This is a genomic window from Facklamia sp. P12955 (assembly GCF_050409565.1).
Lineage (GTDB): Bacteria > Bacillota > Bacilli > Lactobacillales > Aerococcaceae > Facklamia.
The window spans coordinates 1-57,671 of sequence record NZ_JBNUPF010000005.1 but is presented as its reverse complement, the minus strand read 5'-3'; the positions used below and the strand labels follow the sequence as shown (position 1 = coordinate 57,671).

The 57,671-nt window shown below is 37.0% G+C and carries 53 protein-coding genes, 1 tRNA gene and 1 other annotated feature (1 of these 55 running past the window's edge); of the genes, 11 read left to right on the top strand and 43 right to left on the bottom strand.

Annotated features, from left to right (window positions below):
- From ACQV2G_RS02260 to ACQV2G_RS02215, 10 genes are all read right to left on the bottom strand, one after another.
- A protein-coding gene (locus ACQV2G_RS02260) for a valine--tRNA ligase (RefSeq protein ID WP_428876030.1) crosses the window boundary here: on the bottom strand, positions 1–1,651 show its 5' portion. 995 nt of this gene lie to the left of the window's left edge; 1,651 of the gene's 2,646 nt are visible here — the first part of the coding sequence; it begins with the start codon at positions 1,649–1,651; the stop codon falls past the left edge of the window.
- 47 nt (positions 1,652–1,698) lie between these two features.
- Positions 1,699–1,912: a binding site (T-box leader), on the bottom strand.
- A 59-nt stretch (positions 1,913–1,971) separates the two neighbouring features.
- Positions 1,972–2,727, bottom strand: a complete 756-nt coding sequence (locus ACQV2G_RS02255; protein WP_428876029.1) for an NAD-dependent protein deacylase — start codon at positions 2,725–2,727, stop codon at positions 1,972–1,974.
- A gap of 88 nt (positions 2,728–2,815) precedes the next feature.
- Positions 2,816–3,196 (bottom strand): RidA family protein, encoded by a 381-nt coding sequence (locus ACQV2G_RS02250; RefSeq protein ID WP_428873886.1) that lies wholly within the window; start codon positions 3,194–3,196, stop codon positions 2,816–2,818.
- 39 nt (positions 3,197–3,235) lie between these two features.
- Positions 3,236–4,435, bottom strand: a complete 1,200-nt coding sequence (gene thiI / locus ACQV2G_RS02245) for a tRNA uracil 4-sulfurtransferase ThiI (protein WP_428875004.1) — start codon at positions 4,433–4,435, stop codon at positions 3,236–3,238.
- Between the two features lie 13 nt (positions 4,436–4,448).
- Positions 4,449–5,606, bottom strand: a complete 1,158-nt coding sequence (locus ACQV2G_RS02240) for a cysteine desulfurase family protein (RefSeq protein ID WP_428876027.1) — start codon at positions 5,604–5,606, stop codon at positions 4,449–4,451.
- Between the two features lie 95 nt (positions 5,607–5,701).
- Positions 5,702–7,426 (bottom strand): septation ring formation regulator EzrA, encoded by a 1,725-nt coding sequence (locus ACQV2G_RS02235; protein WP_428873884.1) that lies wholly within the window; start codon positions 7,424–7,426, stop codon positions 5,702–5,704.
- Between the two features lie 188 nt (positions 7,427–7,614).
- Positions 7,615–8,223, bottom strand: coding sequence for a 30S ribosomal protein S4 (gene rpsD, locus ACQV2G_RS02230; protein WP_428873883.1), 609 nt, complete (start codon positions 8,221–8,223; stop codon positions 7,615–7,617).
- Between the two features lie 200 nt (positions 8,224–8,423).
- The gene (locus ACQV2G_RS02225) at positions 8,424–9,119 is read right to left on the bottom strand and encodes a 5'-methylthioadenosine/adenosylhomocysteine nucleosidase (protein WP_428873882.1); all 696 of its coding nucleotides are present in this window, start codon (positions 9,117–9,119) and stop codon (positions 8,424–8,426) included.
- Positions 9,120–9,132: 13 nt separating this feature from the next.
- Positions 9,133–9,633: a hypothetical protein gene (locus ACQV2G_RS02220; protein WP_428873881.1), complete on the bottom strand. Its 501-nt coding sequence runs from the start codon at positions 9,631–9,633 to the stop codon at positions 9,133–9,135.
- A gap of 2 nt (positions 9,634–9,635) precedes the next feature.
- On the bottom strand, positions 9,636–10,217 hold the full coding sequence (locus tag ACQV2G_RS02215) for an NUDIX hydrolase (RefSeq protein ID WP_428876025.1): 582 nt from the start codon (positions 10,215–10,217) through the stop codon (positions 9,636–9,638).
- Positions 10,218–10,389: 172 nt separating this feature from the next.
- Between ACQV2G_RS02215 and ACQV2G_RS02210 the strand changes: the two genes are divergently transcribed.
- Together ACQV2G_RS02210 and ACQV2G_RS02205 are read left to right on the top strand one after the other, a co-directional pair.
- Positions 10,390–11,517: a 5-bromo-4-chloroindolyl phosphate hydrolysis family protein gene (locus ACQV2G_RS02210; protein ID WP_428876023.1), complete on the top strand. Its 1,128-nt coding sequence runs from the start codon at positions 10,390–10,392 to the stop codon at positions 11,515–11,517.
- A gap of 4 nt (positions 11,518–11,521) precedes the next feature.
- The gene (locus tag ACQV2G_RS02205; RefSeq protein WP_428876021.1) at positions 11,522–12,799 is read left to right on the top strand and encodes a toxic anion resistance protein; all 1,278 of its coding nucleotides are present in this window, start codon (positions 11,522–11,524) and stop codon (positions 12,797–12,799) included.
- A 211-nt stretch (positions 12,800–13,010) separates the two neighbouring features.
- On the opposite strand, the gene ileS is transcribed toward ACQV2G_RS02205, so the two are convergent.
- From ileS to ACQV2G_RS02065, 28 genes are all read right to left on the bottom strand, one after another.
- Entirely contained in the window at positions 13,011–15,800 is a 2,790-nt protein-coding gene (ileS, locus tag ACQV2G_RS02200) for an isoleucine--tRNA ligase (protein WP_428876020.1), read from the bottom strand.
- Positions 15,801–16,069: 269 nt separating this feature from the next.
- A complete protein-coding gene (locus ACQV2G_RS02195; RefSeq protein WP_428876019.1) occupies positions 16,070–16,870 on the bottom strand; it encodes a DivIVA domain-containing protein in 801 nt (266 codons plus the stop codon).
- 25 nt (positions 16,871–16,895) lie between these two features.
- On the bottom strand, positions 16,896–17,681 hold the full coding sequence (locus ACQV2G_RS02190) for an RNA-binding protein (protein ID WP_428876018.1): 786 nt from the start codon (positions 17,679–17,681) through the stop codon (positions 16,896–16,898).
- Between the two features lie 3 nt (positions 17,682–17,684).
- A complete protein-coding gene (locus tag ACQV2G_RS02185; protein WP_428873874.1) occupies positions 17,685–17,957 on the bottom strand; it encodes a YggT family protein in 273 nt (90 codons plus the stop codon).
- Positions 17,958–18,023: 66 nt separating this feature from the next.
- The gene (gene ftsZ / locus ACQV2G_RS02180) at positions 18,024–19,346 is read right to left on the bottom strand and encodes a cell division protein FtsZ (RefSeq protein WP_428876016.1); all 1,323 of its coding nucleotides are present in this window, start codon (positions 19,344–19,346) and stop codon (positions 18,024–18,026) included.
- A gap of 30 nt (positions 19,347–19,376) precedes the next feature.
- Positions 19,377–20,954: a cell division protein FtsA gene (gene ftsA / locus ACQV2G_RS02175; protein WP_428873872.1), complete on the bottom strand. Its 1,578-nt coding sequence runs from the start codon at positions 20,952–20,954 to the stop codon at positions 19,377–19,379.
- A gap of 132 nt (positions 20,955–21,086) precedes the next feature.
- Positions 21,087–22,241, bottom strand: coding sequence for a cell division protein FtsQ/DivIB (locus tag ACQV2G_RS02170; protein WP_428876014.1), 1,155 nt, complete (start codon positions 22,239–22,241; stop codon positions 21,087–21,089).
- A gap of 27 nt (positions 22,242–22,268) precedes the next feature.
- Positions 22,269–23,381 carry an undecaprenyldiphospho-muramoylpentapeptide beta-N-acetylglucosaminyltransferase gene (gene murG / locus ACQV2G_RS02165; protein ID WP_428873870.1) on the bottom strand — a complete coding sequence of 371 codons (1,113 nt, stop codon included), beginning with the start codon at positions 23,379–23,381 and terminating at the stop codon, positions 22,269–22,271.
- A gap of 11 nt (positions 23,382–23,392) precedes the next feature.
- Positions 23,393–24,751, bottom strand: coding sequence for a UDP-N-acetylmuramoyl-L-alanine--D-glutamate ligase (murD, locus tag ACQV2G_RS02160; RefSeq protein ID WP_428876012.1), 1,359 nt, complete (start codon positions 24,749–24,751; stop codon positions 23,393–23,395).
- A 32-nt stretch (positions 24,752–24,783) separates the two neighbouring features.
- A complete protein-coding gene (gene mraY / locus ACQV2G_RS02155) occupies positions 24,784–25,743 on the bottom strand; it encodes a phospho-N-acetylmuramoyl-pentapeptide-transferase (RefSeq protein WP_428876010.1) in 960 nt (319 codons plus the stop codon).
- Entirely contained in the window at positions 25,731–27,239 is a 1,509-nt protein-coding gene (locus ACQV2G_RS02150; RefSeq protein WP_428873867.1) for a UDP-N-acetylmuramoyl-L-alanyl-D-glutamate--2,6-diaminopimelate ligase, read from the bottom strand. Before ACQV2G_RS02150 ends, mraY begins: the two co-directional genes overlap by 13 nt.
- A 15-nt stretch (positions 27,240–27,254) precedes the next feature.
- A complete protein-coding gene (locus ACQV2G_RS02145) occupies positions 27,255–28,952 on the bottom strand; it encodes a peptidoglycan D,D-transpeptidase FtsI family protein (protein ID WP_428876008.1) in 1,698 nt (565 codons plus the stop codon).
- Positions 28,945–29,388, bottom strand: a complete 444-nt coding sequence (locus ACQV2G_RS02140; protein ID WP_428874974.1) for a hypothetical protein — start codon at positions 29,386–29,388, stop codon at positions 28,945–28,947. The genes ACQV2G_RS02145 and ACQV2G_RS02140 overlap by 8 nt, the downstream gene beginning before the upstream one ends.
- 20 nt (positions 29,389–29,408) lie before the next feature.
- Positions 29,409–30,353, bottom strand: coding sequence for a 16S rRNA (cytosine(1402)-N(4))-methyltransferase RsmH (gene rsmH, locus ACQV2G_RS02135; protein WP_428873864.1), 945 nt, complete (start codon positions 30,351–30,353; stop codon positions 29,409–29,411).
- Positions 30,354–30,370: 17 nt separating this feature from the next.
- Positions 30,371–30,796: a division/cell wall cluster transcriptional repressor MraZ gene (mraZ, locus tag ACQV2G_RS02130; protein ID WP_428873897.1), complete on the bottom strand. Its 426-nt coding sequence runs from the start codon at positions 30,794–30,796 to the stop codon at positions 30,371–30,373.
- A 173-nt stretch (positions 30,797–30,969) separates the two neighbouring features.
- Entirely contained in the window at positions 30,970–31,350 is a 381-nt protein-coding gene (locus ACQV2G_RS02125; protein ID WP_428874972.1) for a hypothetical protein, read from the bottom strand.
- 40 nt (positions 31,351–31,390) lie between these two features.
- Positions 31,391–31,594, bottom strand: coding sequence for a DNA-directed RNA polymerase subunit beta (locus tag ACQV2G_RS02120; protein WP_428874971.1), 204 nt, complete (start codon positions 31,592–31,594; stop codon positions 31,391–31,393).
- A gap of 15 nt (positions 31,595–31,609) precedes the next feature.
- The gene (locus tag ACQV2G_RS02115) at positions 31,610–32,674 is read right to left on the bottom strand and encodes a rod shape-determining protein (RefSeq protein ID WP_428873861.1); all 1,065 of its coding nucleotides are present in this window, start codon (positions 32,672–32,674) and stop codon (positions 31,610–31,612) included.
- A gap of 25 nt (positions 32,675–32,699) precedes the next feature.
- A complete protein-coding gene (gene murA, locus ACQV2G_RS02110; RefSeq protein WP_428873860.1) occupies positions 32,700–34,013 on the bottom strand; it encodes a UDP-N-acetylglucosamine 1-carboxyvinyltransferase in 1,314 nt (437 codons plus the stop codon).
- 62 nt (positions 34,014–34,075) lie between these two features.
- Complete coding sequence (locus tag ACQV2G_RS02105) at positions 34,076–34,243, bottom strand: DUF1146 family protein (protein WP_428873896.1); 168 nt, start codon at positions 34,241–34,243, stop codon at positions 34,076–34,078.
- A gap of 220 nt (positions 34,244–34,463) precedes the next feature.
- Positions 34,464–35,699, bottom strand: coding sequence for a hydroxymethylglutaryl-CoA synthase (locus ACQV2G_RS02100; RefSeq protein ID WP_428876006.1), 1,236 nt, complete (start codon positions 35,697–35,699; stop codon positions 34,464–34,466).
- A gap of 41 nt (positions 35,700–35,740) precedes the next feature.
- Positions 35,741–36,982: a hydroxymethylglutaryl-CoA reductase, degradative gene (locus ACQV2G_RS02095; protein WP_428876004.1), complete on the bottom strand. Its 1,242-nt coding sequence runs from the start codon at positions 36,980–36,982 to the stop codon at positions 35,741–35,743.
- 60 nt (positions 36,983–37,042) lie between these two features.
- Positions 37,043–37,681 carry a uracil phosphoribosyltransferase gene (gene upp, locus ACQV2G_RS02090; RefSeq protein WP_428873857.1) on the bottom strand — a complete coding sequence of 213 codons (639 nt, stop codon included), beginning with the start codon at positions 37,679–37,681 and terminating at the stop codon, positions 37,043–37,045.
- A 26-nt stretch (positions 37,682–37,707) separates the two neighbouring features.
- A complete protein-coding gene (glyA, locus tag ACQV2G_RS02085; protein WP_428873856.1) occupies positions 37,708–38,934 on the bottom strand; it encodes a serine hydroxymethyltransferase in 1,227 nt (408 codons plus the stop codon).
- Between the two features lie 47 nt (positions 38,935–38,981).
- Positions 38,982–40,007, bottom strand: a complete 1,026-nt coding sequence (locus tag ACQV2G_RS02080) for an L-threonylcarbamoyladenylate synthase (protein ID WP_428876003.1) — start codon at positions 40,005–40,007, stop codon at positions 38,982–38,984.
- Positions 39,988–40,875, bottom strand: coding sequence for a peptide chain release factor N(5)-glutamine methyltransferase (gene prmC / locus ACQV2G_RS02075; protein ID WP_428876002.1), 888 nt, complete (start codon positions 40,873–40,875; stop codon positions 39,988–39,990). The genes ACQV2G_RS02080 and prmC overlap by 20 nt, the downstream gene beginning before the upstream one ends.
- A complete protein-coding gene (prfA, locus tag ACQV2G_RS02070; protein ID WP_428876001.1) occupies positions 40,859–41,938 on the bottom strand; it encodes a peptide chain release factor 1 in 1,080 nt (359 codons plus the stop codon). Before prfA ends, prmC begins: the two co-directional genes overlap by 17 nt.
- 35 nt (positions 41,939–41,973) lie before the next feature.
- Positions 41,974–42,552, bottom strand: a complete 579-nt coding sequence (locus ACQV2G_RS02065; protein WP_428873852.1) for a thymidine kinase — start codon at positions 42,550–42,552, stop codon at positions 41,974–41,976.
- A gap of 195 nt (positions 42,553–42,747) precedes the next feature.
- Here ACQV2G_RS02065 and ACQV2G_RS02060 point away from each other — a divergent pair, with 195 nt between their 5' ends.
- The 4 genes from ACQV2G_RS02060 (at position 42,748) to ACQV2G_RS02045 (ending at position 46,318) form a co-directional block, all read left to right on the top strand.
- Positions 42,748–44,088 (top strand): MurT ligase domain-containing protein, encoded by a 1,341-nt coding sequence (locus tag ACQV2G_RS02060; RefSeq protein ID WP_428876000.1) that lies wholly within the window; start codon positions 42,748–42,750, stop codon positions 44,086–44,088.
- A gap of 13 nt (positions 44,089–44,101) precedes the next feature.
- Positions 44,102–44,770: a type 1 glutamine amidotransferase gene (locus ACQV2G_RS02055; protein WP_428875999.1), complete on the top strand. Its 669-nt coding sequence runs from the start codon at positions 44,102–44,104 to the stop codon at positions 44,768–44,770.
- 100 nt (positions 44,771–44,870) lie between these two features.
- The gene (locus ACQV2G_RS02050) at positions 44,871–45,533 is read left to right on the top strand and encodes an ABC transporter ATP-binding protein (RefSeq protein WP_428873849.1); all 663 of its coding nucleotides are present in this window, start codon (positions 44,871–44,873) and stop codon (positions 45,531–45,533) included.
- Entirely contained in the window at positions 45,533–46,318 is a 786-nt protein-coding gene (locus tag ACQV2G_RS02045; RefSeq protein WP_428875998.1) for an ABC transporter permease, read from the top strand. Before ACQV2G_RS02050 ends, ACQV2G_RS02045 begins: the two co-directional genes overlap by 1 nt.
- Before the next feature lie 41 nt (positions 46,319–46,359).
- Here ACQV2G_RS02045 and nagA read toward each other — a convergent pair whose 3' ends face one another.
- Complete coding sequence (gene nagA / locus ACQV2G_RS02040) at positions 46,360–47,514, bottom strand: N-acetylglucosamine-6-phosphate deacetylase (RefSeq protein ID WP_428875997.1); 1,155 nt, start codon at positions 47,512–47,514, stop codon at positions 46,360–46,362.
- A gap of 376 nt (positions 47,515–47,890) precedes the next feature.
- Here nagA and ACQV2G_RS02035 point away from each other — a divergent pair, with 376 nt between their 5' ends.
- Positions 47,891–48,325, top strand: coding sequence for an HAD hydrolase-like protein (locus ACQV2G_RS02035; protein WP_428875996.1), 435 nt, complete (start codon positions 47,891–47,893; stop codon positions 48,323–48,325).
- Positions 48,326–48,376: 51 nt separating this feature from the next.
- Here ACQV2G_RS02035 and ACQV2G_RS02030 read toward each other — a convergent pair whose 3' ends face one another.
- From ACQV2G_RS02030 to glpK, 4 genes are all read right to left on the bottom strand, one after another.
- Positions 48,377–49,522, bottom strand: a complete 1,146-nt coding sequence (locus tag ACQV2G_RS02030) for a hypothetical protein (protein ID WP_428875995.1) — start codon at positions 49,520–49,522, stop codon at positions 48,377–48,379.
- A gap of 269 nt (positions 49,523–49,791) precedes the next feature.
- On the bottom strand, positions 49,792–50,739 hold the full coding sequence (locus tag ACQV2G_RS02025) for an L-threonine 3-dehydrogenase (RefSeq protein ID WP_428873844.1): 948 nt from the start codon (positions 50,737–50,739) through the stop codon (positions 49,792–49,794).
- Positions 50,740–50,748: 9 nt separating this feature from the next.
- Positions 50,749–51,936: a glycine C-acetyltransferase gene (locus ACQV2G_RS02020; protein WP_428873843.1), complete on the bottom strand. Its 1,188-nt coding sequence runs from the start codon at positions 51,934–51,936 to the stop codon at positions 50,749–50,751.
- A gap of 127 nt (positions 51,937–52,063) precedes the next feature.
- A complete protein-coding gene (glpK, locus tag ACQV2G_RS02015; RefSeq protein WP_428875994.1) occupies positions 52,064–53,575 on the bottom strand; it encodes a glycerol kinase GlpK in 1,512 nt (503 codons plus the stop codon).
- A 151-nt stretch (positions 53,576–53,726) separates the two neighbouring features.
- Here glpK and ACQV2G_RS02010 point away from each other — a divergent pair, with 151 nt between their 5' ends.
- The 4 genes from ACQV2G_RS02010 to ACQV2G_RS01995 all read left to right on the top strand — a co-directional run bounded on the left by ACQV2G_RS02010 (position 53,727) and on the right by ACQV2G_RS01995 (position 57,385).
- Positions 53,727–54,860, top strand: coding sequence for a PfkB family carbohydrate kinase (locus tag ACQV2G_RS02010; protein WP_428873841.1), 1,134 nt, complete (start codon positions 53,727–53,729; stop codon positions 54,858–54,860).
- A 54-nt stretch (positions 54,861–54,914) separates the two neighbouring features.
- Positions 54,915–55,832, top strand: coding sequence for a pseudouridine-5'-phosphate glycosidase (locus ACQV2G_RS02005; RefSeq protein WP_428873895.1), 918 nt, complete (start codon positions 54,915–54,917; stop codon positions 55,830–55,832).
- Between the two features lie 153 nt (positions 55,833–55,985).
- A complete protein-coding gene (locus ACQV2G_RS02000; protein WP_428873840.1) occupies positions 55,986–57,101 on the top strand; it encodes a BMP family lipoprotein in 1,116 nt (371 codons plus the stop codon).
- A gap of 211 nt (positions 57,102–57,312) precedes the next feature.
- A tRNA-Ala gene (locus ACQV2G_RS01995) sits at positions 57,313–57,385 on the top strand.
- The last annotated feature ends 286 nt before the right edge of the window (positions 57,386–57,671 follow it).

Below are 57,671 nucleotides of genomic sequence, written 5' to 3'. Positions count from 1 at the left end.
ACCAGCGAAGGGAATCCACCCCATATTCATCAATAACGTCCATTGGATCAATTCCATTGCCTAGCGATTTTGACATCTTACGCCCCTGGCTATCACGGATTAATCCATGAATTAAAACATTTTGGAAAGGTCGTTTACCCGTAAACTCTAAAGATTGGAAAATCATACGCGACACCCAGAAGAAAATAATATCATAACCGGTCACTAAGGTACTGGTTGGGAAGTAGCGACGATAATCGTGACCTTCTTCTGGCCAACCCATGGTTGAAAATGGCCACAAGGCAGATGAGAACCATGTATCTAAAACATCCGGATCTCTTAACCAATTTTCTTCATCACTGGGGGCTTGTTCGCCAACATAAACTTCACCTGTTTCTTTATGGTACCAGGCTGGAATTTGATGTCCCCACCAAAGTTGACGTGAGATCACCCAATCATGAACATTTTCCATCCAAGTTTGGAAAGTTTGATTAAAGCGTGGTGGGTAAAATTCAACTGCTTGATCAGTTGCTTGATTAGCCAAAGCTTGCTGGGCTAAAGGTTTCATCTTGACAAACCACTGAGTAGATAGATAAGGCTCTACGACCGCCCCAGAACGCTCAGAATGGCCCACTGAATGCGTATGTTCTTCAATCTTAACTAAGTAGCCTTGCTCTTTTAAATCTTTTACAATTTGCTTGCGTGCATCGAAGCGATCCATGCCTGCATATTTTCCACCTAATTCGTTAATAGTGCCATCTTTTTTCATCACATTCATTCGTGGTAGATGATGACGGTTACCGACTTCAAAGTCATTCGGGTCATGAGCTGGGGTAATCTTCACTACACCTGTACCAAATTCTCGATCCACATACTCATCTGCTACGACAGGAATTTCACGATTCATTAATGGTAAGAGTACTTTTTTACCGATCAAATGTTGATAACGCTCATCAGCAGGGTGTACAGCAATCGCTGTGTCGCCTAAAAGTGTTTCAGGACGGGTGGTGGCAATTTGAACCACTTCATCACTACCAACCATTGGATAATTAACATGATAAAAAGCACCTGGTACATCTTTATGGATCACTTCAATATCGGATAGAGCCGTTTGGGCTTTTGGATCCCAGTTAATAATATATTCTCCCCGATAGATAAGTCCTTTTTCATAAAGCTTAACAAAGACTTTATTAACTGCTTTGTTTAAACCGTCATCCAGCGTAAAACGTTCACGCGCATAATCGACTGAAATACCCATTTTCCCCCATTGCTGGCGGATAATGGTTGCATATTCTTCCTTCCAAGACCAAGTTTTTTCTAGGAATTTCTCCCGCCCTAAATCATGACGACTTAAGTTTTCATCTTCTGCTAAACGCTCTTCCACTTTTGCCTGAGTCGCAATTCCAGCATGGTCCATACCAGGTAACCATAAAGTATCATAGCCTTGCATTCTTTTAGAACGGATAATCATATCCTGCAAAGTCACATCCCAAGCGTGACCTAAATGTAATTTACCCGTTACGTTAGGGGGTGGAATTACAATTGAATATGGCTCTGCTTTAGAATCTCCTGAAGGCTTAAATACACCTTGTTCTATCCATTTTTGATATTTACCTGCTTCAACCGTCTGAGGTTGGTACTTACTTGGCATTTGCTTCGTATTTTCTACCATCGTTACACCTTCCTTAATTCATTTTCATAAAAAAAATCCTATGCTTTGCATAGGACGTCAATTACGTGGTACCACCTAAATTTAATCAAGTAAAAAAGTTACTTAATCACTCTTTCTTGTTAACGGAGCAGACTCCGTAAGACACTATTGTTGATTTCTCATGTCTTATGACTCCAAGCTACCTTCATTCATCGAGAAACTTTCAGCGCAAGGTTTCCTCTCTGGATGGTGATGAATTACTCTTCTCTTCTTAGTCAAATTAAAATTTAAGTTGGACTTATTTTATCATTCTTTACAGCTTTGAACAAGGCCTTCGCCATTTAATCATTATTTGCTAAATAATCTTTCACTAACTGAAAAACTGCCTCAATTTTATCTTCAAAAATCAAAGCATTGGGCTTGCTAATTAGAATTGGTGTCTGATTAATGATTACTTGAGAATTTCCTCTAAAATAATGAATAAATGAAGCAGCCGGATAAACATTTAAGGAAGTTCCTGCGATAATCATGAGGTCTGCTTGACTAATGGCTTGGATTGATTGATTAATGGTCTCTTCATTCAAGCTTTCTTCATATAACACCACGTCCGGCTTAATAATCGCTTGATCTTTAGGACAGCGTGGAATGCCCTGAGCATCTTTTTCTAATTGATCCAGAGCATAGTAGCTACCACATTGCGTACAAAAATTATTTAAAACAGACCCATGAAGTTCTAAGACTCGACTTGAACCAGCCTTTTGATGGAGGCCATCGATATTTTGGGTGACAACTGTCACTTCTTTTCCTTTGTTTTCTAATTCTTTTAGAAAAAAATGAGCCAAATTGGGTTGTATTTCTGGATAGACTAAATGCTCAAAATAGTATTCAAAAAAGATTTGAGGATGTTGTTTATAGAAGGAATGCGAGATTATTTCTTCCGCTGAGTATTGGTAATTGGTTTCTTGCATAAACAAACCATCTGCAGAACGAAAATCTGGAATACCAGATGCGGTTGAAACACCGGCTCCACCAAAAAAGACAATCTTGCGACTTTTCTGGATGATTTGAGCAAATTCTTTGATCTGATTTTCGATCATTATTTTCAATCTCCTTTAAATTTTAAAAAAGAACCGTCAACAACCACTTACATCAGTCATTAGACAGCTCTTTTTAATATCTTATAAATTATAAACTAGCGATTACTTCAATTTCTACTAAAACATTCTTAGGTAAGGTCTTAACAGCCACTGCTGAACGAGCTGGTTTGGATGTGAAATATTCAGCATAAATTTCATTAAAAACGGCGAAATCACCCATATCTGCCAAGAAACATGTGGTTTTTACAACATTTTCTGCAGAGTATCCTGCTGCATTTAGTAGAGCATCGATATTAGCAATTACTTGCTTTGTTTGATTTGTTATTTCTTTTGCTTCTATTTCACCTGAGGCTGGATTGATTGGGATTTGACCTGAACAGAAAAGTAGCTCTCCTACTTGTTTTGCTTGAGAGTATGGTCCAATTGCTGCTGGGGCTTTTTTTGTATTGATTGTTTTAATTTCTGTCATAATTACTCCTCTTTCTTAATGAATTCTTGCGACAACAACTTATAATAAATCATTGAAGGCTGTAGCCGCTTCGCTTTGATAACTAGCAGTGATTTCACTTGTCTTGATATTTTCCAAGGCTTCTTTCACTAGTTGGTCAATTGGTAAGAGCGCCTCATACTCTTTAACAGTATGAAGTCTAGGCTTAGTCCAAGGTGACTTTGGTGCAAAGACCGTACAGCAATCTTCATAGGGCTCATTAGAAATATCGTAAGTTCCAATGGTTTCAGCCATTGCTATTATATCATTTTTATCAACTGCAATTAAAGGTCTTAATATTAAAGAATGGGTCACTTCATTAATCACTTGCATCGATTGTAAAGTTTGTGAGGCAACTTGACCTAGCGACTCCCCATTAACAATTGCTCGGGCTTTATGCTCTTTTAACAAAGCATCCATTAGGCGTAACATGATCCGACGCATAATAGTCATGGATAAATTGTCGGGAACATGTTCTCGAATCGCCAACTGAATATGAGCAAAAGGAACCTCGTGAAAAGTAATCGCAGTGGCGTACTGAGCGAGAACTGCTGTTAATCGTTTAGCTTTTTCAAGCGCTTGTAAAGAAGTATAAGGTGGACTGGCAAAATGAACCATTTCCAACTTCATTCCCCTTTTTATCATTTGATAACCAGCAATCGGTGAATCAAAACCACCCGAAAGCATTAATAAGCCTTTCCCACTTGAACCATAAGGTAAGCCACCCATACCTGGATAGTTTTTTAAACTAAGATAGGCTATATCTTGATGGATGGATATGACCACTTTGTGTTTAGCTTTTCTCAGATCAACCGTTAATTCCGGATGAGCTTGCAGAATGATGCTCCCTATTTCTCTTTGAATGGCAATACTATCATGCTCAAAGTTCTTATCCGATCGCTTAGCAATTACTTTAAAGCTATCTCCCGGTTGAGCATTTAACTCAGCAAAAAGTTCAAGGGCTTTTTTTCCAATTTCTTGAAGATCCTTTTCAACAGGAAAAACAGGTTCAAACCTTTGAATTCCTGGAATTGTTTTAATGATTTCAATCAGTTCATCGTAAGCTGTTTCGTGCCAATAAAGATGCATGAAATCATGATGTGCATGAATTTTAATTTTCTCTAAATGTTTGGTTTTATAGCGTATATGCTCAGCAATTTTATTTTGAAACATTTTACGGTTACGCCCTTTTGTTGAGAGCTCCCCATAGTGAATTAACATCTCTTTCAATCTTTTAGGCTCCTTTCAAATCTTGCTTAAACTTTGTTGAAATCTCATGGATTGGTTTAATTAATTGATCTACTTCTGCTTGGCTGGTTGTCTGCGATAAAGAAATTCTTATTGAAGAATTAGCTAAATTGTTATCAATGCCCATCGCTTTAAGGGTATGATGGTCATTTTTCTTACGACTTGAGCAAGCAGAAGTTGTCGAAATCATGATATCAGCATTGGAAAAAGCTTGAAGTAATACCTCGCCTGGCACACCTGGAAAGGCCGCACAGATAATATGTGGACTCACTTGCTCCTGGCTACCACCAAAGACTTGCCAATTCATTTTTTTAAGTGCTTGAGTTATTTGAGTGCGATAATGATTTATGTGTTTGATACTTTCTGCTTGGTTTTCCCAAGCTAATCTTAAAGCTTTGGCCGTTGCTACAATCGCTGGTAGGTTTTCAGTAGAAGAGCGCATACCAAACTCTTGACCGCCTCCAAATAATAAAGGTGCTTTCGTAACACGTTGGCGAATGGCTAAGAGTCCCACCCCTCTTACCGAGTGAAATTTATGGCTAGAAAGAGTTAATAAATCAATTCTACTATGATGCATAGCTTTCATCCTACAAGTTATGGCTTGAACAGCGTCAACATGCCAAAGGATTTGTGGATAGTTTTCTAATTTTTGTGCCAATGGTTCAACTGGTAAAAAAGATCCTACCTCATTATTGACTAACATAGTAGAAACAAGTAATACTTGATCACTCAGTAGATTTTCAAAGCTGTTTAAATCCAATTGACCATTATGATCCACCGGTGCTAGGATTACTTCAAAGCCTCTTGTTTTTAAGTGGTCAATTTGCGAGCGAATAGAAGGGTGCTCAATAGCTGATAGGATAATTTGTCGCCTATTAGGATGAAGCTTAGCGTGAGCTGTTAATAGACTTTGAAGTGTCCAATTGTTAGATTCAGTCCCTGATGAGGTACAAAAGATTTCATTGCTTTTAAAAAGTAATAAGTCTGCAATTTGTTGGCGAGCATTATTCAACAGACTATTGGCCTCTTGACCTAATTTGTGGGCACTTGAAGGGTTAGCAAAATATTTTTGAGCTACTTGATTGTAGGTGTCTAAAACAGTAGCACGAGCTGGAGTGGTTGCGGCATGATCAAAATATAACATCTGTAATCCTTTCTTACTTCTATTTAGTAACGACAATTGACTCAAGAAAAAACCGAACAGATCCCAAAACCAAGGAATCTATTCGGACTTTACTTTTAATAAAATCGGATTTGTTTTTCTTGATGATACATCCTTCGAACTTGCGTCGGTGCATCTGGATCGACTTGACGAAGGACTTTTTCAATGGTTGCCAAAGCTTCACGGTAACGGAATTCTTGGTGGAAGTAGTATTGCGCTTCTTTAATTGCTTGGTCTACCTCTGGGTAATCGTAGCGAAAACGATTGGAATGTTGAATCATATATTCGGTGAGCATGGCTGAATCGATGGTTTCTTCAGTCATTGCCTCCAATTCATCTAAACCTTGTTCTAAATTACCTTCCATCTCATCAATTTGATTCATATCCACTCGGACACGATTGAGTTGTTGAGAGAGGTTCTCAATATGATCAGTTACCTTATAAAACAATTCATAATAGCTATCATGTAAGCCAGGCAAATGGTTTTTTTCTAACTTACGCTTCATATTTCTAAGGTCTAATTCATATAAATCAAGATTTGATTTAGCTTCTTTCTCTCGACTGGTTAAGCCAGCTATCGATTTTACTAACTGATTTTGTTCATCTGCTATTTCTTCAATAGAACGCTCGATTTTACGCATTTTGCTTTCTATTTGAGTAAATACGGCATGATTTTGTTCAATATCAACTTCCATATCTTTGAATTTTTGATACTCTAAGCGAATTCTTTCGGTTAAGTCATTGACTTGGTCTAATTCATTATTATGTAAGATGTAAGATTGAGAGATCCGATCGACTTCTATTCCTGCATAACGATTGTTTTCAGTTACTGCTTCAATTCGTCCCTTCAATTGATGAAGGTGACTATTCACATATTCTTTAGCCATAATTTCTGATTCTAACTGATCGTATAAGGAATTAATTTCACGCTCTGCTTTGTCCATTAAGGTTTTAGCGTCAGCTAAATCAGCATTTTTAATCTCGTTTTTGGCTTGGTTTAACTGCTCTTGAATTTTATCAATTTCTTCTAAAACATTAATATTATCAAAGTTAAAGCGACTAGCCACCATTTTTTCGTAGCCATCTCTAATATCTTCAAGTGAATCTTCATATTCACTTTGAATCTTATCGTACATACTTGGAATTTTTTGTAAGATTTCTTCAAATGACGATAAGTCAGCCTCTAAGTTATCTAGCATATCTTGAGCATCTAGATGATCACCGTTAGCAGTTAGTTCATTATATTTAGTGAAGTTCAACTCTAAATATTGAAGGTTTTTTTCAAGCGTTTCAATCGCTGGCCCATAATCAAAAGAATGATTCATGACACTTTTGCGAGCAGTTTGATAACGTTCAAGTAAGGCTTCATAACGTTCTTGATTTTCATCCTCTGTTGCCAATAATTCTGTTAATTCCTGGTGCAATTGATGAACTTGAATTTCTGTTTCATCAAGAATTTCACGTGCTTGATTTAGTGCGTTTTTTGCTCTCACTAGATTCATTTGTTCTACAAATTGTTCAGAACCTACCAAAGCGGCTTCTATTTCAGTAAATTGAAAGTTGGTAATGGTTTGCCAAGTAGCCACTAAACTTTCATATTTTCTTTTTGTTTGACCAGATAGATTCATATTCTTCAAAGTAAAGAGCTGGTCAGCAACAGAAATAGACATCATTTCATCTTTACGTTGTTCCAAATCTTTAATTTCTTTCTTTCTCTGTGTACGGAAATAATAAATTAATCCATAGATTAAGAGTATTGCTACAATGATCAAGAACAGGATGTCCGTGAATTTAATACTCATTCCTTTTCGCTCCTCTACTTATTTCTAATCCCCTGCCTATTGGCCTTTTGCATAAATAATCACCATACATTATAACATTTGAAGGCTTTCTTTTAAAGGCATTGTTCAATAAAAAACTTCCTTAGGCTCTAATGGAAAAAAATAAGATTGGGAAAGCTCCCAATCTTATGTAACAATCTCTTTAAGATTTAGCCTAATTTATTGTAGTATTCTACGACTAGGGCTTCATCAATTTCAGCATTTAATTCGCTACGTAATGGTAAACGAACTAAGCTACCTTCTAATTTATCTGCATCAAAGTTCACAAACTCTAAACGAGTAACTGTTGTTTCTAATGCTTCCTTGATGATAGCTAAATTACGTGAGCGTTCACGAACACTAATTACTTGTCCTGGTTCAACAATATATGACGGGATATCTACACGCTTGCCATCAACAGTAATATGGCCGTGGTTTACTAGTTGACGTGCTTGACGACGAGTAGTAGCTAAACCTAATCGATAAACTAAGTTATCTAAACGACGCTCTAACATAACCATGAAGTTTTCACCATGTTTACCTTCGGAGATTTTGCCAGCGCGATTAAATAAAGTGCGGAATTGGCGTTCATTTAATCCATACATAAAGCGTAATTTTTGCTTTTCATTTTTTTGTAAAGCATATTCTGATAATTTTTTACGTTGATTACCGTGTTGTCCTGGTGGGAACGGACGTTTTGATAACTCCTTACCAGTTTCAGTTAATGAAATTCCTAAACGACGAGATTGTTTCCATGAGGGTCCTGTATAACGTGACATTAAAATTCCTCCATAAAATATGTATTGGAGTAAAATAAGTGGTTAGAAAATCGAATGCGTGCAGTTAGTTTTTCACCTTGTGCAGCCGTGGTTACTCATTAACGTTGACGTTACTAACTGTTGACGCGCTTTCTTTTTCTATGCTGCATTATTTTACACTCTTTTTATTATACCGATTAATAAAAGATTAGCAAGTTTTTTTAATCAATTTTACTCAGTAAATCGATTACCATCTCAGCTGATTTGCGTCCGGCCAATAAAATAAATTCATCAAAACTTATTCCAGCTTCTTCATCTGCTTTATCGGAGATTGAACGAATGATAATAAATGGTGTTTTTAGAATATAGGCAGCTTGTGCGATAGCCGCTGATTCCATCTCAACTGCTTTTACGTTAGGAAAAACTTGACGAATATTGTTTACTTGTTGACTGTCACTAATGAATTGATCTCCTGAAGCAATCAGTCCTCTAATTGCGGTTTGTCCTTTCTCTTTAGCCAATCGATAGGCCAATTGACTGGTATCTTCATCTGGTTGATATATTGTCGGCATGCCAGCCATTTGACCTTGGTCGTATCCAAAGACTAAAAGGTTTACATCGTGGTGGATTAAACCATCAGCAATCACCAAGTCACCCACTGATAAGTCTGGTGACAGACCTCCGGCACTTCCAGTGTTTATAATTAAATCCACCTCAAAATGATCAACCATTAAAACAGTTGAAAGGCTAGCATTAACTTTTCCAATTCCTGATTGAACTAGGACAACTTCTTTACCACTCAATCTTCCTTGATAAAACTCAAAGCCATAGTAATTATGAACTTCTAAATTTGATAGTTCATTTTTTAAGAGACGAATTTCTTCTTCCATTGCACCAATAATTCCAATTTTTTTCATCTAACCACCCCTCCTATGCCAAAAAAGCGATTAACAAAACTAAGACTAATAGAACACCTACTATGATAATGCCATTATTTAAAAAACGGTCAATTTTAGCTGAATATTTAGCTCTTTTTCTAATAGAACTAATATCTTCCCCCATTGATTGATGGTGATAATCCTCGAGTGAACTTGCTTGGTCTTTATCAACTGATTGCTCATTAAAAGCTTTGTATACTCCATCTCCTTCTGCATCCATCTCATTAGTCATGTCAAAGTCATTCTGACTATCAAATTGTGAAGTCACTTCCTCATAATAATTTGGATAAGGTTGTGAATCATCCATCGCTTCTGCCCGATTAATAAATTCATGGTAGAGCTCACTATCTTCTGAATAGATCGACCGATCAAAGGAATCCACTTGGTTGTTTGAAGAAGGCTGATGATTTAAACGATCATTTCCTTCTTGCTCATAATTTAAATAAGCTTGATAATCGTCGTGTTTTTTCTTTTTGCTTGAAAATAGTCCCATAACTAAACCTCCAAACTATTTAACCAAATGCTTAAAGCATATAAAGTTTTTAAATCAATGATTTCACCATTATTAATCATTTCCCTCACTTGTTGGGCCGTAAATAAGTAATGCGAAACTTCTTCATTTTCATCTTGATCTAGCTTTTCTTTTGCCTCTTCAATGGATTTAGCAAAGAAAAGGTATATGGCCTCATCAATATAACCCGGTGAAATATAAAATTTAGAATTAAATATCCACTCTGCTGAAGCGTAACCAGTTTCTTCATTTAACTCACGTTTGGCGGCTATAAGAGGCTCTTCGAGTTGACCTTCTACTTGATCGATAATTCCAGCTGGGATTTCGTAAATTTCATCAGCAATAGCCGGACGATACTGTTTAACCAGGACAACTTCATTGTTTTTTGTTTCAGCTAATATACCCACTGCTGGCAGGTGATGAATCAACTCACGTTTTGCCGTTTGACCGTTGGGTAGACGTACTTCATTTTGATAGAGTTGTAAAATGGCCCCATCGTAGATTTGGTTAACAGATAGTGTTTCATTATTTTTGATAAATGAAATTGTCTCTGCCTTATCTTTCATAATTTTCACCTCTTAAAACTATTTCCTTAGCTATTAATTCCTACTCAGTTTAGCGACTACTATTCTTTCTTTCAAGTCTTTTCAATGGTTAAGTTTAAGAATAGGCCTCAAGTCCGATAAGACTTTTTTCTAGTTATGGTATTCTAAAATTAAGAAAAGGGAGGTTGCAATCATGTTAGCTTTAATCAATATAATTTTTATATTCTTATTAGCAGGCCCTCTGCTAAATATTGTTCGCAAATTCAATCATTTTGTTAAAAAAGGAAATCATTTATCTGATATTTGGACGGTTACTTTGAAGAAAAATATCCTTGCCTTACTTACTTTAATTGTGATGGAGCATGTTTTAACATTCATTTTTTATAATAGCTACTATATAATGGCCCTCGTCTATTCCACTTTAGCTATTGTTGCCGGATGGCTTCTCTTAGCCTTTCTCTTTTACTTTATTCGTAAAATAAATTCTGCGGCATGGATTTGGTTTTTCTATTATGTTGGTCAAGTCCTTACCTTATTAGTGGGTCTGGCTATTGCTAGTAGTCAATCCCAATCTTATGGTTATATTGGTTTAGAGAGTTATTTTACTGCTTCTGCCATTAGCTTATATTATCTAAGCATTGCTATTCTATTTTGTTCAGCTGGGGTTGCTTTTTTAGCGCTTATAACAAAACCGAATACATTTAAAACCCACAGGAAGTCATTTTTCCATCCTACTCACAAAAAGCCTAGTCGCAACATGCTAGAGCATTATCAAGCAGCAGGCTTAAGTAAACAAGAAATTGAAGCTTTCAGAAGTCAAATGGCTGATTCGCGTAAACAGATTATTAATATTGAAGCCAACTTTCAAAAAACGGCTAAAATGCGCGCCATTGAAATCCGACACAATATCGTCAAAGTTTCAAAGAATTACTTTAAAGATATCGTTGAAGAGCCCAATCGTCGACTGGATGCTTCTGATTTCCTCATCAATTATCTTCCACAGTTAGACGATCTATTAGAAAAATATAATGAAATTAATTCACATGTGGCAAAAAATAAGCAAAGCTATTTAATTTTAGAAAAAAGTGCCCAAACAATCGATCAGTTGAGTCAAGAAATTGTTGAGGATTATTTGAAATTTCACTCCGAAACCTATCAAGAATTGGAAGATGGCTTGAAACTAGCCGACCGAATGTTACATAATGAATCTAATAATCAAACAAATCGATTCAGCCAAAATTCAAAAAAATCTAAAATGGATAATTTTGATATGGATGACCCTTTTGAAGAGCTTAAAGAACTAGATAATGAAGGAGAATAAAGCGATGAATGAACTAAACTCAAATAATCAGGATTTAACTCAAACCACTTCTTTTGATGAAATTGATGATCTTCTGACGGATCCCTTTGACCAAGAAGAAGATCAGATTGAACCCATTCAATCTTTGCAAAGCGAATTATCAAAAGCTTCAATTCTTTCACAGAAAAAAGTTACCAATGAGAAAACAATTGACCGCTTGAGTAAAAATCGTCAAGCTCAAGCACGTAAACTCGCCCAGCAGATTGACGAGAAAAACCTTTCTGCTGTTATCACCTATGGGGCTAAAGCACAAAAGCGTTTGTCAGAATTCTCCCATTCAATGCTACATAATGTCCAACTTAAAGATACGGGTGAAGTCGGTGATGTTTTAACGGATTTAATGACTACCTTACAACAGTCGAATCCTAAGGAGTTAACCAGTCGACCTAATCTTTTTCAAAAAGTTTTTGGCCAAGTCCGTACCTCCATCTCTGATACCCAAATGAAATATCAAAAAATCGGTAATCAATTAGACAAAGTCGTTATTCGTTTAGAAAGAGAAAAAAACGAATTACTCAATGACAATATGATGTTAGAAACACTCTATCAAAAGAACAAAGACTACTTTGAGGCTTTAAATGTCTATATTGCAGCGGGTGAAGTTAAAATTGAAGAATTACAATCCAAAACGATTCCTCAAGCTATTAAAAAAGCTCAAGAAAGCAATAGCCAAATGGATGTGCAGGAAGTCCATGACCTTAACCAATTTTTAGATCGTTTAGACAAACGCACCCATGATCTAAGACTTACCCGTCAAATGACTATCCAGCAAGCTCCACAAATTCGGATGATTCAAAATACTAACCAAGCCTTGGCTGAAAAAATTCAAGCCTCTGTTCATACCTCTATTCCTCTTTGGGAAAATCAAATTACCATTGCCCTTGCACTTTTGAGACAGCAAGACGCTGCCACTTCTCAAAGAATGGTCTCAGAAACAACCAATGATTTGTTACGTCGCAATTCCGCTATGCTGAAACAATCGGCCATTGATACAGCTAGAGAAACTGAAAGAGGTATTATCGATATCGAAACCTTACAAAAAACGCAGGCTGATTTGATCGAAACGATTGAAACAACATTACAAATTCAAGCTGAAGGACGACAGCAAAGACAAGCCGCTCAAATAGAATTAGAATCAATGGAAAGTCAACTGCAAGAACGGTTATTAGCTATTTCAAATGAACAAAAACAACAAGCTATGAATCCTAAAACGTCACAAGATAATTATTTTGATGATTTTTAATTTTTACTTTAAACACTCTTTAGGAGTATTAAAAGAAACTAGGTAAAAAGTCCTAAATACGACAAAAATCAGCCCATTATCTATGAATTTCCCCAGCTTTTAGGGCTTGTTATTCACTATTTTTATTTATTAAACGACAAAAACAGTGGCGAATCTCATATCAATTCGCCACTGTTTTTTAGGGCTTTGGCCCTGTCTTTTTTTTATAAAGTTATTCCTTATTCTCAAAATATTCAGGATAGTCCGCTTTCACAATTTCATGGCAGCGATGACAAAGTTCTTCTGCTCCTTCAATTGTGCCGACTTCTGGTCTTACTGCACGACAACGATCACAAACATCTCCTTTTGCAAAATCAACTTTCACGGCATAATCTTCAAACGAATGTGCATCTTGTGGTGCTTGATTAATGGATTGAACGTTTAATTGTGATACAGTAAATAATTGTGCAGGCTGATCACTTAGTAAATCGAAGGCTTTTTGATCTTCTTCATTAATATATAGTGAAACGGCTGCCTCAAAGGATTTCTTAATTGCCTGTTCTGGCTGATTCTTAGCTTCTTCGAGAGCCTTGTTTACTCCTGTTTGTAATTTAAAAAAGACATCCCATTTAGCAACAATCTCTCTAGCTTGCTCAAGCTGTTCTGCCTTAGGCATTTCAGCTAATTGAATAAAACCATCTACCGCTGGTAAATCTTTCCATGCTTCTTCAGCTGTATGTACAATTAATGGTGTCAATAAAATTAACATATCATGAACTATTTGATAAATCACTGTTTGCATAGAACGACGCGCATGGCTATCTTTAGCTTCAATATATACAATATCTTTAGCCACATTTAAATAGAAAGCTGAAAGATCAGAAGAAATAAAGTTCATAGTGCGCTTATAAAGTTCTGGGAACCTATACTTGTCATAAGCTTCTAAGATATCCGCTTTAAACAAGTTAAAGTTAGCATTCATATATTGATCGAGATTGGTGAGTTCTTCCTTAGGAACGGCATTTTCAGCTGGATGATAATCATTCACAAGACCTAACATAAAACGAAGCGTGTTACGAATCTTACGATAGGATTCAGAGACTTGTTTGAGGATTTCATTAGAGACACGTACATCAGCTTCATAGTCCACAGAAGCGACCCACAAACGAATAATATCTGCTCCTAAATCATTCATTACTTCAACTGGATCAATAACATTTCCTAAAGACTTAGACATCTTTTGACCCTTACCGTCATTTACAAAACCTTGTGAAAGAACCGCCTTGTATGGTGGGAAACCATTGACAGCCACAGAGGTAGTGAACGATGAGTTAAACCAACCACGATATTGGTCAGAACCTTCAAGGTATAAATCAGCTGGGAAGTTTAAATCTTCTCGCGCTTGTAAAACGCCAGCATACGATGTACCCGAATCGAACCATACATCCATAATATCCATTTCTTTTGTAAATTGACCATTTGGCGAAGCAGGATGTTGGAAGCCTTCTGGTAAAAGGTCTTTTGCCTCCCACTCAAACCAAATGTTCGTTCCATGTTCTTCTACTAAATCGGCTACATGATTGACAATATCTAATTCTAAAATAGCTTCTCCGTTTTCTGCGTAGAAAATTGGTAAAGGCACTCCCCAAACACGTTGACGAGAAATTACCCAGTCGCCACGGTCACGAATCATATTATAAATACGACGTTTACCCGATGGATGGTGCCAAGTGACTGCATTTTCAACATTATCAAGCAGTTCTTCACGGAATTTATCAATCGAAGCAAACCATTGAGGCGTTGCACGGTAGATAACCGGCTTTTTAGTTCGCCAATCGTGCGGATAAGAGTGAACAAATTCTGAATAATGCAAGAGGCTACCATTTTCTTTTAAGGTCTTAACAATTTGCTTTTGACCTTTCAGATAAAAGACACCTTCCAAACCAGGCGCTTCTTTTGTAAAATGTCCTCTGCCATCTACTGGCGACAAAATATCCAAACCGTACTCTAAACCAATCCAATAGTCATCTTCACCGTGACCAGGAGCCGTATGAACTAATCCCGTACCTGTTTCTAAAGTAACATGATCGCCTACCATTAGTAAGGATTCACGGTCATAGAATGGGTGTTGAGCAGTCAAACGGTCAAAATCTTGCCCCTTATAATGTGCTTCGACTGGATAATTTTCCCATTCAAGCGTCGATGCTACTACTTCTAATAAATCTTCAGCGACAATAAAGTGACGGTCGCCAACTGCGACTTGCACATAATTAGCCTGTCCTAAAACAGAAATCCCTAGGTTAGCAGGTAATGTCCATGGTGTAGTCGTCCAAATAATAAATTCTGCTTCTTGAGGAAGGATGCCACCACCGTCTTTCACTTTGAAAGCTACATAAATTGAAGGTGAGCTTACGTCTTGATATTCAACTTCAGCTTCAGCTAATGAAGATTCTGACGACCAGGACCAGTATACCGGCTTCGCACCTTTATAGATATAGCCTTTATCAGCCATTTGTCCAAAAATACGTAATTGCTGTGCTTCATATTTAGGTTGCAAAGTTAAGTATGGGTTTTCCCAATCTCCATTCACTCCCAAACGCATAAAGCTTTCTTTTTGACCTTCAACTTGTTTTAAAGCATAGGCTTCGCAAAGTTTACGAAATTCTGCTGTTGAGTGTTCTTTACGATTCACACCTTCATTCTTCTGTAAGGCTGACTCAATTGGTAAACCATGAGTATCCCAACCAGGGACATATGGAGAATAATGGCCTGTCATTGAACGAAAACGTGTAATAAAGTCTTTTGAAACTTTATTGAAAGCATGTCCCATATGTACGCGACCATTGGCATATGGCGGACCATCGTGTAGAATCCATGGTTCTGAATCCATATTTTTTTCTAACATTTTGTGATAAACATCAGCTTCTTGCCATTCTTTTTGTAAGCTTACCTCTTTAACAGGAAGATTCGCTCGCATATCAAAGGATGTTTTTCCAAGGTGCAAAGTATCTTTTAATTTCATTAGTTTTCTCCTCTCTATAAAAAAAGCCCCTTCCTAAGAAGGGACGTCAAATACGCGGTACCACCCAATTTAATAGTTAAACTATTCACTCTTCATGATAACGCTTTTGAAGCGGATCTAGCTAGTCAACTTTGACTCACTAGTCATTGAATAGAATGATAAAGAAAGATACAGGGACTCTTGAGCTTGCACCATCCTCAAGTCGCTAATGTATTATATCCATCTTCTTGTTTCTATCTCAGCTTTTACCAATAATTTTCTTAATTATATTAGTCTTCTGTTGGAAGGTCAATACGAATTGTTTCACCATGTAAGGCTTCATCAGATTTTTCTGCTTCATCAGAGTCTCTATCTGATGAATGATTTCGTTCAAAAGCCTCTAATTCTTCACGACTTAAAGGCATAGTTTTCATAGACTCAGAAGAATCTTCATCTTTTTCATCCACATGAATTTCCCTTAAGTCATTCAAATCAAAAACTTGCGTTATAGATAAATCTTCATTTTCTTCACTATCTATGGCTTCAAGCTTAACATTTTGTTCTAAATCTTCCAGACGATTACTCGTTACTGATCTTTGTTCACGTGTCTGAGCAGGTGTTAAAGCTGTACCATCAAACAAATCTTCAAATGAAGTGTTATTTACAATGGATAATTGATTTTCAATTAAACGACGTAATTCTTGACGATATTTTTTCGTTACACTTCTCAACCTCTCTGCCTCTTCAAAAATTTCATTTGATTGCGCATTCGCTTCATCAATTACTCGTCCTGCTTCACTTTCAGCTTCATAGAGAATTAATTCTGCTTCCTTACGAGCATTTTGTTTTAGACGTTCTGCTGCTTCTTGTGCAATAATAATTGAAGAATTTAAAGATTCTTGTAATTGTGAAAAATAGTCAATTTTATCTTTAGCTTCTGCTAAATCACGCGTTAAATTGTGATTTTCTTCTAGTTTTTTCTCTAACTCTACGCGCACAATATCTAAAAAATCATTTACTTGTTCTGGATCATAGCCACGGAACTTATTATTAAATTCTTTTTCTAAAATATCATTTGGTGTAATTGTCATAAAGATCCTTCCTTTTTTATAAATTTTACGATACTTTTAACAAATCAATGGATAGTCTAAAATTATCTTTTTTCGTTTTACCATCTACTGACTGAATACGAAAGCGCCCAAAATGCCTGAGTGAAACAATATCAGAAATACCAACCAAAGTATCACTTCGATCTATCTCAGTAAAATTAATTTTAACTTGTCCTGCTTTAACTGCATCCTTGGCTCTTTGGCGCGAAATATTATATACCTTAGATATTAAACTATCTAATCTCAGAGAAGATACAATGACTGTTGCTTCTTCCCATTCATCAATCGATTGCAAAAGGTTCCCTCGTTTTATGGGATTCAAATGGACTCCTACATTGGCTATCTTTTTTACTTCATCCATTAAATAAGTTTGCATTTTTAAATCAACTACTAGCTGCCATGCCTGACTATCAGTGATAATATCTCCTATTCTTCCCCGCTCAATCCCTGTTGAGAGAATGGTTCCAAGTATTTTACCATGAGACAGTTCAGCAAATTTAATAGGGTAAGTAATTTCCAAGAATCCTAATTCTAAATCTGCTAAATCCAATAGATAGTAGTTAGGATAGATTAAGGCTCTCTTACGCTCACTTTCTTCATATCCTCCATCTAAATGATAATTCATCTCATCACGGCCGCTAACAATGTTTTTTAGAATAGTTGCTTCTCTCGGCGTTAAAAAAGATGTTAAGACGGGAGTATAAAGACGGTCAACTTGATCGATCCAATCATAAACTTGGTCTACAAAAGGAATTTCTTCCTTACGATAATGCTGATAAATAGACTCTTTCATTTACTAGCCTAAAATGGTAATAATCAACCAAATGACGCCCTGCTCAATAAAAGTCAATGTGAAGAGAGCGATGATCACATTGATTGAAATAGGACCAATGGGTGGAATATAGCGATCAAAAATATCGAGATATGGACTTGCCAGACGATCAATCATTCGTCCAATCGAACTTTCTCTTGCTCCAGGTAACCAGGAGAGTAAGGCATAGAGTATCAAGACCCATTGATAGACACGAAAAATTGTAGACACAAATTGGATAATTGCATTTAAATTCATAATACCTCCGACTTTATTGCTAAAAATTGGTGAAAAGAGGAAACACTGCTGCTTCCTCTAAGAAAATTAATGACGATTTCTTTTACGGAAGAAAGGAGGTGTTTCTAATTCGTCTTGCTCGTCAGATTCCGCTTGACGTACCTTACTTTCTGATTCCGATCTTTCAAAGGTTCTTTCAACCTTTTTTTCCTTAGGTTCAATATCTGCCACATCACGGGTAATTTGTTCGCGTTTAATATCCCAATCACTGAATAAATCACGTTCAGTCTCTTTTTGATTTGCTTGTTTTAAGTTGATTGAGCGGTCAGATGAATTCATCGATGGGGAACTTGATGCAGATGGGGTATTTTCGTTTGTCGAGAAAGTGTTGTTATGAGAGAAATTCGGACGGTTTTGACGCATTGCTTGTTGTTTATTGATGGTATTCTTTTCAGCATCAATTCCGGTAGCAATTACAGTAACAACCACCTCATCACCTAAGCTCTCATTAATTGAAGTACCAAAGATAATATTGACATCTTCGCTAGAAGCAGAAGAAATAATATCACTTGCATCTTGTGCTTCAAATAAGCTTAAGTCCGGTCCACCTGTTACATTCAGTAGAATTTGTTGAGCTCCATCAATTGAAACTTCTAATAATGGAGAAGAAATAGCTTTCTTAGTCGCTTCTGCTGTGCGGTTTTCCCCGGCAGCTGTACCAATTCCCATTAAAGCTGTTCCTTGATCCTTCATAACGGTTTTCACGTCTGCAAAGTCCAAGTTAATAAAACCAGGAGCGACAATCAAATCAGAAATCCCCTGAACACCTTGGCGTAAAACATTATCTGCTTCAGAGAAAGCTTCCATCATTGGTGTTTTTCGATCTACCACTTCTAGCAATCGATTGTTTGAGATGACTACTAAAGTGTCAACAGCTTCCTTGAGGTTTTGTAATCCTTCAGCAGCAAAGCGACCGCGCTTTGGACCTTCAAAAGTGAAAGGACGGGTTACGACTCCAACTGTCAAAGCACCTAATTCTTTTGCAATACGAGCGACAACAGGCGCAGCACCCGTTCCAGTTCCTCCACCCATTCCAGCAGTGACAAAAACAAGGTCTGACCCTTCAAGGACTTGTCGTAATTGCTCTTCTGATTCTTCAGCGGCTCTTAATCCTATTTCAGGAATCGAGCCAGCTCCTAAGCCTTTAGTAACTTTTGGACCTAATTGAATTTTAGTTTCTGCTTGAGAACTTTTTAAAGCCTGTGTGTCAGTGTTAGCGACGATGAATTCAACTCCTTGAACATCTTCGGAAATCATTCGGTTGACAGCATTGCCACCCGCTCCCCCTACACCAATAACTTTGATAACTGCTCCTTCAGGATTAACCGTTGGATCAAATGATAATTCCATTAATAAATTCCTCCTCTTGTGCTGTCTTAATTAGTCAAAAAACGTTTGAAAATATGCTCTTAATTTATTTACAAAACCACCCTCGTTAGTTGATGGGTTTTTAGTCGAAGCATCCATCCATTCTTCTTCAGAATATTGGTCTTCTGATGGATAATTATTATAAGATTGCGCTTGGCTATCGTTGTAGGCATAATAATCTGAGTGACTGGAATTATTTGAAAAAGCTTGACCATTAGGATGGGGTTGCGATAATGAAGGACTTTTAGGTTTTTGTCGAGCTTGACTTTGATTACTAAATCCTCCTTGAAGCCCTCCTCGTTGTCCGCCGCCATTACGAGCTTGATAATATGAGTTATCTGACTCACCATAAGGACGACCTTGGCCCCCGTCATACGGATTGGAAATTAGTGGACCAGCATCCCTAGCTGCAGCGTGCTGAACCCTTTGTGCTCGGAAAGTTGCCTGAGCGATTTGATGCACTTCGTCTAATTTTGACACATATTCAACCATCCCCATACTGGTCGTATAGACAGGGTTGCGCAGTCCCATTTGTTCTGGGATATATACACGAACTTGTGGCCCAAAGTACTTTTTGGCCAATTCTAATACGCCTGGTAAAGAAGAAGCGCCCCCAGTTAAGACAAAGCCTCCCGGTAAATCCAAAGCATCAACAGCTTCAAGATCCTCATGAATAGTTTCAAAAATTTGAACTAAGCGAGCTTCAATAATTTCAGATAAATAGCGCTCGTCTACACGAACAGGTTCTTTACGGCCGACTGTTTCAACCGGGAAATACTCTTCTGGTGAAGTTTGACTAGAAATGGCATAGCCGTATTCACGTTTTATGCGTTCAGCAGAATCTAGTGAAGTATTTAAAATAACCGATATGTCCTTAGTGACATAGTCTCCGCCTTCTTGATCTACAAAGGAATATTTCAATTGATTATCGTAAATAATTGAAGCTGAGGTTTGGCCGCCCCCCATATCAATAATCACTGTACCAAATTCTCGCTCATCTTGATTTAAAGCGGTGGTTGCAATTGCTTGCGGCTGAATAACAAACTCAGAAATTGAAAGACCTGCTTTTTCAACACACCGTCTAATATTATGAATAATGGTACGTGGCCCTGTCATTAACCGGGCATAAAGTTCTAAACGAACGCCAATCATTCCGCGAGGATCACGAATACCATTGAAACCATCAACAATGAACTCTTCTGGTAGAATGGCAATTACTTCTCGCTCAGGTGGAACAGAACGTACTTTTGCTGCCGAAATAACATTATCTACATCGCGCGAGGTTATTTCGCGGTTTTCACTTGCTACAGCTATCATGCCATGACAGTCATCAATAGCTAACTTGTTACTAGGCACCCCAACGACCACTTCATTAATTTTAACATTGGCTTTACGCTCTGCTTGCTCAATAGCTTTTTGAATCGAAAGAACTGTCTCATCGATATCGACAATAACTCCACGACTTAAGCCACGTGATTTTTCATTACCTACACCAATTATATTTACATGTCCGTTCATATACTCAGCAACAACAACTTTAATCGATGTTGTTCCGATATCTAAACTAACAATTATCTCTTGATTTCTCATCCAGGTGATGAACCCCCTTCATTTGCACAAAACATGAGTTTTTATCACATTATAGTACTTTTATATTAACACACCCATAAAGCCAATGAAATTAAAAGAAGTCCTTGTTATCAATTCGTAATCATACTTATCTTAATTATTATTAAGCTTGACTGAATTAGTTTCATTTGCCATAGGCGTAAAATAAGCTCCCACTTCAAGATCAATAATTCCTTTACGATTGTTGAGTTGTTCTAACATTTTAGGATAATAATTTATTTTTTCCACTACTGTTGAACTCACTGCTTTTATGAGATTACCATCCTTCATCTTGATTTCGATATATCCCTCTTTACCTGGTTTGGAAGAAGGTGTTATTTTCTCAACCCTTTCTAAAATGCTTGTGTCGAACTGATCTAAAGCAATAGCAAGTTGTTTAAGTGCTGTTTCTGAAAACTCCCCTTCAATTAGAGGAAGTTGAGCCATTTGTTCAGCAATTAATTGATTTTGAATAACAGCTTCATCTGAAGTATAACCTTTACTCATCAGCGCATAATTTTTACCATTGCTAGAGTAAATACCAACAATTTTTTGTTCTTTAACAATAATGTTTATTGCCTTCCAATCGTCGCGCTGAATACGAACATCCTCCAATAAAGGATTGTTAGTGAGTATATGGTCTTCAATTTCTTTGCGCCATTTTAAAATATCTTTTGCCTTATCCATCGAATGAATCTTAACTCCATTGAGAATTGACTCACTCTGAAGGATTTGATTGCCCGAAACACTTAGTGTATTAACATTATCATAAGGTAACATTTGCCATCCAGACCAAACCATTAAACTGTAAATAATTAAATAGAGAATAAAAATTTTTCTCTTTCCTTTAGGAAACCCTTTTAACAATACTTCTTTACTTGGTAATCTATCTAACCAATAACTAGGAGTGGGATTATGAGGGGTTATTCTTTGACCATCTTGTCTATTTTTAAAAACAAATGACTCTTGAGAATTAGCGTCTATACGATAATTTTGTGAAGACCTTACTCGATAATAAGGCTCATTCATCGAGCTATTGTAATAATCAAGCTGTTGACTATCTCGATAATCATTTAAGGAATATATATTGGATCGATTTAAACGCTCTTGATTAAACGAATGTTCAAAAGAAGTCGGAAGAATAGGTTTACCTTGAGAATCCAAACGATAATTCCCCATAGGGGCTGTTACTGGCTGATTATTTCTTTCTGAAATTGTCCTTTTATTCTGCCGATTCTGGTTCTTATCTGGTAACCGGTAATTAACCATCCCTATTCCTCCTCTCTTTTAAAATAGTTATACCATCTCGTTCATCATTTGAATGATTCGATCACTTGCATCCGTAATTCCCATGCTTTTAGCCGCCTGACCCATTACTTTTAAATCTTCAGGGGCCACCATTAATTGGCTAACTTCTTGATATAAAGACTGTCCACTAAGCTTTGACTCCTTTATCATAACAGCCGCCTTGTTATTTACTAAAGATAAGGCATTATGTTCTTGATGATTATCTGTTACATAGGGACTAGGTATTAAAATACTTGGCAAGCCAAGAGCTGTTAACTCAGTTAAAGTTGTTGCTCCAGCTCGACAAACAACCAAATTAATAGCTTGAAAAACACTTGGCATATTATCGATATATGGAACGATTCGAACATTATTACTCTGATTAATTTCTTCAACCATCTCTTCATTCAGTTCTTGGAAGTGATTTTGTCCCGTTGCAATAATCACTTGATAATTAGCGCTTAACCATTTATCCAGCGACTCAATTCCTGCTTGATTAATAGCTGGTGCTCCACGAGAGCCTCCAAAAATTAAGACTGTCGGTTGATTATCTTTTAACTCAAATTGTTCAGACAAACAGTGAGGCATTGCCGGTGTCGATATCACTTCTTGCCCTCTAGGGTTTCCTGTTAAAACTACTTTATTTTGGTTTTTGCCAAATTGATGGCTCGCTTCTTCAAAACAAACAGCAATTTTATTAACAAAACGAGCTAAAAATTTATTCGTAATTCCTGCTACTGAATTTTGCTCATGAATAATAGTCGGAACTTTAAGCATACTGGCAGCTAATAAAACAGGTCCACACACATACCCACCTGTTCCAAGTACAATGTCCGGTTGAAAATCACGGATCATTTGCTTTGCCTTATGAGTAGAATGAAACATTTTAAAGATTAATTTTAAATTATCTATACTAATTGACCTTTTTAAACCTGTAATTTCGACTGCTTTAAAAGGTATTCCCGCTCGAGGAACAATTTTCGACTCCAATCCTCTTTGTGTTCCAATATAAAGCACTTCCACATCGGATCGTTCTTTCAATACTCGATACAAAGCTAATGCTGGATAAATGTGCCCTCCGGTTCCACCACCCGAAAGAACAATTCGTTTCACTTTATTCATTTCTTTCTCCTTTATTTTGATGCACTTTTAAAAGACTCGACCTGCTCGATAAACCGATCACCTCTAATTTCATAATTCTTAAATTGATCCCAAGAAGCACATGCTGGTGAAAACAAAACAATTTGTCCTTCTTTAGCATAAGCAATCGCTGCTTGACTCGCTTGGTCTAAATTTTCAAATAAATTGATTGTTTCGATTTTAGCTTGTCTAAAATCTTTTGCCATTTTTTCTCTCGATTCACCGTATAAAAAGGCTGCTTTCACTTTGTTTAAATAAGGTATTAAGTCCTGAAAATCATTTCCACGATCTAGACCCCCACCAATATAAATGATGTCTTGGTCAAAACTTTTAAGGGCTGTAATGGTTGCAGCCGTATTGGTTGCTTTGGAGTCATTATAAAATTCAATCCCCTTGATTGTACCCAGAGCTTGGATACGGTGACGAATACCAGTAAAGTTTGCTAATTTTTCTTGAATAGCTGTATTATCTACCCCTTGAATTTTTGCAATAGCAATTGCGGCTAGCGCGTTTTCTAAATTATGCTGGCCAGGCAGATTAAACTGCTCGATTAAAGCGACTTCTTGACCTCGAAAATAAAAAGAATGATTTTTAATATAGGCACCCGCTTTTACTTGTTTGTGACGAGAAAACGGAACCTTTATCGCTGGAGAATGCTTCAACCATTCTTCAAGTTCAGCTTGATCGGCATTATAAATTAAATAATCTCTCTCGGTCATTTGCTGAATCAGTTTTAATTTTGCTGCAATATAGTCTTGCCTGGTTCCGTGGTAATCTAAATGTGCTGAATGAATATTGGTAAAAACCGCAATATGTGGATGAAATGAATGGATACCCATTAATTGGAAAGAAGATAGTTCCATTACGATTAAGTCCGTTTCATTTACTTCTTGAGCCACTTCAATTGACGGTACGCCCACGTTTCCTGCTAATTCAACTTTACCTTTCCATGAACCTTCTAGAAGATGGTGGGCTAAGCAAGTCGTGGTTGTTTTTCCATTAGAGCCTGTAATGCCAATAATAGGCGCTAGACTTTCACGATATGCTAGCTCAACATCCGTATAAATAGGTATCCCACGATGCTCAGCTTCTTGAATAAGCTCTAATGAATAAGGTATCCCAGGTGTCTTAACGATAAAGTCAATTCCTTCTAATATTTCGAGTGGGTGTCCCTTATCCACTACTCTAACTCCTGACTTTAATAGCAAATTAACCGACGGGTCCTGAGAAAGGTCCCCTCGGTCATTGAGCGTAATTTTTGCGTTTTCTTTTTGTAAGTAATTCACAACACTCTTGCCAGTTAGGGCATAACCCATAACTAGAATATGTTGGCCAGCGTATTTATTTGTCATTTGTTTTCACACTTTCTCGCTTATTATGCCTATTATAAAATGAAATAGAGTAAGCTAGCAAGTAATCCTACTGTCCAAAAAACAAGCACGACTAGCTCTTCAGACCAGCCAATCATTTCAAAGTGATGGTGAATGGGTGACATCTTAAAGATCCGCTTTCCTCTGGTCTTGAAAGAAACAACTTGTAAGATAACAGATAAAGTTTCTATTACAAAAACCATGCCGATGATTAATAGGGACCATGGGTTGTTTAAAAGTATTGAAATAATTGCTAATCCTGCCCCTAAAGCTAGCGAACCCACATCCCCCATGAAAATTTGAGCAGGTTTGCGATTAAATATTAAAAAAAATAAAAGGCTTGCTGTAACAATTAAGCAAGCCATAGCAACGGATGCTTGCTCTAGGCGAATAGCCAACATAAAGTAGGCTCCATAGGCAATGATATTTAACCCTGTGGCTAAACCGTCTAATCCATCGGTTAAGTTAACAGCATTGGAAAAACCAGTAATCCAAAAGAAGGCAAAAGCTATTACAACTATTAAATAGTTAATTTCCAAAGAGAAAATAGGCAATACAAATCTTTTACCTAAAACATAACCCGCTAGAACGACGATACCAGAAAATAAAAGCTGTAATAGAAATTTTTGTTTAGCAGTTAGCCCTTCATTTTTACCGGTGAAAATAGATATAAAATCATCGGCAAACCCAATGCCACCAAAAAATAACCAAGTTAGCACAATCATCAAGAGATTGGCATCTAGTAGATTAAATAGCCAGCCAAACATCAAAGTAATCATTATAGATACTGCAATAAACACCGTTCCTCCCATAGTGGGAGTACCTGTTTTTACTTGGTGCCATGAAGGGCCTTCTTGCCGAATAGCTTGTCCCATTTTCTTATTTAAGAATAAACGGATAAAAAGGGGCACTAAAGCCAGGGTTAAGAGGCCTGAACTAATAAAAGCCATTAATAACTGCATCATCTTTTCCATTTGTTTTCTAACTCCTCTTCTACAATCGCAACCTCATCATAAGGTATATAATCATCACCAATTACTTGATAAGCCTCTCCTCCCTTACCAGCAAAAAGAAGTGTATCATTAGCTTCGGCATGATTTACTAAATAATGAATGGCTTTTTTTCGATCTTCAATTAAATCATAAGGAACTTCTTGATGATCTCTTACCATTTCAGAAACAATCTTTTTAATGGGTTCATTTCGAGGATTATCTGCCGTAAATACAATATGATCCGCCCACTTAAATAAAATATCGCCCAAATCAGGTCGAGCAGCCGAATCTCTATTACCTCCGGAATGCCCAAACATTACTCTTAATTTTCCGTTTGAGGTTTCTTTTAATTCACTTAAGACATTTTCTAAAGCATCTGGTGTATGTGCAAAATCAATCACCACTCGATAATCTTGACCCTTATCAATAACTTGCATTCTTCCAGTGATACCTTTTAATCTAGGTGTCAAATCAACTATTTGTTCAGCTGAATAGCCATAATAAACTACCAGACACAAAAAGGCTGCTAAATAATTCATAACATTATAAGCACCAATCATCGATAAAGCAACTGGATAAGTTCTAGCTTGATAGTGAAGCTTGAATTTTTGTATTGAAGCTTCTGTCGTCAGCTCATCCACATAAACTGTGGCCTGAGGATCTTTCATACTATAAGTAATTACAACCGCCCCAGTAGCTCGACTCATTACATCTGCATAAGGATCATCTTGATTAATAATCGCTAGTCTTGGTTTTTGATGGTGAAAACTCTGTCCCAATTGTGCAAAGAGCAAACTCTTAGCATAAGCATAATTGTCCATAGTTTTATGAAAATCCAAGTGTTCTCGAGTTAGGTTAGTAAAAATTGCACAGTCCACATCGGTATACCAAAGACGGCCTAAGGACAAAGCGTGAGAAGAGGCCTCAATTATGATATCACTGCAACCCTCCTCGACCATCGACTTATAATACTTTTGTAAACTAACTGCTTCTGGCGTTGTATTAATAGCCGGAAGCAGACGCTCGCCAATTTTGTAATGCAGGGTGCCTATCACACCTGTCTTATGATTCAATAATTCTAAAAATTGAGAAATCAAATGTGTGGTGGTCGTTTTTCCGTTAGTCCCAGTAACCGCTACTAGAGGAAGCTGGCTAGATGGTTGACCGAAAAATTGATGAGATAGTATTGCTTGCGCTCGATAAGTTGAAGGGACTTTGACTAGCGTTATTTTTTTATTCAAAGCCTTTTCTATTTGTTTAGAAGAGAATTCTTCGGCTACTATCAGTGAAATGTTTTCTTTCATCAGCTGATCAATTACTGAATGGCCATCAAACCTTTCACCTTTTATAGCGATAAAGGCAGCATTTTCAGTTAGCTTTCGACTGTCATTGGTCAGATCGTATATTTCTTTATTAAGATCTAAATCACCTAAAAGTTCGTAGTTAATTAAAACTGATATTAGTTTATTTAATCGCATTTCATTTCCTTCTCTCTACTGCTTGATTAATATAGACTCTAACATTGGATGAAAAACTTCGGACAGCATCTGAGTTCCATAAATACCATAGTCATTTTGTGGCCTTTTAATAAATAAATATAACATGTATTTAGGTTCTTCAACAGGAAAGAAACTGATGACTGAATAAAAATAGTCGTTTTGTCCCGTTAGATAGCCTGTTCCCTCTTCATTAGCAATTTGAGCCGTTCCGGTTTTTGCCGCCACTCTGACTATGTCAGATTTAAAAGGTCTTGAAGTCCCATTTTGATCCTCAACCGCTTTAGTCATCAAGTCAATAATATAGAAAGTTACTTCAGGTTCAATAACTTGCCCTAAGTTTTGTTTTTGATAGCTTTGTCCGCTTTTATCAATATGATCAATATATTGAATTTTCATCATTTGCCCTTTGTTAGCAACCGCACTATAAGCTTGTAAAAGTTGCATCGGTGTAGCTGAAAATGCTTGGCCAAAGCCAGACATTATTCGTGATGTAGGGTTAGTGAAATCGAGTGAACCCGGATTTTCATTCGCTAGTTTACTATTTGTGCTAACGCCAAAACCAAATTTTTTTAATTCTTCAGTCCAAACTTGGTCTCCCATACGATTCACTAATTCGACCATTGCCACATTTGAAGAGCGAATGAAGCCATCTTCAAATGAAATTTGTCCCCAACCGAATTGGTTATGGTCTCTTACTTCACGATCAAACACTTTTACCATACCCGATAAGAACGTTTCTCCCGGTTGATAAACACCCATTTCTTTTGCTTTAGCCATGGTCAAAATCTTAACAGTTGATCCTGGTTCGTTAGCTGTTTCAACTAACAAATTCTGCCAAAGAGAGTCGATTCCTTCTCTGGTATTTAAATTAAATGAAGGTCTTTGAGCTGAGGTTAATAATTTACCAGTTTCTAATTCAACCAAGTAAGCCCCCATTGACTCAGGTTGATATTTCTTAAAAATCTTATCTAGAATAGTCTCGGTCTGATTTTGGATACGACTATCTAAAGTTAAATAGATATCATTAGCCAATTGAAGGTCAGTTGAATTTTTGCTTGATTTCCCACTCGATAATATATCATCAAATGCCGCTTCAATACCCATGGCTCCAACTAAACTTGATTGAGAACCTTCTTGGTTACTTTCATTAACTTCTGCATAACCTATTAAGTGAGAGGCAAAGTAGTCATTGAAATAATAACGGCTCACCTGACTAGTGAAAAAGATTCCCGGTAAGTTTTCAGCTTCAATTGCTAATTTTGTCTGTGCTGATATGTTTTTAGAAGCTGAGCCAAACTCAACTTGATTGACATTATCATTATTTAATTGCGTCCATATTTTTTCTTTCGGCATATCGATATATTTAGCAAGAATGGTCGCCGTATAATCAATGTCTTTAACCGTTTCACCTTCTGCCCAATCAGCATCTAGAACAGCGTACATAGAATAAGAAGTAGTATCCATTGCAATAGGCTGACCAAACTGATCATAAATTGTGCCTCTTTTTGCTTTAGCAATACTACTTCTATTGTCTACTTGCATTTCTAGTTTAGTTAAATTAACACCATTTACTTGTTTGAATAAAGCTATTTGTGCCATTCGACCAATCATTACTAAACCGATTAAAATTACAATGATAGCTAAAAAAAACAAATTCATCCCTTGATTATTATTCGCATTATTATTAGTCATTTTGATCGATATCCTTTACGCGATCCATTTCTGCTTTCATACCGTTGGCTTCTGCTACAAGCTCAATATTTTTATACTTTAAGTTTTCAGCCTTTTCAACCATTAACATTTCTGTTTCTTTGACAAGCTCAGCCTCTTCCAACTGGATCTCTTGAATCCTTTGGTTAACCTGGTTGACTTGCCAATGAATATAAAGACTCGCAAAGCAACAGCTAACCATTATAAAAATACCTAGCAATGCTAAGTTTCGATTCGTTATAATCGTTTGCCTTTTTGATCTCCTATCTTCATTATCAAACCAATCAGATTGATGGGAAAGTTCCCACTCTTCAATCTTTCGGACTGCTGAGCCATCAAACGTATCAGTAGATTGACCGACTAGCGATTGGGCTTGGTCTTTATTATAATAATTTCTTCTTTGATAACTTTCAGTCACAATCGCTATCCTCCTCAATACTACATACTAATTCTTTCAATAATTCTTAATTTTGCTGATCTTGAACGATTGTTATTCTTTAACTCTTCTTTTGAAGGTAGTATCGGTTTTCGATTAACTATTCGATAATCTGCTTGTTGATTACTTAAAACAGGTAAATTTCTAGGTGTTTCTGGTAAGGTGGATACTTGCTTAAACATTTGTTTAACCAATCGATCTTCTAAGGAATGGAAGGTAATAACTGCCATCCTGCCACCTACTTTTAACAGTTTTAACCCCTGTTCAATTGAACTTTCGACTGCGCCAAGCTCATCGTTAACAGCTATTCGAATGGCTTGAAAAGCTCGCTTAGCTGGATGTCCACCGGTCCGACGTGTCGCGGCAGGAATCGCTTCTTTAATAATCTCTGCTAATTGAGTAGTTGTTTCAATTGCTTGTTTTTTACGACTTTGTTCAATATTTCTTGCAATTCTTTTAGCAAATTTTTCTTCACCATACCGGAAGATAATACGCACCAAATCATTATAATCCCAAGTATTTACTACTTCATAAGCATCGAGCTCTTGCCTTTGGTCCATTCGCATATCTAGCCTTGCTTCTTGATGATAGGAGAACCCTCTTTCCGCAATATCTAATTGTGGTGAAGATACTCCCAAATCATAGTAAATCCCATCAATTAGGTGAATTGATTGCTCCGATAAGGCGACTTCTAAATCACGAAAATTTCTTTCAAAAAAAGTTATTTTTCCTTGGGATAATTGCTCTTTTAAAGTTACTTTAGCATTATTAATTGCCATAAGATCTTGGTCAAATGCCAATAATTTTCCACGGTCTGAAAGAAGGCTTAATAAGTATTGAGCATGTCCAGCGCCACCCAATGTACAATCAACATAAATTCCATTGGGATTCACTTCTAAACCATCAATTGTTTCCTTTAGTAAAACTGTTTCGTGCTCAAAGGACATATTGTCACCTCGTTATTTTAAAATCCAAAATCAATCATTTCTTCTGCAATATTTTCAAAATTTTCCTCAGCATCCTCTGCAAAATCTTCCCAAAGCTCACTGCTCCAAATCTCGATACGGTCTGATACGCCAATCACACGACATTCCTTATCAATCTTAGCGAACTCTATAAGATTTTTTGGTAAATTTATCCGTCCTTGCTTATCGATTTCTACTTCGGTGGCAGCCGAATAGAAAAAACGAGTAAACTTACGTGCGTCTTTTTTAGCTAGAGGTAATTGTTTTAATTTTTCTTCAATTGTTTCCCATGCATTCATGGGGTAGCCAAATAAACAGCCATCCAGACCTCTAGTTACTATAAAAGTCGAACCTAGTTCTGGACGAAACTTAGCAGGCATGATCAAGCGGCCTTTGGAATCGATATTATGTTGATATTCTCCCATTAACACGACTTGTTCACACTCCTCTCCTAAGTTAGATTAATTTTACCACATACTCCCACTTTTCACCACCTTATAGACAAAATTGAATAAAAAAACAGGTTTTGCTAGAAAGCAAAACCTGTTAAAGCTTGATATTATGATCATTTAAAGCTATTAAAAAAGTGGTGGGGTAATTAGAAAAAAATCGTCCACCATCTTAAAATAATCATTCCCACTAAATAAAAAACCAAGAAATAAAAAAGTAATTCACTTGCAGGCAAATAAAATTGCTTAAAATAGAAATGGTCGATTTCTTGTATATATTTATGTAATTGAACACCGATTGCAAAAGAAGAAAATAAAATAATAAATGGTAGCACATTAAAACCAAAAATTAACCAGCCAAAACCGTATATTAAAACCAATAAAGTGGGTAATAAACAAATGGCTAATGTTATAGGCCAATTTTTAAAATAGGTTAAATAAGGTCTCCCATATTTTTTAATTAAAAAAATCATAGTTAGAGGAATGATATAAAGCAATAACTCAAATACAGAAAAATCACTTGTCTGCAAAGTATCCCTTCTTTCCTCTAATGAATATTTCCTTTTAATATTATTCAATAAATGTCAATAAATGCAACCAGGTATCTTGATTAAATACTTCCCAATAATTTCCGTCTCCTAAAACAGCGTAACCGATAACTAAACCCATTCCAAAGACAATAATTAAAAGGATGATAAAGAAAAAAACTTTGAAGATCCCTTTCATAACTTGTTTAAATAGTGGATATTCTAAATATTTTAACTTCTCTGCCATTTATTCACCCCTAGTTTATTTCCAAATGGATTGCCACAATCTCATAAAGAAATTTGGCTTACTTGGTTTTTTATTATTTTTGTTTGGATCAATTAAACCGGATTCGACCCAATCCATCATTATACCAGTTCCTAATGCTACTGCATTCATGGGTTGGTCAGAAGGAATAGCTGAGACTTTTATCTGCTCAGTGATTAACAAATCTAGATCTTGGATCATAGCGCCCCCGCCTGTAATAACCAGTCCTTGATCATGGATATCTGCGATTATTTCTGGAGAAGCTTGTTCAATCACTCTGCGTATTGTTCTCACTATTTGATCTAATAAATCTTTTAATGCCCGATGTAAATCGTTAGAGTCAACATTAATTGCTTTTGGTAATCCTGTAACAAGATCGCGCCCCTTTAACTCTTGGTTATGAACATCTCTTCCATCCACCTTTTTAGCACAGGCAAGTTGCATTTTTATCCTCTCAGCTGATTGGATCCCAATGAGTAGTTGGTAATGGTCCTTAAAATACTGGATAATTGCTTCATCAAAGTCATCACCAGCTATCTTAATCGATTCTGCGTGAAGAATTTCACCTGAAGCAATAATTGCTATATCCGTCGTTCCTCCACCAATATCTACAATCATACTTCCTTTGGCTGATAAAACATCTAGGCCCGAACCGATAGCCGCTACCATCGGTTCAACTTCTACTCGAACCCTACCCGAAGTAACTTTTTGAACTGCCTCGAATAGTGAAAGTTGTTCTATTTCACTTACATTGGTTGGCGTTGAAATTAAAACATTTGCCTTTCTCAAGCCACGTCGAATGTGTGCGCGCTTGAAAAAGTGAAGAAGCATGGCTTCGGTTAAGTCATAGTCTGATACCACTCCACCTTTTAAAGGTTGTATAACTTCAAGAGACTTTGGCACTCTACCCCGCATTTCATAAGCTTCTCGTCCCACTGCCATTACTTCTTGAGTCGATTGATCTACAGCAATCACTGCGGGCTCATTTAAAATGATTCCTCGGCCTTTAAGATGGATTAATACATTGGTTGTTCCTAAATCAATACCTATATCTCTAGCCATTATACTCATCCTTTCTGGATGATAGTTAAGCAAACACAGCTTTTACAGCTGGTTTATTTTGAATGGATGGAATTGGCTGGATATTAACACGTTCGATGTTTGCTCCTAAGCGAGCTAGCTTTTCATGGAAGAGGTAATAACCACGATCAAGATATTTCAACTCAGAAACCCTTGTCAATCCTTTAGCAGTAAGTCCTGCAATAATAAGAGCAGCTGCCGCACGAAGGTCTGTCGCTTTAACCTGGGCACCTGATAATTCTGCAGGTCCGTACATTACAACTGTTTGGCGTTCAATTTTGAAATCAGCGCTCATTCGACGCAATTCTTCAAAGTGCATGAATCGATTTTCAAAAACGGTTTCAGAAAGTGCTGAGTCTCCCTTAGCTAATAATTGAGCAATCGACATTTGTGCCTGCATATCCGTTGGAAAGCCTGGATAAGGCATGGTTTTAATATCTGTGGGTTTCAAAACCTTGGGACCAATTACCCTTAGCGAAGAATCAAACACTTCAAAAACAACGCCCATTTCTTGCAACTTACTAATTAGCGGTTTGTTGTGATGAGCAATCGCTCCTTCAATCATGACATCTCCATTAGTCACAGCAGCCGCTACCATAAAAGTACCGGCTTCGATACGATCTGGCATAACTTCATAGTCCGTAGCCAAAAGTTCTGAAACACCTTCGATACGTATTGTCTCCGTTCCAGCACCTGAAACTTTAGCACCCATTTTATTTAAAAAGTTAGCTAAGTCAACAATCTCTGGTTCTCTAGCAACATTTTCAATCACTGTTTCGCCTTTAGCTAAAACAGCAGCCATCATAATATTTTCAGTGGCTCCCACCGAAGGGAAATCCAGGTAAATATTGGCTCCGATTAACTGGTCTGCTTTTGCTTCAACATATCCTGCTGCATTTTCAATAGTAGCTCCTAATGCTTCAAATCCTTTTAGGTGCAAATCAATGGGACGTGTACCGATTGCACAACCGCCTGGCATGGCCACACGCGCATGACCAAAACGTGCTAACATTGGTCCCATTACAACGATCGAAGCGCGCATTTTACTAACAAAGTCATAGTCCGCCATAGTTTTAACCCGACCTGTCGCATCGAGCGTCATCTGATTATTCGCTTGATTGAATTTAGTCTCTAGGTCAATATTCTTTAGCAATTCGTTCATTGTTAAAACGTCTGATAAAACAGGCACATTACTTAGTCGTGTAATTCCTTTCGACGCCAAAATAGAAGCTGCCAGAATTGGTAAAACTGCATTCTTAGCACCTTCAACCTTGACTGTACCCTCCAAACGGTTGCCACCTTGTACAATAATTTCTTCCATTTTAAATGAATCCCCTTTTGAAGACTATCGCTTTGGAGTAGGCGAGAGACTTATACACATGATTAGAGAAACGCTGACATCAATAGTAGACGTAAGGTTTCAATGATTGTTATAAAAAACGAACTTGTCAAATAGCCCAAGCCAATACTACATAAAATACATAGGTATCGGTCCATTGCTTGGTGTTGAGGCTGTAAAACACTCCTCCAATTAACTTTTGACAGAGCCATATAGGCTAGGATGACAAAGAAAATGCGAAAAAACAGTACTGCCATACCATTTATAATTGCATACATTTAAATCACCCTTTCATGTTCGTAATCATCATAGCATAAATAAGAAGTAAGTAAAATGACTATAAAGCAAAAATACTATCAAAAAGAAATAGGGCTTAACTTTTCACAATAAAAAAGCTATCCTGCTAATCTTTGACAGTATGAAATCTATTTATTACTTTTTAAAGTCATTTTGATGACTAGCATTTTGTAGATAATAACGTCGATGGTTATCAATCTTAGCCAAATAAAACTCTCCTTCATGAACGCTTGGATCAAATTCAATTATTTCGTCACTAGGCTCAATGGCTTCTAAGTATAGCTTTTCATATTCCTCAATGCTTAACTTTCGACGTTTCTGGAACATTGCTTCAATTTCATTCAAGAGTATAGCCTCTCTAAAACCTGGCTGTAATGCTCCAAAAAAACATTCAGCAACCGCACCTGAACCATAAGAAAATAGGGAAATCTTATCGCCTTTTTTAAGACTTTGATCATGAACTAAAAGTGAAATTAAGCCTAGGTAAAGTGAGCCAGTATAAATGTTGCCAATATGTCTTGAATATTGAACAGCGTGATCGTAATGATTATCAAAACGGTCTAAAGCCTTCAACTTCTGATCTACATCTTTGAGTGTATTTGTTGAATCATTTAAATACTGACGATAGTTTTTAATCGCCTTACGACCCATTTTGGTAAATGGTAAATGGAACAATTGTACTTGATAAGCATCCCAAAAATCCGGTTTACGCTTACCTACTTCTTCCATAATATTCAAAAAGGTCTGATTATATAGATTGGTAGAAAACTTACCGTCTACACGTGGATATATGTCGTATTGTGGTCGCCAAAAATCAAATTGATTGTCAGTATAAGCAATGCTTTCTTCTTCAATAGCTAAAATCGCTGGATCAGCAGTTATTAACATAGCCACTGCTCCTGCTCCTTGAGTCGCTTCTCCAGAAGACGCTAGACCATATCGAGCAATATCGGTTGTAACGACTAACACCTTTCTTTCGGGTCTTAAGCGCACATAGTCAACAGCCGCTTGTAAAGCTGCCGTTCCTGCATAACATGCCTCTTTGATTTCATAGGAGCGTGCAAAACGGTTAATCTTTAATGCTTGGTGCAAATATATTGAAGCTGCTTTAGAATAATCAAAAGACGATTCAGTAGCTACAATCACTTGGTCAATTAAGTCCCGATCTTCTTTTGAAATAATTGGTAACGCTGCATTAATGGCCAATGTAACAATATCTTGTTTGTAATCCGTGACAGCCATTTGACTTTGGCCGATTCCAATTGTAAATTTTGCTGGATCAATATCTCTTGCTTGAGCTAATTCCTCCATGTCTACATATTGGGGTGGTATATAAAAATGAATACGGTCGATTCCAACTTTTGTTTTCATTAATTCCCTCCTCAGTTTTTTCAATCATAATAGACATTATCTTACGAATTTCTCATTTTGTCTAGTAAATCCCTTGCAATCTGAGAGTTAAAGCTTTCTCTTACTTTTAACAATTTAACTAATAGGTCGATTTCATCGGCTTTGGCTCCCACTTGTATCGCTAAGCTACGAGCCTGCAATCCCATATGACCCTTTTGTATACCTTCGGATACGATGGCTTTTAAGGCTGCAAAGTTTTGGGCTAAACCGACAGAAGCAACAACTTGAGCTAACTCTAAAGCATTAGGATTTCCCATTAAATTTAAAGACCACTTTGCCATTGGATGAATGGATAAGGTCCCCCCCACCGTAGCGACTGGAAGAGGAATGTCCATATGTCCGCTCAATTCGGCCTTCTTAGAATCATAAAACCACTGACTTAAACCTCGATATTTTCCTTCTTTACATGCAAAGGCATGAACACTCGCTTCTACCGCACGCCAATCATTTCCTGTAGCAATCAAAACCGCATCCACTCCATTCATAATCCCTTTATTATGAGTTGTGGCACGGTAAGGATCCAATTGGGCATAGTCACTAGCCATAGCAATTTTTTGGGCAATAGGATGGGCTCTATCTAAATTTATATCTATACGCTCAATAGAAAGAGTCGCTTCCACCTTAACAAAATTTTGTGGATTGTAATTTGAAAGAATTGCCATTAAAACCTTGCCACCAATATCTTTTTTTATCTCAAAGGCTAATGCTTCCAAAACGGTATTTAAAGAGTTGGCTCCCATAGCTTCACAAGGGTCAAATAGTAGATAATAGGAATGGTAGAGCGTCTGATTGCTATGATAAGCCGAATACTCAATATCTAAAGGTCCCCCTCCTCTTTCTACCATCCGATAAGCTACTTTTTTAGCAAAGCTCAACCACCCCTCTTTATGCTTGTTAAGAGCTTGTTTCGCTTCAGCTTCTGTCCAATCAGTTAAAACAATTTGTCCTTTAATCGTTTTACGGTCTAAATGCGCTTTAATATTACCCAAATGTTTGGCGCCATTGGATGCCGCAGCTATTACCGATGGTTCTTCTGTTACCATCGGAACTATGTAGTCCTTTTTGTTCACTTGAATAGTCGGTAATATCCCCATTGGAAGGCCATAAGTGTAGAGATAGTTTTCAATCATCTGATTGGCTCTTTTTTCATCTAATATAGGAAAATCCATCTTATTTTCTAAATAAGGGGAAATATTTAAACGTCTTTCCTGTAATGATTGACGGTAAAATTTCTTAAGTGTCATTAAATGCTCCTCATAAAAAAACACAGGTAGAAAAATCTACCTGTGCAAGTAATTTAAAAATTATTTAGTCCCGAAGATACGGTCACCAGCATCACCAAGTCCTGGTAGAATATAGGAATTCTCATTTAAGCGCTCATCCAAGGCAGCTGTGAAGATATCAACAGTTGGAAAAGCTTCTTGCAAAGCCTTCACTCCTTCAGGAGCAGCCACTAAACATACGAATGTAATGTGCTGCTTATCAACGCCATATTTCTCAGTTAATTGTTTAAGAGCCGAAATGGCAGATCCTCCTGTAGCTAACATTGGATCGACTACAAATACTTGGCGATCTTTAATATCAAGAGGAAGCTTAGCAAAATATTCAACAATCTCTAATGTATCATGCTCACGATACAAACCAATGTGACCCACGCGAGCAGCGGGGACCAAAGATAAAATTCCGTCTACCATACCTAATCCTGCACGAAGAATTGGAACAATAGCCATTTTCTTACCAGCAATTTGTTTTTGCTTAGTAACAGCTAGTGGTGTTTCAATTTCAACTTCTTCAAGCGGTAGGTCGCGTGTGATTTCATAAGCCATCAACATAGCAATCTCATTGGTTACTTCACGAAACACTTTAGTTGAAGCGTTCTTATCGCGAATAATGGTTAGTTTATGTTGAATTAAGGGATGATCAACTACCGTAAATTTTGCCATTCTTTTTCCTCCTAATCTAAGGTATCTTAGTGATAAGCGTTAAGAGGCTTGTCAGCTACAATTGCTTCTGCTTGCTTACGTAGTTCAGCAAGTTCAGACTCTTCGGCTTTAAGAGCCTTAACAATAATTTCAGCAATTTCACGTGCTTGATCTTCTTTAATACCTCTTGAAGTAATTGCTGGTGTTCCCACACGGATACCTGATGTTTCAACAAATGAACGTTGGTCATTTGGAATAGAGTTCTTATTAACAGTGATTGCAACTTCTTCTAAACGGTTTTGTGCCCACTTACCAGAAACATCAAAGCTTGTTAAGTCTAATAACATTAAGTGGTTATCTGTACCACCTGAGATAACGCGTAAGCCACTCTCGTTAAATACTTCTGCCATAGCAGCAGCATTCTTAATAACTTGTTGCGCATACTCTTTAAATTCAGGTTGTAAAGCTTCACCAAAGGCAACTGCTTTAGCTGCAATAACGTGCTCTAAAGGTCCTCCTTGGATTCCTGGGAAGATAGCAGAGTTTAATTTCTTACCATATTCTTCTTTAGCAGTTAAGATCATGCCACCACGAGGACCTCTTAAAGTCTTGTGAGTAGTAGTTGTAACTACATCCGCGTAAGGAAGTGGATTTGGATGTAAACCAGCCGCTACTAAACCAGCGATATGCGCCATATCAACCATTAAAATAGCGCCAACTTCTTTAGCAATCTTTGCAAATCTTTCAAAGTCGATTGTACGTGAGTAGGCAGAAGCACCCGCAATAATCATTTTTGGCTTCTCTTCACGCGCAATTTTTTCTAAAGTGTCATAGTCTAGCTGTTCATTTTCATCAAGACCATAAGCTAACATATGATATGATTGACCAGAGAAGTTAACTGGTGAACCGTGAGTCAAGTGCCCACCTTGAGATAAGTCCATACCTAATACTTTATCTCCTGGTTCTAAGAAGGCACGGTAAACAGCTAAGTTAGCTGAAGAACCTGAGTGAGGTTGAACGTTAACATAAGTTGCGCCAAATAATTCTTTGGCACGATCAATTGCTAATTGTTCTAGGATGTCTACGTATTCACACCCACCATAATAACGACGTCCTGGATATCCTTCAGCATATTTATTGGTTAGGATTGACCCTTGAACCTTCATAACATCTTCAGATACAAAGTTTTCTGAAGCAATTAATTCGATACCATGCGTTTGACGTTGGCGTTCTTTTTCAATTACCTCAAAAACTTCTGCATTAATATTTGACATATATACACCCTCCAAAAAAATAGTTACAACATTTAGTTGTAGCTTAATTATAACATAAATGACGACGCTTTCGTAACCCTATTCATGAAAGCAAGTGTTTTCTCATCATTTTCTAATCCTTGAACATAAATTTTCTCTGCCGGACCTTTTTCTAGAGCCCTAAGTCCAGAAAATAAATGTTGTGAAGCGCTCTGCCAGTCATTCGGTTGACCCAATGAATAACTATCGACAACCTGGGGCCGTTCTTTCAAACCATCAATAATAGCATTATCAGCCAAAATACCTATCTTCATCGATTCTTTATTGACTAATTCAACCCATTCTTCTATTTTTCTCGGAAATGCTATCAGGTAAACCGGTTGTTTGGGACTATAATGACGATATTTGACTCCTGGGGAAGCTACATTTAAGTTAGCCAATTGCATTTTTTCAGAAACAATCTGAACAGGACAGGCTGTTTTAGCTTGAATCTGACTAGGCGTGATATGGCCTGGTCGTAAAACATCCACTCTATCCTCATGGGGATAGACAACTGTCGACTCAATACCCACCTCCGTTAAAGCTTGGCCATTATTTAGAATTCCAGCAATTACACCTCTAAAATCATGTAGTACATGCGCCAAGCTCGTCGGACTTGGTTTGCCAGATAGATTTGCTGACGGACCTACTAGTGGGGTTCCCACTAAGTCAATTAATTCTAAGGTGAGAGACTGATTAGGCATCCGAATAGCTACGCTTTGCTTACCGCCAGTCACGTTATCAGCTACTTTGCCTTTTTTAAGTGGAAAAATAATCGTTAAAGGTCCCGGCCAGAAACTATCCATCAATGATTGAGCGATGGGGGAGATTTCATTCACTAGTTCTTCAACTTGATCTTGATTGGCAACATGCACGATTAAGGGGTTGTCATTAGGACGGCCCTTTGCTTTAAAGACTTTTGCCACAGCTACTGGATTTGTGGCAATAGCCCCTAATCCATAAACCGTTTCGGTTGGAAAAGCGATTAATTCCCCCTTTTTTAGTAGTTCTGCTGCTTGAGGCAAGCTTTGCTTATCAAAAATTAGAGTCTTCATTTAAATCCTCCTCTCGCATCAAAGATACATATCGATCTTTACCCGCAAAATCACGTCCAATTTGAATAAAAGCCGCTGGAAAAGCGTCTTGCAATATCGTCTTAACAGCCAGTCCTTGGGCAAAACCTATTTCAAAAAAAACACCGGCTCTTGGTTTTAAGTGTGAAGGTAATTGCTTAGCTAAAGCTTTATAAATGGCTAAACCTTCATCTTCCGCAAACAAGGCGGATTGTGGTTCATATTTTTTTACAGAAGCATCCATTAAATCCAACTCACTTTGAGCAATATATGGTGGATTAGAAACGAATACATCAAATTGAAAATCTGGCTTAAAGGCTTGCATCAAGTCTGAATGGACAAATTGAATATTCACTTGATGGTCATTAGCATTTTTCTTAGCTAGTTGAAGGGTTGCTTGTGAGAAATCACTAGCATATACTTCCCAAGTTGGTAAAGCTTTCTTTAATTCAATAGCAATTATGCCTGAACCGGTTCCTAAATCGATTACTTTGCCTGGAGGCAGCTGACGCATATAAGCCAGCGCTTTTTCAACTAAACCAGCCGTTTCTTCTCGTGGGATCAAGCAAGCCGGACTTACCTGATATTTGTGGTCCATAAAATAAGTGTAGCCGCTAATATACTGTATCGGTTCATCATTTACTATCCGGTGGAGAGCAGAATCAAATTGGCTGGCTAGACCTTGTGAAATCGGTTGATTTAAAAACTTGACGGTCTGACTTAAATCCCAATCAAACAACTGCATCCAATAATAGCGCGCCAAATTTGCATCGTGGCCGTGTTGATTCAAAAAAAATGAAGCCTTTTGGAGGGCTTCATTTAAAGTTAGTTCTTTATGCTCCTTGACCATTGAGCTCCTCCAACTTTTGCGTTTGGTCATATACAACAAGGGCATCAATGATTTCATCGATATTGCCTTGCATAATAGAATCGAGTTGCTGAATGGTTAAGCCAATCCGATGGTCGGTCACACGGTTTTGTGGATAATTATATGTGCGAATTCGTTCAGATCGGTCTCCAGTACCTACTGCCAACTTTCTTTCAGAATCAAAAGCTTCTTGCTTTTCAGACTGCAGAATATCGTAAATACGTGTTCTTAATACTTTCATGGCTTTTTCTCTATTTTTTAATTGTGATCGCTCATCTTGCATAGCTACCACAACTCCTGTTGGGATATGGGTCATTCGAACAGCTGAAGCTGTCTTGTTAACGTGCTGTCCACCAGCACCAGAAGCATGATAAATATCCACACGGATATCATTTTCATCTAAATCAAAATCGATTTCCTCTTGTTCAGGCATTACCACTACTGTAGCAGTGGATGTATGAACCCGACCTTGCGATTCGGTTTCTGGTACACGTTGCACTCTATGTGCACCGTTTTCGAATTTTAGTTTGGAGTAGACTTTTTCGCCTGTAATCATTAAGGTTACTTCTTTATATCCTCCAATGCCTGTAATATTGGCTGACATTAGTTCGACTTTCCAGCCCTGGGCTTCAGCAAACTTGGAGTACATGGTTAAAAGATCCCCTGCAAATAGTTGTGCTTCATCCCCACCGGCTGCTCCTCGAATTTCCATGATAATGTTTTTGCCATCATTAGGATCTTCTGGCAACATCATCAATTTAATTTCTTCTTCTAATTGATCTTTTTCTTCCTTCAAATCAGAAAGTTCTAACTTGGCTAATTCTGCCATATCAGGGTCTAAATCGCCCGCTAACATTTCTTCTGTATCTGATAGTTCTTCATTGACTTGTTTATAACGACGAATTTTAGCTACCTTGGGTCTTAAATCGGATTCCTCAATCGATAACTTTCTTAATCGATCCGAATCAGATATAATTTCTGGATCACTCATCATTTCGATTACTTCCTCAAAACGGAAGATTAATTGATCTAATTGTTCAAACATGACATTCTCCTCAATCTACTTATTAAAGTCTTTTTTTAAATTTTTCCAGGGTTTTTATAACATTTACGACAAACAGGTAAATAAGCTTCATTGCCCCCTATTTGAATTTGGTCTCCTTCATAAACTGGTTGACCATCAAGAAACCTTAAATTCATAGTGGCTTTTTTATGACAGAACCAACAAATTGTTTTAATTTCTTCGATTTTATCAGCATAAAGGAGCAAATATTTTGACCCTTCAAATAGTTCATTGGTAAAATCATTTTTCAAACCAAAGGCCATGACCGGAATATTTAACTCATCGACAACCTTAGCTAATTCAATGATATGGTGTTTCTTTAAGAATTGTGCCTCATCAACCAAGACACAAAAAAGGCGGTCTTTTTGGTGAGAAGCCTTAATCTTTTCATAAAAGTTATCCTCATCAGAAATCGGAATAGCTTGTCGATTGAAACCTGTTCGTGAAGAAACAATTCCTACCCCGTCACGGTTATCTATTGCTGAAGTATAGATTTGCACAGCTTTGTTTTGTTCTTCATAGTTATGAGCAACTTTAATAATTTCTATTGATTTACCTGAATTCATTGCTCCATATTTAAAATAAAACTTAGCCATTACCATGCTCCTCTTGTCTGTAGTTTAATTCAACCTATTCATAATAGGTTATTTTTATTTAGAAAGTCAATCCTTCACACACTATTCTATTCTATCACATCCTATCACTTGTCAAAAGAGATTCTTTCTTCCAAATTTACTTGAGGACTGATAGAATAATATTACTTGTATATTATGAAAAGTTGAGGTGGTAGCATGCCATTACGTAGCCAAATCGCTCGTATTATTGGAAAGACAAGCCGTTATTTATTAACTAAATTCACTCAAGGAGGGTCCTCCTTACCTGGAAAAATTGCCCTTACTATAGAACCCGATCTCTTAAAAGAATTAGCCAACAATTATCAAGTTGTGGTTGTTACTGGCACAAACGGAAAAACGCTAACAACCTCTTTAATTGTTGAAATTTTAAAAGAAGTAGAGCCCTTAGTCATTACCAATCCCTCTGGATCAAATATGCATCAAGGAATAGTAACTACGTTTTTACAAGCCCCTCGCTTAAAAGATGGCCAAAAAGGAATAGCCATTTTAGAAGTCGATGAAGGCTCTTTAAGCCATGTGGTTAAAGCCATCCAACCGGAGTATTTTGTTTTTACAAATATTTTCCGCGACCAGTTGGATCGTTTTGGTGAGCTTCATACTATTTTTGATTTATTAAAAAATGCTGCTAAAAGTGTGCCTACAGCCAAAATTATTGCCAACGGCGATCTACCAATGTTTAATTCATTAGAAATAGAAAATGAGAAAATTTTCTTTGGTTTTGATCATCAAAAGGATGAACGGATTGTTCCGCATCATAATACCGATGGTTTACTTTGCCCAATATGCGATCATATCCTAACCTATAAAATGATTACTTATGCTAATTTAGGTAAATATTATTGCGAACATTGTGGTTTTAAACGTCCCAAATTAACTTATACCGTCGATCAAATTAATGAGCTGGCGCTTACCCACTCCCAATTTTCGATTAATGGCCAGTCCTTCACTTTACCAGTTGCTGGTAAGTATAATATTTATAATGCTTTAGCCGCTTATTCATTGACTAGAGAGCTAGGGTTAGATGATAGTGAGATTCGACAAGCTTTTGAAAAAGCTAAGAAAGTATTTGGTCGACAAGAAAGTATTCAAATAAAAGACAAAAAGGTTCTACTTAATTTGGTGAAAAATCCGGTTGGTTTAGATCAAGTACTAGAACTGATTACTTTTGATCATCAACCCTTCACTTTAGTCAATATTCTAAATAATCAATATGCTGATGGGACAGATGTTTCATGGATTTGGGACGGTAATTATGAACGATTAAAGACCATGCCAGTCGCTGAAGTCATCACCGCTGGTGATAAAGTAGATGATTTGACCAAGCGAATTATTGTTGCGGGAATTGATGAAAATCAAATTAAAAAAGCTCACTCAATAGAAGAAATTTTCCAGCTGATTGAGCAAGCTAATACAGAAAACATTCATGTTTTAGCAACTTATACTGCCATGCTTCAATTAAGAGAAGAACTAAAAAAGCAGGGCTATCTAAATCATTGAGAGGAAGAAGTGAATGAAAACTTTTAGAATTTGTCACTTATATGGTAATTTACTTAATACATATGGTGATAATGGAAATTTACTGATGCTTCAATACCATGCCCAAAAAAGAGGGATGGATGTATTAACTGAAGTGGTAACAATTGATGACCCTTTTGATCCTACTGCCTATGATTTAGTCTTTTTTGGTGGTGGACAAGATTACGAGCAAAAGGTAATTGCTAAACAGATCCAATCCATCCGACCTGGTTTGCAAGAATTCATTGAAAAAGATGGTGTCGTTCTAGCAATTTGTGGTGGTTATCAACTCTTAGGTCATTATTATGTTAATGCTAAAGGAGAAAAATTACCGGGACTTGGTATTCTTGACCATTTTACTGAAAGACAAATTAACCACCGCTTTACCGGTGATACCAAAATCTATTCTGACTATTTTAAGCGCGAACTCATCGGGTTCGAGAACCACAATGGTGTGACTCATTTAGGAAAAAATCAAAAAGCTTTCGGAAAAGTCATTCAAGGATATGGGAATAATGGTAAAGACCAAACTGAAGGGACCCATTACCGCAATACTTTTGGCAGTTATTTTCACGGCCCCTTATTAGTTAAAAACGATTGGTTGACTGATGAGTTAATTGATTTAGCTCTTTCTAATCAACAGACTCCTAAAGTTGAAGCCTAAGGCAATTAAAGCCAAAGGCTTCAACTTTTTTCTAGTTAGCTTTAATAAGAGTCACCCTCATGTTAAAATAAATGATAATGATTCTAAAAAGGAGTATATTATGTCAAATATTCTTACAGTCAAAGATCTTACTATTCAAAGTTCAAAGAAAACGATTATTTCTGACTTGTCTTTTAAGATTGAAAAAGGGGATTTTGTTTCTATCAATGGCCCTTCTGGATCAGGAAAATCAACCCTCTTAAAAGAAATTGTTTACTTAAATGCCCCTAACCTAAGCCGATCAGGGTCTATTTTTTTTGAAGAGAAAGAAATTGACCAGTATCCACCCATTGAACTGAGACAAAAAATTTCCTACTGCTTCCAAACAGCTCAATTGTTTGGTCGAGATGTATGGGATAATTTGTCCTTCCCTTATGAAATTCGCGATTTACCCGCTGATAAAGATCGTATTGTTCAATTATTGCAAGAAGTAGAACTTTCAAGCGATTATTTAAGCAAAGAAATTAATAGTTTATCTGGAGGAGAAAAACAACGGGTTGCTCTTATTCGAAATTTAATTTTTCCGCCGGAAATTTTATTATTAGATGAAATTACCTCTGCTCTTGATCAAAGAACCAGAGAAATACTATGGCGTTGGCTACTCAACTATATTGATAAAGAAGGAATTACTACTCTTTTAATTAGTCATTTAGACAAGGACCACCAGCTTGCTAATCGCGAAGTTTATATATCGAAAAATATCGATGAAAGCGAGGAAGAATAATGACTCAGAATCTTCAAGTTAGTCCGCTTACTTTAGCCCTTTCTTTTTCCCTTGTTTTAATAACCTTTTATATTGCATATAAAGAACAACTGGACCTTTGGAAAGATTTATTGATTGCCATAGTAAGAGTTATTTTACAATTATTAATTGTAGGCTATGTCTTAGAACAAGTCTTCTCTATCGATAACGCTTTGCTTACTGTAGCCATGGTTGCGGTTATTATTTTCAATGCCGCTTGGAATGCTTCTAAGCACGGTAAAGGAATAAATAAAGCCTTCGCCATTTCTTTATCAGCAATCGGAATTGGATCACTCACTAGTTTAGCAATATTAGTCTTATCTGGTTCTCTAAAATTTACCCCTTCCCAAGTGGTTCCAATCACAGGGATGATTTCTGGGACGGCCATGACGGCTCTCGGTTTAACCTATAGAAATTTGAAGCAGCTTTTTGAAGATCATAGACAGGCATTTCTAGAAATGCTAGCCTTAGGAGCAAGTCCACAGCAAGCTAGCACGCATATTAAAAAACTGGCCGTTAAATCTGGTATTCAGCCAACCATCGATAGCGTGAAAACTACAGGAGTTGTCACCTTGCCGGGTATGATGTCGGGTTTAATTTTTGCCGGTGTCGATCCAACCAAGGCAATTATGTATCAAATGATGATCTCCTTTACTTTATTAGGTACCACTTCACTGGTCTCAGCAACTTCCGCTCATTTAGCTATTCGTACTTTTTTCAATGATCGCTATCAATTAACCTTCATGCCAGAAAATGATAAAAAATAAAGTAAAATAAAATCCCCAAGAGGGGTTTCTTGGGGATTATTCTATACTCGATATCTTAATTGGCCATCTAAGTAGGTTGCTTGTAAGTCAGCTTTTTGATTAAGAACAATAAAATCAGCTGCTATATCTTTTCTTATTGAGCCACATTCAGCTTGAATTCCGACAGAACGCGCTGGATTTAGACTCGCCATCCGAATTGCTTGGTCGACTGTTGCTAGTTCCCATTTAACCATGTTTTGAACGCCTTGTATCAGTTCTAGAATAGAGCCCGCGAGGCTTCCTCCTTCAACTAATCGCGCTGTTCCTTCGCTTACCATTACATCAAACTCACCTAAACGGGAGATGCCTTCTCCCATGCCACCGGCTCGCATACAATCAGTAATTAAAACTGTCTCTTCTAGTCCTCTAGCTTTAAGTGCAATTTCAATAGCAGCTGGGTGAACATGGTGGCCGTCGGCTATGATTTCAGCAAAAACATCTTTCAAGCTAAGTGCCGCGCCAACCATACCAGGATTGCGATGGTGCAAACCTGACATACCATTGTATAAATGAATAAAAATATCAGCACCTGCCTCTACTGCAGCTTTTGCTTGATCATAACTAGCATCTGAATGGGCAAGTGCAGTATGGACTCCTTGGGCTTTGGCATATTCAATAAATGGAATGACTCCTTGACGTTCTGGTGCAATTGCAATTTTATTGACTAAACCCCCTGACAATTTTATCCATTCACTTAATGCATCAATCGAGGGATCACTCATGTATTTGGGATTTTGTGCCCCTTTATATTTTTCTGTAAAGAAAGGTCCTTCTAAAAAGATTCCTCGGACTTTAGCTCCCTGACAGGTTTGATAATTTGTTTTGATCATCGAACATACTGCATTTAAACGCTCAATCGAATCGGTTAAAGTTGTTGGCAAAAAGGAGGTCACTCCGCAAGTCAATAATTGGTCAGAAATATGGCGCAGACCTTCAGGATCATTATCCATAATATCGTAACCTTGATAGCCGTGGATATGTGTATCCACTAAACCAGGAGCAATTATCAGATTCTCATAATCTTTTATTCGCTCAACATTTGCTGGCAAATCACTCACAATTTCGCCAAACTTACCCTCATCTGTTACTTCAAGAAAGGCTTCCTCAACTACTGAACTATCTAATATAATTTGCTTTGCTTTATAGTATTTACTCATACCATCACTCCTCTTACTACATATTATACTTGTTTTTGAAAATTATAGAATAATTTTGCTAATAACTATGCTGTGATGAGATAGATAAGTTTATATAGGAGTTTAAAATTCATTAAAGCAATAGGTTTTGACTTAGATGATACACTCTATGATCGAAGTGCCATTTATCAGCAGGTATATGAAGCCTTTCAATCAGACAACCCTTATAACATCCCCTTTGATTCTTTTAATCCTGTCTACCAGCATTATTCGAAAAATCTTTACCAATCCTTTATTGCCAATAACTGTAGTAAACTTCATTATCAATTGCAGCGGACTATTGATGCTTTTAGCACTTTCGAGCATGAAATTCACTTAGATCCAGCTCATAGTTTTCTTGATCTATACAAGGATTGCAAAAAAATATCTAACGCTTCGTCCAAATTTTCATGAATGCTTGCTCCACCTTAAAGAAAGTTCTGTAGAACTCTTTATACTGACTAAAGGAGCCAATGCTGGTCAAAGGAGTAAAATTGAAGTGCTCGGCTTAAGGCAATACTTTGATGAGGATCAAAATTTCATATCGGAAAACTTGGCTTATTCGAAAGCTGATGTTGAAATTTTCAATAAAATTACTAACTCACTTGCTTGCGCAAAAGATGAAATTATTTATAGTGGAGTTGATTGGACCAATGACATCGAAGGATCTTTAAATAGTGGTTGGCAAGCTATTTACTTTAATGTCCATAACAAACCTGGTAGGAATAATCATCCTTATTTTAAAGCAATCCAATTTGAAAAGGACCTTTGTAATTTACTATCCAATCTTTAAAAAAAATCCGAGCAAATTGCTCGGACTTTTTTTACGTCTATTCATATAAAATTATTGTTCAGAAGTTGTTTCTTCATTTTCTTCTGTTGTATCTGAATCTTCATTTTCATCAGATTCTTCTGTAGTTGTTTCTTCATGTCCTTCAGATTCCTCTGTAGTTGTTTCTTCATGTCCTTCAGATTCCTCTGTAGTTGTTTCTTCGTTAGAAGGAGCATCTTGACCACCATTGTTTGACTCTTGGGGACTAGTTACTGCATTCCCTTCACTATCTACCGCTTCTTCAACTTCACTGCCTTCAACTTTTAGAACTTCTAAAGTTGTAGCATCTAAAGTAATGGTCATCATTTTTCCTTCGGTTGGTTCTTTAGTGTTTTCATAAACAAATACGGCTACTTCAGTGACATCTGTTTCTTCATTAACTGAATAAACAAATTCTAATGCTTCACCCATGCCAGCTTCTTCTTCAGCGGCTTCTTTAATTTCGTCAAAACCAGCAAGATCTTCAAAATCAATAGTAGCTAAAGGCTCATCAGACATTTCCTCTTCAGTATCAGATTCGCTTTCTTCATTGTCTGACATCATATCATCCATTGCATCTTCTGCATCTGACATCATGTCATCCATAGTATCTTCTGCATCTGACATCATGTCATCCATAGTATCTTCAGCTTCAGACATCCTATCTTCAACTTCGTTTTCGTCTTCAGGGATTTCTTCTTTCGTACGAGCATCATAAGAAACAGTTACATCTTCCATTGCTTCTTCATCTGTACCTTCAATCGTAATTTCAAATGGATCTACCTCATCCATTTCGTCTTCAGTCATTTCTTCATCTGACATTTCATCTTGGGTCATTTCTTCTTCAGATTCGTCATCAGCCATTCCCATTTCTGACTCGACTTTGACAGATAGATCATCTTCTTCATCTTCTTCTAAAGGTTGGATGATAATACGATTAATTCCAACTTCTGGATAATCTTCTTGATACTTTTTAACGATTTCTTCCAAAGCTTTCTGCATTGGACTTACTTCTTCTTCATCTTCTTCAACTGTTGTTTCTTCCATAGAATCTTCAATCATTGAGTCCACAGTTGTTTCACTATCTTCTTGAGCAAAGATAGATACAGTTGGAGCTATAGCTCCTAAGGTGATAGCGCTCATTGAAATTAAAACTAATTTTTTAAAAGATTTTTTCATTATAAAATCGCTCCTTTGTTCTTCTAGTATGTCTTCATCATACATCCTATATTCTATTTATGCTAGTAATTTGCTTAGAAATAATGATGATTTTTTTAAGAATATTATTCCCATCCCTATTGTAGATGCTTTTATATCAGTGTTTGTCGGAGTTTACTTTTTAATCCACAAACGAACACTCTTCTAATTTTGTTCACAATTTATTCATAATTATTATTTATGAATGAAAAATAGCGTTGGCAAACAAGCCAACGCTATTAAGTCAAAAATTATTGTTTAGCTTTTAATTTCTCAAGCATATCCACTGTCATCTTATCTAAATCATACTCTGCTTTAAAATTCCATTCTTCTTTAGCAGCTGAAATATCCATTTCATCTGGCCAAGATTTCGCAATGCGCTCTAAAGTTGGATTCACATCGTAAGTCATTTCGAAGTCTGGCATGACTTTACGGATTGATGCCGCAATTTCTTCAGGCTCGAATGACATACCTGAAATATTGAAAGCATTGCGATGAACCAATTTATCAGCATCAGCTTCCATTAAATCAATGATTGCTTGAATAGCATCTGGCATGTACATCATGTCCATTTTTACACCTTGAGGAATATTGCAGACATATTTACCATACTTAATCGCATCATAATAGATTTGCACTGCGTAGTCAGTTGTTCCACCTCCTGGAGGTGTTACGTAAGATATTAAACCAGGGAAACGCACGCCACGAGTATCCACACCAAAGCGAGTATAGTAATAATCACACAGTAACTCACCTGCTACCTTAGTAATTCCATACATTGTTGTTGGGCGTTGAATAGTATCTTGAGGTGTACCAACTTTTGGTGTGTCTGGACCAAACGCACCAATAGATGAAGGTGTAAAAAATTGAAGCTCTAATGAACGAGCAACTTCTAATCCATTTACTAAACCTTGCATGTTAATATCCCATGCTAATAAATGCTTTTCTTCTGCAACAGCTGATAATAAAGCAGCCATATGAATTAATGTGTCTACTTCGTGATTTTTAGCAATAGCCATAAATGCGTCCATATCCATTACATCTAAAATAGCGAAGTTAGGATGATTACAGACTTCATTTCCCTCTACCACACGGATATCTGTAGGTACGACATTTTCTTCACCATACATATCATTTAACTTAACAACTAATTCCGAACCGATTTGGCCTAATGCACCAGTAATTAAGATTTTTTTCATGATTCCCTCCTAGATTACGCCTAATTCTTTACCAACTTTTTCGTAGATGGTAATTGCTTGGTCTAACATCTCTTTAGTATGTGCAGCTGTTGGCATATTTCTCACACGACCAGTTCCAAGTGGTACTGTAGGAAAGACAATTGATTTAGCATAGACTCCTTCTTCTCTTAACCGTTTAGAGAAGGCTTGAGCTAATTTTTCTTCACCTAAAATAACTGGTGTAATTGGTGTTTCCGAGTTGCCAATATCAAAGCCTAATGCTTTTAATTCAGCTTTAAGATAGTTACCATTCTCCCATAGGCGATCGTGTAATTCTGATGATTCCATTAAGATATTAATCGATTCAGTAGCAGCTGCAGCATCCCCCGGTGTTAATGAAGTTGAGAATAGGAATGGACGTCCAGCTACTTTTAACCAGTCGATTAATTCTTGTGAACCCGCAACATATCCACCTACTACACCAAGAGCTTTTGAAAGGGTTCCAATTTGTAAGTCAATCTTATCCGATAGACCGAAATGCTTAACTGTACCCGCACCTTTACCCATTACTCCTGAGCCGTGCGCATCATCAACATAAGTAATTAAGTTGAATTCTTCTGCAATTTCAACAATTTCTGGAATATTAGCTACGTCGCCATCCATTGAGAAAACACCGTCTGTAATGTACATTACTTTTTTGTATAAGCCTGATTCTGTTGCCTCTTTAGCTTTTGCACGTAAATCATCCATGTCTTGATGTTTCACTGGAATGATTTTAGCACGTGATAAACGACAGCCGTCAATGATTGAAGCGTGGTTTAATGCATCTGAAAGAATAGCGTCTTCTTTGTTCATGATGGCAGAAATAGCAGCCATATTACAATTGAAGCCTGATTGAAAAGCTATTGCAGCTTCTGTTTTCTTAAATTCTGCAATTTTCTTTTCTAGAATATTGTGGACATCCATCGTACCATTAATAGTACGAACCGCACCTGCTCCTACTCCATACTTATCAATAGTTTTTTTAGCTACCTCTTTTAAACGTTCGGAAGTTGCTAAACCAAGATAGTTGTTTGATGATAAATTAATGAGCTCTTGTCCGTTAATTTCGATGATTGGGCCGTTTGCAGAAGATAAGGCTTCGATTTCATTATAGAGATTCTTTTCTTTCTTTTCTGCAATTGCTGCTGATAAAAATTCATGTAAGCTTTGTACCACTTATAGTTCCCCCTTAATACTTTTACTATATTATAAAACGCTTCCAGGTTTAAAGCAAATACAATCGTAATTATGATTAAATCCTTATTGATTTCTCATTATTTTCTTATTCTAAAGCTAAATTAAACTAGTTCCGCTTGTTACTAAAATGTCGCGTCGACTGAACAGCCCTTCTCCAACCTTCATATAAATCTTCACTGCGATTTATTGACATTTTCGGTTTAAAAGTTATAGCGGGTTTAACTAAGCTTTGGATTTCTTCAATAGACTGCCAATAGTCTACTGCTAAGCCTGCTAGAAAAGCAGCCCCCAATGCCGTGGACTCAAGATTGGATAAGCGTGTTACTGCCGTATTTAAAATATCTGCTTGAAACTGCATCAAGTAATTATTTTTACAAGCGCCTCCATCGACTTTTAATTCTGGAATGACGACCCCCATTTCATCCTTTATTACATCAATGATGTCGCGCACTTGATAAGCTAAAGATTGCAAGGTCGCTTTAACGAAGTCAGCTTTATCAGTGCCACGAGTTAAGCCAAACACAGCTCCTCTAGCCTGAGAATCCCAATAAGGAGCTCCTAATCCCGTGAAAGCTGGCACCACATATACTTCATCTTCGTTTTTTGAATGTTGGGCGAGTTCCTCAGATTCAGAAGATTCTTCAATCATCCTTAATCCATCTCGTAACCATTGAATAGCTGAACCCGCTACGAATATAGAGCCCTCAATACAGTATACTGGAGATTGGTTAGGAAATTTATAAGCGATAGAAGTAGATAGCGCATGCTTAGACAGCTTTAGCTCATTCCCAATGTTCATCAATATAAAGGCACCTGTTCCATAAGTTGATTTAACTTGCCCTTTATCAAAGGCGAGTTGACCAATCAATGCTGCTTGTTGATCTCCAGCCATACCAGCTAATGGTATTTCGTGACCGTAAAAATGATAGGTGGCTGTTTTTCCGTATATTTCAGAATTTGATACCACTTGGGGTAATAGTTGAGCAGGTATATTGAATATGTCTAAAAGCTCTCGATCCCATTCCAGAGTTTCAATATTAAATAAAAGGGTACGCGAAGCATTAGAATAGTCCGTAATATGGTGTCTGCCACCTGACAATTTCCACATCAACCAAGAATCTATTGTGCCAAAGGCTAAGTCGCCAGCTTCTGCTCTTATTTGAGAAGTTGGAAGATGGTCTAAAATCCAACGAATTTTACTCGCTGAAAAATAAGGGTCAAGCGGTAAGCCTGTCTTTTTCTTAATAATATCTTCATAACCACTCTTTTTAAGCGCTTGGCATATTTCGCTTGATTGCCGCGATTGCCAGACAATCGCGTGATAGATAGGCTCTCCGCTTTCACGGTCCCAAATGACTGTCGTCTCTCTTTGATTAGTGACTCCAATTGCTACTATCTGCTTAGGTTGAATATTACCATTAATCAAAGCTTGAGAAATGACGGACTGAACGGATTGCCAAATCTCATTAGCATCTTGTTCTACCCAACCAGATTGAGGAAAAAATTGTTGAAATTCTTTTTGAGCACTGGCTATAAATTCACCTTGATGGTTCACTATGAGTGCTCTAGTAGATGTCGTTCCTTGATCGATTGCCATTATATATCGGTCGTTTAACAAAATAAAGCCCCTCTCTTTAATCGCTTAATTGAGTGATTGTATTATAGTTCTTGTCAATATACTTCTCAAGTTTCGTTTAAATAAGACTTGTATTCTATTAATTTAAAGGTATAATTAAGACAAGAATCTTAAATAAGGACAATTGTTGTCAGTGGGAGGTATTATCATCAGACTCAACTCAAATGAAAAGCGTGTTTTGGATTTAATTAAGCAAGACCCTTTTCTTACTCAAACTAAACTTGCTGAAATTTTGAGTATTAATCGATCTACTCTAGCTAATATTGTGTCATCACTTACGCAAAAGCGCTACCTGCAAGGTAGAGCCTATATTGTCAATGAACCAGCTGATATTTTTTGTATTGGAGCTATGAATATTGACCGTATCTTTCAGTTAAAAACACCTTTACTCAAATCCACCTCTAATCCTGTTAACTCAACAGTGACTGTTGGAGGAGTTGCACGAAATGTAGCAGAAAACCTCGGAAGGATGGAACTCTCAGTGAGTTTACTATCTTTAGCAGGTATCGATGCTGATTTTGAAGAAATTAAGGCTATTACTCAGCCCTTTGTGAATTTAGACCATGTGAAATCCTTAGAAAATCACAATACGTCCTCCTACACAGCCATTCTCGATGAAACAGGTCAAATGGAAGTAGCCTTTGCTGATATGGAAATCTGTGATCAAATGAATGCTGAATGGATTACTAGTTTCCATTTACAAATTGAAAATTGTCAATTCATTGCTATGGATCTTAATCTCACTCAATCTGCCGTTGAACAAGTGATGAATATAGCAAAAAAACAGCAAATACCTCTGGTGGTTATTCCAGTTTCCGGACCGAAAATGAACCATCTGCCAGAGAATTTAAAAGGAATTACATGGCTAATTGTCAATCAGGATGAATCTGAAGAATACTTTAATCACAAAGTTAAGACGGAAGATGATTTTATATATCTCGCTGAGCTATGGATTGATCGAGGAGTGGAAAATGTCATTATCACTCGTGGTACTAAACCATTGCTATACTCGAATCAAAAGAAAGAGTTTCTATATTTTCAACCTCCTAATAACCCTCGATTAGTTGATGTGACAGGGGCTGGCGATTCTTTTGTAGCGGGATTAATATACGGGCTCAAAAAAGAATATGCTCCAAGTGAAGCCATTCATTATGGTATTACTAACTCTTATTACACTGTACAATCTCCTTCCACAGTTAGAAAAAATCTTAATGCGAAACTATTTGAAGAAGAACGTCAATTGATTGGAAATTGTCAAATATTTTAAAGAAAGAGGAATATAACTATGAATCAACCATATAATAAAGAAACAGCTAACGCTATGAATCATCCCCTATTATCCATCTCTAAAGAGGTTCAAGCAGCAATCATTCAACAAAAACCGATTGTAGCCTTAGAATCAACTATCGTTTCACACGGAATGCCTTATCCACAAAATGTTAAAATGGCACAAGAAACGGAACAAATTATTCGTGACCACGGAGCTGTTCCAGCAACCATAGCCATCATGAACGGGCAGTTTAAAATTGGCTTAGAAGAAGAAGACTTGGAAATCTTAGCTACAGCAAAAGATGTGGTCAAAGTATCCAGACGAGACTTAGCCGAAGTAATTGCCAATAAGCAATTAGGAGCCACTACAGTGGCTACAACCATGATTGGCGCTCATCTAGCCGGGATTAAAGTGTTTGTAACCGGTGGAATTGGTGGGGTTCATCGTGGATATACTGAACACATGGATGTATCTGCTGACCTTGAAGAGTTAGCCCAAACTCCTGTTACCGTGGTATGTGCGGGAGCTAAAGCTATTTTAGACTTACCAAGAACCTTGGAATACTTAGAAACTAAAGGGGTTCCGGTTACTGGTTATCAAACCGATTACCTGCCAGCCTTTTATTCTTCAACCTCACCTTACCGCTTGACTAGTAGGGCAGATTCTGCTGAAGAAATTGCCCAGCGAATGGTAGCCGCTGATCAACTAGATTTACAAGCTGGTTTATTGATTGCAAACCCAATCCCTAAAGAATACGAAATCCCTAACGATGAAATCAATGCTATCATTGATCAAGCTTTAATTGAAGAAAAAGAAGCTGGCGTTCATGGTAAGGAATCCACCCCCTTCTTATTAGCAAAAATTGTTGAATTGACTGAAGGACGCTCATTAGAAACTAATATCCAATTGGTTTATAATAATGCAAAATTAGGTGCAGAAATTGCGGTTCAATACCAATTGAAAAACTAATGTGTCTTCCAAAAATATTTTTAGCCTCTAGTTTGGGTTGTTCCTGAATTGGAGGCTTTTATATGTGATCATGAGTGATTAACTTAGAAAGCAAACGCTTGCTTTATCGACCTTATAAAGGTATATTATAGTTAAAACAAATGGAGGTATTCTATGAAAAAATTATTAACACTATCGGCAGCTGCCTTAACACTAGGTGCAGCTACATTACCTTTAGCAACTGTTGTTGCTCAAGAACAAATTTCACCAGTAATCATTACTGACGTTGGTGGAGTGGACGATAAATCATTCAACCAATCTGCTTGGGAAGGTTTACAAGCTTACGGTGAAGAAAATGAATTAGAAGAAGGCCCTGGTGGCTACTTCTATCTTGAATCTAAGTCAGATTCAGATTATGTAACAAACATCAATGCAGCTATCCAAGGTGGATCAAACCTTATTTTTGGTATTGGTTATAAGTTACAACCGGCTATTGATGAAGCAGCTGAACAAAACCCAGATGGACATTTTGTTATCGTAGACTCTGTTGTTGAAAAAGACAACGTAGCTTCTATTACCTTTAAAGACAACGAAGCAGCTTTCTTAGCAGGTGTTGCTGCAGCTATGACTACTAAGACAGACCACATCGGTTTTATCGGTGGAGTTGAATCTGAAGTAATTGACCGTTTCGAAGCTGGTTTTGTAGCTGGTGCTAAAACAGTTAACCCTGATATCGAAATATCAATCGAGTATGCTGGTCACTTTGCAGATGCTCCTAAAGGAAAGCAACTAGCAGCTTCAATCTACTCTAGTGGCGCAGACATCATTTATCATGCTGCTGGTGGAACTGGCCAAGGTGTATTCTCAGAAGCTAAAGACCGTGTATCAAACGATCCTTCTCAAGAATTATACGTAATTGGTGTAGACTTAGACCAAGACGCTGAAGGTTTAATTGAAATTGACGGTGAAGAGCGTCATTTAACATTAACATCTACATTGAAACAAGTTGGTGAATCAGTGAAAGCATTTGCTGAAAAAACACAAGCTGAAGGTTTTGAAGGTGGCGTTCAAACTTTAGGTTTAGCTGATGGTGGTGTAGACCTTACAACTGAATTCTTAACTGACGAAGTTAAGAAAGCTGTTGAAGACTACAAACAACAAATCATCAATGGCGAAATCGTTGTCCCTGAAAAACCAGGTGAAGAGATGACCTCTAATGAAGATGCTGATGCAGAAAAAGCTGAAGACGAAACAGAAGAAGAAACTGCTGAAGAAACTGAAGCAGAATAATAATTTAAAATTAATTACAAAAAAGAGCAAGCTTGATTTATCTCAAGCTTGCTCTTTTTTCTATTTAGAACTACTTAACGTATATAATAGAAAGTCTTTTGATTGGATTAATTATATTCGACTATTACTTCTAGGAACAATTAGGATAATGTTTTTTCAACTATTGACTTATATTTCAAAATTGCGTAAGATATATGTGTATTTCTATATTGGGGGCGTAGCTCAGTTGGGAGAGCGCTACAATGGCATTGTAGAGGTCGTCGGTTCGAGACCGATCGTCTCCATATAAATAAATATATACTATTAAAAATTTTTATAAACCTTAACATTATAGGTTTTTAATAAAAATAATCACTAAATATTGCATAATATTTCGTGCAACATTCTAGCTCCCTAGGCAAATAGAGAGGACTAGCTTATTTGCTAGCCCTCTTTTCTTGTGAAATTTAGGCTCTATAATAAACAGGGTGGATGGAAGAAAAAAACACTTCCTTCCATCCTATTTTTTGCTACACAAAAACACAGAAGTCCGATCTATTAAAAGTGGTAACTAAAATAGAAAGGACTCTG

Coding starts and splice junctions, on each gene's coding strand:
- ACQV2G_RS02255 (WP_428876029.1), bottom strand. CDS start 2,727: ATGATCGAAAATCAGATCAAAGAATTTGCTCAAATCATCCAGAAAAGT.
- ACQV2G_RS02250 (WP_428873886.1), bottom strand. CDS start 3,196: ATGACAGAAATTAAAACAATCAATACAAAAAAAGCCCCAGCAGCAATT.
- thiI (WP_428875004.1), bottom strand. CDS start 4,435: ATGTTAATTCACTATGGGGAGCTCTCAACAAAAGGGCGTAACCGTAAA.
- ACQV2G_RS02240 (WP_428876027.1), bottom strand. CDS start 5,606: ATGTTATATTTTGATCATGCCGCAACCACTCCAGCTCGTGCTACTGTT.
- ACQV2G_RS02235 (WP_428873884.1), bottom strand. CDS start 7,426: ATGAGTATTAAATTCACGGACATCCTGTTCTTGATCATTGTAGCAATA.
- rpsD (WP_428873883.1), bottom strand. CDS start 8,223: ATGTCACGTTATACAGGACCCTCATGGAAACAATCTCGTCGTTTAGGA.
- ACQV2G_RS02225 (WP_428873882.1), bottom strand. CDS start 9,119: ATGAAAAAAATTGGAATTATTGGTGCAATGGAAGAAGAAATTCGTCTC.
- ACQV2G_RS02220 (WP_428873881.1), bottom strand. CDS start 9,633: ATGGGACTATTTTCAAGCAAAAAGAAAAAACACGACGATTATCAAGCT.
- ACQV2G_RS02215 (WP_428876025.1), bottom strand. CDS start 10,217: ATGAAAGATAAGGCAGAGACAATTTCATTTATCAAAAATAATGAAACA.
- ACQV2G_RS02210 (WP_428876023.1), top strand. CDS start 10,390: ATGTTAGCTTTAATCAATATAATTTTTATATTCTTATTAGCAGGCCCT.
- ACQV2G_RS02205 (WP_428876021.1), top strand. CDS start 11,522: ATGAATGAACTAAACTCAAATAATCAGGATTTAACTCAAACCACTTCT.
- ileS (WP_428876020.1), bottom strand. CDS start 15,800: ATGAAATTAAAAGATACTTTGCACCTTGGAAAAACATCCTTTGATATG.
- ACQV2G_RS02195 (WP_428876019.1), bottom strand. CDS start 16,870: ATGACAATTACACCAAATGATATTTTAGAAAAAGAATTTAATAATAAG.
- ACQV2G_RS02190 (WP_428876018.1), bottom strand. CDS start 17,681: ATGAAAGAGTCTATTTATCAGCATTATCGTAAGGAAGAAATTCCTTTT.
- ACQV2G_RS02185 (WP_428873874.1), bottom strand. CDS start 17,957: ATGAATTTAAATGCAATTATCCAATTTGTGTCTACAATTTTTCGTGTC.
- ftsZ (WP_428876016.1), bottom strand. CDS start 19,346: ATGGAATTATCATTTGATCCAACGGTTAATCCTGAAGGAGCAGTTATC.
- ftsA (WP_428873872.1), bottom strand. CDS start 20,954: ATGAGAAATCAAGAGATAATTGTTAGTTTAGATATCGGAACAACATCG.
- ACQV2G_RS02170 (WP_428876014.1), bottom strand. CDS start 22,241: ATGGTTAATTACCGGTTACCAGATAAGAACCAGAATCGGCAGAATAAA.
- murG (WP_428873870.1), bottom strand. CDS start 23,381: ATGAATAAAGTGAAACGAATTGTTCTTTCGGGTGGTGGAACCGGAGGG.
- murD (WP_428876012.1), bottom strand. CDS start 24,751: ATGACAAATAAATACGCTGGCCAACATATTCTAGTTATGGGTTATGCC.
- mraY (WP_428876010.1), bottom strand. CDS start 25,743: ATGGAAAAGATGATGCAGTTATTAATGGCTTTTATTAGTTCAGGCCTC.
- ACQV2G_RS02150 (WP_428873867.1), bottom strand. CDS start 27,239: ATGCGATTAAATAAACTAATATCAGTTTTAATTAACTACGAACTTTTA.
- ACQV2G_RS02145 (WP_428876008.1), bottom strand. CDS start 28,952: ATGACTAATAATAATGCGAATAATAATCAAGGGATGAATTTGTTTTTT.
- rsmH (WP_428873864.1), bottom strand. CDS start 30,353: ATGTCCTTTGAGCACGAAACAGTTTTACTAAAGGAAACAATTGATGGT.
- mraZ (WP_428873897.1), bottom strand. CDS start 30,796: ATGGGAGAATATCAACATAATATCGATTCCAAAGGCCGCTTGATCATG.
- ACQV2G_RS02120 (WP_428874971.1), bottom strand. CDS start 31,594: ATGGCAGAGAAGTTAAAATATTTAGAATATCCACTATTTAAACAAGTT.
- ACQV2G_RS02115 (WP_428873861.1), bottom strand. CDS start 32,674: ATGGCTAGAGATATAGGTATTGATTTAGGAACAACCAATGTATTAATC.
- murA (WP_428873860.1), bottom strand. CDS start 34,013: ATGGAAGAAATTATTGTACAAGGTGGCAACCGTTTGGAGGGTACAGTC.
- ACQV2G_RS02105 (WP_428873896.1), bottom strand. CDS start 34,243: ATGGCTCTGTCAAAAGTTAATTGGAGGAGTGTTTTACAGCCTCAACAC.
- ACQV2G_RS02100 (WP_428876006.1), bottom strand. CDS start 35,699: ATGAAAACAAAAGTTGGAATCGACCGTATTCATTTTTATATACCACCC.
- ACQV2G_RS02095 (WP_428876004.1), bottom strand. CDS start 36,982: ATGACACTTAAGAAATTTTACCGTCAATCATTACAGGAAAGACGTTTA.
- upp (WP_428873857.1), bottom strand. CDS start 37,681: ATGGCAAAATTTACGGTAGTTGATCATCCCTTAATTCAACATAAACTA.
- glyA (WP_428873856.1), bottom strand. CDS start 38,934: ATGTCAAATATTAATGCAGAAGTTTTTGAGGTAATTGAAAAAGAACGC.
- ACQV2G_RS02080 (WP_428876003.1), bottom strand. CDS start 40,007: ATGAAGACTCTAATTTTTGATAAGCAAAGCTTGCCTCAAGCAGCAGAA.
- prmC (WP_428876002.1), bottom strand. CDS start 40,875: ATGGTCAAGGAGCATAAAGAACTAACTTTAAATGAAGCCCTCCAAAAG.
- prfA (WP_428876001.1), bottom strand. CDS start 41,938: ATGTTTGAACAATTAGATCAATTAATCTTCCGTTTTGAGGAAGTAATC.
- ACQV2G_RS02065 (WP_428873852.1), bottom strand. CDS start 42,552: ATGGCTAAGTTTTATTTTAAATATGGAGCAATGAATTCAGGTAAATCA.
- ACQV2G_RS02060 (WP_428876000.1), top strand. CDS start 42,748: ATGCCATTACGTAGCCAAATCGCTCGTATTATTGGAAAGACAAGCCGT.
- ACQV2G_RS02055 (WP_428875999.1), top strand. CDS start 44,102: ATGAAAACTTTTAGAATTTGTCACTTATATGGTAATTTACTTAATACA.
- ACQV2G_RS02050 (WP_428873849.1), top strand. CDS start 44,871: ATGTCAAATATTCTTACAGTCAAAGATCTTACTATTCAAAGTTCAAAG.
- ACQV2G_RS02045 (WP_428875998.1), top strand. CDS start 45,533: ATGACTCAGAATCTTCAAGTTAGTCCGCTTACTTTAGCCCTTTCTTTT.
- nagA (WP_428875997.1), bottom strand. CDS start 47,514: ATGAGTAAATACTATAAAGCAAAGCAAATTATATTAGATAGTTCAGTA.
- ACQV2G_RS02030 (WP_428875995.1), bottom strand. CDS start 49,522: ATGAAAAAATCTTTTAAAAAATTAGTTTTAATTTCAATGAGCGCTATC.
- ACQV2G_RS02025 (WP_428873844.1), bottom strand. CDS start 50,739: ATGAAAAAAATCTTAATTACTGGTGCATTAGGCCAAATCGGTTCGGAA.
- ACQV2G_RS02005 (WP_428873895.1), top strand. CDS start 54,915: ATGAATCATCCCCTATTATCCATCTCTAAAGAGGTTCAAGCAGCAATC.
- ACQV2G_RS02000 (WP_428873840.1), top strand. CDS start 55,986: ATGAAAAAATTATTAACACTATCGGCAGCTGCCTTAACACTAGGTGCA.